We start from the raw sequence: 57,671 nt of genomic DNA on the forward strand, positions 1-57,671 counted from the left end.
ATAAGTACCCCAAATTCCCTTTTAAATACTCTTGAACAATCTTTAATTTAAAACCTTGGCTATATTTCGCCATACAAAAACACCCCAAAAGTTAGATTTATTACTCTAACTTTTGGGGTGCAGCACCGAGCTAAAAATCTTGTTTGGGCTCATCTTATATTTTTGTTAGTATACTTTATCACCGTTAAAAATTGAGTTTTTCACAATTACATAATCTACATTTCGAATAGCATCTAGCTTATTGCCGCCTGCATAGGAAATAGATGATTGAAGGTCTTGTTGCATTTCAATTAACGTATCTTTTAGACTACCTTTATGTTCTACGTACATTTTTTTCCCTTCAACGTTTTTCTTTTCACCTTTTTGGAATTCTGAAGCAGAGCCAAAGTATTCTTTCACTAATTTACCATCAATTTCAATTGTTTCACCTGGGGATTCCTCATGACCTGCAAATAGGGAACCGATCATCACCATTGAAGCACCAAAACGCACTGACTTTGCAATATCGCCATTTGTCCGAATACCACCGTCAGCGATGATTGGTTTTGTCGCTGCTTTTGCACACCAACGTAGTGCTGCTAGTTGCCAACCACCTGTACCGAATCCAGTTTTAATTTTTGTAATACATACTTTACCAGGTCCGATGCCTACTTTCGTAGCATCTGCACCAGCGTTTTCAAGTTCTCTTACAGCTTCAGGAGTACCAACGTTCCCTGCGATGACAAAGCTATTCGGTAAAAACTTTTTAATATGCTGGATCATTCGAATAACAGCATTTGAGTGACCATGTGCAATATCGATTGTTATAAATTCAGGTACTAAACCAGCAGATGCTAGCTCTTCTACAAATGTATATTCTTCTTCTTTTACACCAACACTAATAGAAGCGATTAAACCACGGCTTTGTAAATCTTTAATAAAATCTGTGCGCTTTTCTGGGTTGAAGCGATGCATAATATAAAAGTAACCGTTTTCAGCAAGTTTCACAGCAATATTTTCGTCGATGATTGTTTGCATGTTTGCAGGTACAACAGGAAGCTTAAATGTATGGCCACCAAGCGTGACAGATGTATCACATTGTGAACGGCTCTCTACGATACATTTTGCGGGAATTAGTTGAATATCTTCATAGTCAAATACGTTATCCATTATATACACTCCTAAAATACGAATATTTTTAAAGAATTAATTTAAATTGTTCGTCATTTGGTAATTTACATCATTTCTAAGGAAATGTCAAAGTTTTTAACAAAATAACTTAAAAATCTACTTTAGGTACATGAAAAGAACGGTTTACAGTTTATTAAAAAGGCTTTTTATAATAGCAAAATTGAAGATTTATAATAATCAACTCCATTTTTAGAAAGCAATTTAAATGTATATACGTAGGATTTGGCTTATCATTCATCTTCCATGTACAATAGAATTGTTTCTAAAATGACAAAGGAGTGTTGGAAATGGCAGTAGAGGTGTATTTAGTTTTTAATGGAAATTGTCGAGAAGCTGTATCGTTTTATGAGAAAGTTTTTAATACGGACAAGGCAGAAATTATGACATTCGGTGATTCACCGCAGAATCCAAATTATCAATTGCCAGAGGAAGCTAAGGATCTTGTTATGCATACGCGACTTTCGATTTTGGGTAGCAATGTTATGTTTTCGGATACTTTCCCAGGCTCGCCGTTTACAGTGGGCAACAATGTAACATTAGCGATTGTCTTGGATGATGAAGCTCAGTTACGATCAGCTTATAAGGGGCTTAAAGAGGGTGGCAAGGTCAATATGGAGCTACAAGAAACTTTTTGGAGTAAATGCTACGGCTCATTGACTGATAAGTTTGGCATTGAATGGCAACTTAGTTACGAAGAAAGAAATTAATCATAATATAAAAAGCACGATGTAGCGGGGAAAGACCCTGAACATCGTGCTTTCTTTTGGTTAAGGAAACGATTTTTGCAAAGATAACATAGGAACAATGTTTAATGTTTGCAAGTAGTTATTTAGATTTATATTTATATTTATATTGTGCATTTGTTTTTAGTATTTAAAGCGTTTTACAAAGGTTTGTAATTCATCGGACATATCTAGAAGTGATTTTGCAGCCATAGCCATTTCTTGCATAGAGGACAATGTTTGCTCAGTGGAAGCAGCAACCTCCTCTGAAGCAGCAGCATTAAGTTTAGCATGGTCTGTTAGCTCTACAGCAGTTGCAGTTACTTCTTCGACTACAGCTGACATTTCCTGTGCAGAAGCAGATATGTCCTCCATTTTCGGTGCAATATTACGTAGACTTTCTAGGATGTTCGCGAATTTTTCGCTCGTATCTTGAGAGAGCTGTAAACCGTCCTGAACATCTGTAGAGGCCTTTATCATTGTTTGCACAGATTTCGCAGTATCTTGCTGAATCCCGGTAATCAATGAAGAAATTTGTTCAGCAGATTGATGTGATTGTTCAGCTAATTTTCGTACTTCATCTGCAACTACAGCAAAGCCTTTACCATGTTCACCTGCTCGAGCGGCTTCAATAGCTGCGTTTAGTGCAAGTAAGTTTGTTTGGTCTGAAATAGCACTAATAATCTCTAAAATAGAACCAATTTCTTTTGTTCTATCGTAGAGAGATTTGATCATGTAGTCGGACTGGGTAACAGATTCATTAATAGAAATCATCTGGTTTACGGTACGTTCTACTGATCTACCACCTTCATCTGCCTGTTGAATGGCATGATTAGAAAGATCGGATACTTGCATAGAACTATCTGCTACTTCAACGATTCCTTTTGCGATTTCTTCAATAGAAATAGCATTTTGATCAATACCCGTTGTTTGCTTTTCTGCACTTATAGCCACTTGTTGCATGGCTTGCGTAACTTGTTCTGAAGAAGCAATATTTTGCTCCGCATTTGCCGATAATCCTTGTGCAGAGATTTGTACATGATTGGCGCTTTGATCAACGTTACGAATGAGTTTTTTTAGGCTAACTTTCATCGCAATAAATGCTTGACTAAGCTGTCCAATTTCATCTTTCGAATGGACATCAATGAACTCGGTGAGATCGCCTTCACTAATTTTTAAGGCACTTTCTTTTAGTCGATTAATTGGTTTGACAATGCTTTGGATCATGTAAAGCATAAAAACAACACCAACAATAATTGAAACGACGATGATGATTAAGTTGACATTAAAGGTTGTAGCTGCAGCCTTCGTCGCCTCTGCAGAAAACATTGTTCCAACAACCTTCCAACCGGTTAGCTTATTAGTCATAAATTGTAGCTGACGATCATTTTCAATGATAGTACCGCTCTCTTTCTCATAAATCTTTGCTATATAGGTTTCGGTTGCCTCCATACCACTTTCTTTATCGGGCTGGGCAATATAAATTTTGTTGCTATCTAAAAGAGATGCAAAACCAGTTTCTCCAATGCGTATATCATTCGTGATGTTGCTCAATGTAGAAATATTGAGATCTAACCCGATTACACCTGAACCGTCCTGTAAAGCCTGTGTAATGGTAATAACAATATCACCTGAAGTCTGTGTGACATAGGGCGCAGTGATAGTGATTTGGCCTTTGTTCTCTAATGCTTGCTTATACCAAGGTCTTGTTCGAGGGTCAAAATCACTAGGGTACTCTTGCGCTGGCTCGTCCAATAGTTTTCCATCAGCTGTACCTATATAGATGAGTTCAACCTCTGGATGCATATTGGTATATTCGTGTAATAGCGATTTAAGCTCGGACATCCTATTTTCTTGTAAATAAGATTGATTGAGCTTTTTTGTAAAATATTGAACGTCTTCAACTTTCGGTTCAATGGTGTTTGTAATATTCGTGTTGAGCATGCGAATGCTTTCAGCGGTGCTTGCTTGCTGTTCCTTCAAAATTTGCTTTCCAGCACTATGATAAGAAACGATGCCTACAAGTAATGTTGGAATAATAAGCATAGCCAAAAATGAAAAAATGAGCTTTTTCCTTAAACTTAGAAGTTTCACTTGTTTGTTCCTCACTATTATTATGATGTATTGTTCTATACTTTTCCTTAGAAGGAAATAAATATGACTAACTTATTTTATCAAAAATTAATAGAGTAGATACACATTTTGAGAAAGAGCTACATAAATGACAGAAGTCATCCAAAAAACAAGCGGAAATGGTTTTAAAATGATTATTTTAGAAAGAGTGATTCTAAAAGAATGAACATGAAGTAGTGATAAAAAGAATAAATGATGAAAAAAACTGAATGATTTAGCCTTTTTGTGTGAAGGATAACTAGCAGATTGTTGTATACTAATGCTCAAAGGAGGAGGAATTTATTATGATTCAACAAATCGGACAAGTTATGTTATATGTGAATGATCAAGATGCCGCTGTAAAGTTTTGGACAGAGAAAATTGGATTTATCGTAGTAGCTGAACAGGAAGAGGCGGGGATGCGATGGATTGAAATTGCGCCATCTAAGAAAGCGCAAACGAGCTTCGTTCTTCACAATAAAGAAGCCATTGCAAAAATGCAGCCAGAATTAAATTTAGAGACACCTTCTATTATGTTTTACGCAGAGAATCTAACAGAGCTATATCAGGATTTTCAAACAAAGGGAATAATAGTTGGCGATTTAGTAACGATGCCAATGGGTAGAGTTTTTAATTTTGCTGATCACGAAAATAATTATTTTGCATTAGTTGAAAAATAATACGTAAAGGCTGATTTAAAAAGGCCTTCAAATAATAACGACTTTTGCCTATATAGTAAAAATCCGCATCGCTTTCCGCGGGCAAGGCATGAGCCGCATCGCGCGTTAACGCTCCCTGCTGGGACTCATGCTCTTGCTTTTCCGGCAGGAGTCTACGCGGATTTTACCTTTAAATCAAAAAATAACATAACTAGAAAAACATCAGCATATTGTTTTTACTTTTGGGACAGTCCATTTACGATAAATCCTCCCCATAAATTGCGGCTGTTTGTCGTTCAACGACAAATTGTTGGCCATTCCATTTTAGAACATTTTCAATATAGCCTAAACCGTCGGCGTGGTATCTGCCTGCTATTGCTTGAAATGCTAAAATCTCATATGTCCCGTCACGGTCAAAATCAATTGGGTATAATCCGCTAATTGGATCGACCCATCCTTCAATCGGTTGTTTCAATGTCCCATCCTTATGATAAATTTCAGCTAAATAATCTTGCCCTTTATAGTGCAAATCGAGAATGTATAGTTTTTTTGGATTCATGCTTCTGACAGAGGCTTTATAGTTATTTTCATAGTTTACAGTATACTTTAGCGTATTATTAAAAGCTTCTGTATCAAAAATAGAGCGCACTTTTCCATTTTGCGATGAAAAAATTTCCCCATTGATAATACCTCCACTACCGCCAGTATCAGATACAACTAAAATATCTTCGATATGATTACCCGTAAAATTACCTAGAAAAATAGTTGGATTATAGCCCACATTCTCTTTCAGCATTATTTGTTCAAATTGTCGTGTTGGGCCGTAAAAAATAGCAAGTGTTAAATTTCGCCAAAGTGGACTATCAGGCGATTTAGTGCCCATTAAAAATATTGTTTCAAAAAACCCATCTCCATTTATATCGCCAAATTTTGTTTGAATAATTTGAGGGGACATCTGTGGAATAGAGGTAATACTTGCTGAGGGATTAATATTGGTCATACATACACCTCTTTCTTTAGTTTTAGCATATGTTGTAAATACAGCTTGGTGCATAAAATAGCTAACAAATAATTATTGCGCGGGAAATTGTGTCTGGATTTCGAATTGTAAAAAATCAAGCTTTGCATACTGTTGTCCCGCGGATTCTTTGAAAAGAACGACAGGTCAATTTAAAACCTATAAAACTTACAAAAAAACTTGTAATTAATTATTGACAACTTAACATGTTGAAAGTATTATAATGTCAATGAATCAGAAAATTCAGTACCACACATGATCTCACTATCAAATGTAGTTAGAGGTTTTTTTTACATCATTAATTCTTAGTAAATATATATGTTTTATATATTTTAGGAAGAAGGAGATTTTTTGAAGGATTTATTTATTAAAACAAAGCAACAGCATCATTGGATGGGACAGCTAACATCGATTGCAGAGCAGATTAAAGCTCAGGCTGTAGAGGTCGATGAACAATCTCGTTTTCCTTTTGAAGCACATAAACTGCTTTTGCAAATTGGTTATCCTAAATTGACATTACCGAAAGAATATGGCGGTGAAGGATTATCCGTTTACGATATGGTACTCATTCAAGAAACATTGGCTAGTTATGACGAAAATGCATCACTTTCTTTGGGCTGGACATTAGGTGTTGTTGGTGAAATATATGAAAAGAAATTATGGTCAGATAATTTACTGGAGACGTTCGCGTTGGAAGTAAAAAAAGGTGCCATTGTGAATAGAGCGGTAAGTGAAGCAGCTACTGGCAGTCCAACACGTGGTGGTCGTCCAGGCACAAATGCTGTGGCGACATCAGATGGCTGGCTTTTAAATGGGCGTAAAATATTTACGACGGCATCACCGGTACTTGATTACTTCTTAACCTCTGCTTGGATTGAGGAAAAAGAGCAAATAGGTTTCTTCCTCATTCATAAAGATGTGCAAGGAGTTTCTATTGAAGAAAATTGGGAAATGTCTGCAATGCGTGGCACCAGTAGTCATGATTTAGTGTTAAAGGATGTCATTGTTTCTAAGGATTATTTAGTTGAACTGCCGAATCATCCAAGTGGTGGCAAAATAAACGGCTGGATTTTACACATTCCTGCAACTTACTTAGGCATTGCGCAAGCGGCTAGGGACTATGCTCTGCATTTTGCAAATCATCATCAACCAAATAGTTTAAATGCGCCAATTAGTACTTTACCAAATGTGCAACAACTGTTAGGTGATATAGAGTTGAAACTCCATCAAGCCCGCTTTGTACTGTATGGAGTGGCAGAAGCTTATGATGATGCTGTTAGACGGAATACTTTAACGAATGAAATGGCTGTTGCAAAGCACACGGTAACGAATTTAGCTATAGATATCGTAGATAAGGCGATGCGTGTTGTAGGTGCAAAAAGCTTACAACTTACTAATCCACTACAACGCTATTATCGAAATGTGCGTGCGGGATTACATAATCCACCGATGGATGACATGACAATTATCAAATTAGCAACAGCTGCTATTGAGCAACAGAAATTAAATGAAAATAAATGATCAAACATTGACAATAAGGGGAAATGCATATGTTTAAGCGAAAGAAAAAAGTACTTCAATTTGCAGCTATCTGGTTAGCATCAATTGCTATTTTAGCAGGATGTAATTCAGGAGAAACTTCAAATAAAGACACAGAAGATGGCGATAAAGTTCGTACAGTTAAGGTTGCGTATGATCAAGCATCCAAGCCTATTAGTTATATTGACGATAATGGCAATCCAACTGGCTATGATGTAGAAGTAATGAAACTTGTAGATGAGCTATTACCAGAATACGAGTTTGAATATGTAGGGACAACAAGTGATGATTTACTGATTGGTGTCGAGCAAGGCAAATATCAAGTTGGGGTAAAAAATGCATTCTTTACACAAGAGCGCACAGAAAAGTTTATTTTCCCAAAAGAGTTTTTAGGGTTAAGTAGTGCAGGTTTAGTGTTACGTAAAGAAGATGAAGGCCTAAAAACATTGGCAGACTTTGCAACAAAGGGCTATTCATTAGCACCAATTGCTGCAAACAATGCACAGTATACAATTATTGATGAGTACAATAAAGCAAATCCGAATAATGAAGTGAAATTACAAGCTGGAGATGCGTTCACTGTGGATGTCGTGCAGTGGGTAAATGAAGGCCGTGTTGACGGTGGTGTGATGATTGAAGGTCCGTTCAAACAACAAGTATTAGCAGAAGAGGGCCCCTATTATAATTTAAAAGATGAAGTAGTGTACAACGAATTCGCAGTGATTAAAACATGGCCTTTGTTCAATAAAAAAGAACAAGAATTTGCAGATGCATATGATAAAGCTATAGCACAAGTTAAAGAGCAAAAGAAAACAAGTGACTTAAGCACAAAGTTTTATGGCCGTGATTTATTTGAAGTGTTAGAAAACGTAAATCGATAATGATTTAAAGGCTGTTGAGTCAGTGAACTCAGCAGTCTTTCTTAATAACAGGAGCACTTAGGCAATATTGAATAAACATTTATAAAAGTTGGTGAGGAAATGGATAAATACTTTGATGCTTCGTATATATGGAATGCTATTCCCGTATTATTGCCGTTTTTAAAAGTTACCTTTTTAGTTGCAGGGTCCTCCATAGTACTAGGCACACTGTTCGGCTTGCTATTAGCGGCTGCAAAGTTAAGTTCACTAAAAGTACTACAAAAATCAGCAAATTTCTATACAACTATTATGCGGTGTACGCCATCTATCGTCCTATTATTCCTCGTGTATTATGGCGTACCCGCATTAGCAGAAAACTTCGGCCTAAATCTACATTCGATTGAAACAGCCTTCTTTGTCGTAGTTACTTTCACATTGCAGTTCGCAGCCATCATGTCCGAGGTTATTCGCTCTTCCTATTTGGCGATTAATAAAGGGCAATTTGAGGCTGCTGTCAGTGTAGGATTAACACCATTTCAGGCATATCGTCGTATTATCTTTCCGCAGGCTCTTGTTATCGCATTGCCGAACTTTGGAAATGGCATGATCGCATTGCTACAGGAGGGTGCACTTGCTTACACAATTGGTTTAATTGATATTGTAGGGAAGGCAAATTTAATTATTGCCAGCAATATTAATGCACATGCGCTTGAAATATATATCGCACTTGCAATTGTTTATTGGGTGCTATCTATTATTATTGAAAAATTCTTTGCTATGTTAGAAAAGTTTTTCAGCAAGGGTAAAAAAACATTAGAAACAACGTAAGGAGGCGTAATCATGAATTATCAATTTTTGATAGAAACATTTTTTGTAGCATTATCGGGTGTCCCTATCGCGCTCCTTGTGACGATTGTTGCTTTACTCATTGCTATACCACTAGGATTTTTACTAGCCTTAACACGCATTAATAAAATTCCTATTATCCATCATTTTGCGAAAATTTATGTATCCTTTGTACGAGGTACACCAATCATTATTCAGATTTTCATTATTTACAGCAGCGTTCCATTATTGTTGAAAATTATATTTGAAAAATATAATATCGCCTATGATATCTATAAAATCAACCCTATTTGGTATGCTTTTATCGTCTTTGCTTTTAGTACAACAGCGATCTTAATCGAGGTATTCCGTTCGGCATTGGGTACCATTGAAAAAGGCCAATTAGAGGCAGCACATGCAGTTGGTTTAACAACATTCCAAGCATATCGCCGTATCATTATTCCACAAGCGTTAGTAGTGGCTATGCCGAATATTTGTACTGCAACAGTCAATCTCATAAAAGCAACCTCACTAGGTTATGCAATGTCTTTACCAGAGATTACATTGAAGGCCAAAGTTGCAGCGAATGTTGGCTACAATTACGTAGAAGCATACATTGATATTTTTATAGTGTACCTAATTTTGTGTAGTACAGTTGAATACATTTTTAAACGATATGAAAAACATTTAAGTAAATTTAAAATGGCGAGTGCCTAAGGGGTGAATTCAGCATGTTAGAGATAAAAAATATTCACAAATCATTTGGCGACAATGAAATTTTAAAGGGTGTCGACCTATCAATTGATAAGGGCGATGTGGTTGTTATTCTAGGCCCCAGTGGCTCAGGAAAAACAACTTTGCTTCGTTGCATTAACTTTTTAGAAAAAGCCGACCAAGGGCATGCGACGTTTGGTGATATCGATGTAGATTTTCAAAATGTAAAAAAGAAGGATGTACATGCGATTCGTCAACGTGTAGCTTTTGTATTCCAAAATTATAATCTGTTCACCAATAAAACAGCGTTAGAAAACGTCACTGAAGGGCTTATTATCGGCCGTAAGGTAGCAAAGGCTGAAGCTATTGATATTGGGAAAAAGGCGCTAGATAAAGTGGGACTATCAGAAAAATATAATGCTTACCCGAGTCAGCTATCAGGTGGACAGCAACAACGTGTAGGTATTGCACGTGCCGTTGCATTGAACCCAGATATTATTTTATTTGATGAGCCGACTTCTGCCCTTGATCCTGAGCTAGTAGGAGAAGTGCTAACTGTTATGAAAAACATTGCCACAGAAGGGACGACTATGCTTGTGGTCACGCATGAGATGAGCTTTGCTAAAGATGTGGCAAATCGCGTTATCTTTATGGATGGTGGCGTAGTTGTGGAGGAAGGAAGTCCACATGATATATTTGTCAGTCCAAAAGAGGAGCGTACAAAGAAGTTTTTAAAACGTGTTATTCCAGAGGATTATACATTTTATATTTAAAAAAGGGGGTTTAAAACCCCAGCCAAACTGTAGACAAACTCAAACATTGAGTGTGTTTACAGTTTTTTTCTTTTTAAATTAGAAGTATCTAGGGACCGTTGATGTCCGCTATGGCGGACTTTACGGGCATGGCTTCAGGTTACCTCGTACGGTGCCTTCAACTCATGCTAGACCCGCACGAAGTGTAGCAAAGGAGCGAGCAGATGGACGGTCATCGGAAAGCGAACATTTTTGCTGGACCTCATGTAGTGAATTTTGCTGCCCTAGTAGGAGTTTAATAATTTAATTATACAGAATTATCGAAAAATATTGACATATTAGTTTTGTTTTTTTTATATTTTTACATATAGTATTTCCGTTTATCGGAATATATTTCCGTCATACGGAAAAACGAGGGGTGTATAAAGTTCTCAACAATGAAAGATACTGTTTAGTTGTTAAATAGCAATAGTCAGTTTTTAGGGGTTATGTGAATAGCGAAATTCTACTTGTGAAGAGCATTGAATAAATACTAGATTATTTGAAACAGAGTCACGAGAATACTTTTATTACTACTTGTTAGGGGGAAAGTACATGACAAATCTGCAGAACAATCAAGAAGTAGAAGAGCCAAAAATTAAGGGAATCAATGCATTTGTATTAATGTTTATCATCATTTTGTTAATGACAATATTTACATACATTATTCCAGCTGGTCAGTATGATCGAGTGGAGAGTAATGGACGCATGGTAGTGGACCCAGAATCATTCCACTATATCGATTCAAATCCTGTTGGTTTCCTTGATATGTTTAAAAGTGTTCATTTAGGCATGCTTGAAGGCGCTTCCATTATTCTATTTGTCTTTTTATTTGGTGGAGCACTGGGTGTCATGCAAAAAACAGGAGCGATTGATTCATTTATTAAAGTAATGGCTTCTAAATTTGGGAAACAGGAGTATGTGTTAATTCCTATTCTCATATTAATCTTTGCTAGTTTAGGTACTTTAATTGGTTCAGCCGAGGACACATTGGTGTATATTGCCATCATCATTCCGTTAACGATGGCACTTAGAATGGATGCAATTACCGGTTTTGCAATAGTTATGCTAGGCACATTAGCCACTGGCTTTACATCAGGGATTACAAATCCGTTTAATATCGGGGTCGCTCAAACGATAGCAGAATTACCAATGTATTCAGGCATGTCTTATAGAATTATCGTATTCTTTGTGTTTTATATTCTAACGGTCATATATATATCCAGACACGCTAAAAGAGTAAAAAATGATCCTTCTAAAGGTATATACGGAAAATACAAGCGAGAAGAAATTATTGAAATTGATTTGGATTTTAAAATGAGTGGGCGTCATTTATTAGCGTTTCTTGTCTTATTAGCAAATTTTGTGGCATTAATTGTCGGTGTTATAAAATTCCAGTGGTATATCAGTGAAATTGGTGGGATTTTTCTTTTAAGCAGTATTATTATGTCGGTAATTTGTAAACTTAGCCCGAATAAAATGGCAGAAGGTTTTATTACTGGTGCAAGAGATATGGTAGAGGGTGCTTTAATCATAGGCTTTGCTCAAACAATTTTAGTGATTACTACTACAGGTGGGCTCATTGATACAATCTTGCATTTTGTAGCAAATGCAGTCAGCGTTTTACCGGCTTCAATTAATGCGGTGGGCATGTTTTTATTACAGCTTTGTTTGAATTTCTTAGTGCCATCTGGAAGCGGTCAAGCAGCTTTAACGATGCCAATTATGACACCTTTAGCAGATTTAATTGGTGTGACAAGGCAGACTGCGGTACTGGCTTTCCAATTCGGAGACGGTATTTCAAATATGATTATTCCTACAAGCGGTGTTTTGTTGGCAGGCTTAGCCATAGCGGGTATTCCATTTTCAAAATGGGTTAAATGGGTTTTTCCATACTTCCTTATTCAAACAGGCCTAGCGATTATTTTATTAGTAATTGCACATGTCATGAATTACGGACCATTTTAACTTGATACAGTAGTACAGATAATGTACCCAAGAAGTGATAGGAGGAATTACTGATGAGAGCAATTAATACGTTGGAACAACAGGTGATCGCATGGCGACAACATTTGCATATGCATCCAGAGTTGTCACATCAAGAACATCAAACAGCACAATACATTTATAATCAATTATTAACATTTCCACATTTAGAGGTGAAGCGTTTAACTGAAACGAGTGTCTGTGCATTTTTAAGAGGTACGAAAACGGAGGGGAAAGGTCATACCATTTTATTGCGAGCGGACATCGATGCATTACCGATTGAGGAGGAAACTGAGTTACCCTTTAAATCAAAAAATCAAGGCGTGATGCATGCGTGTGGACATGATGCGCATCCAGCTATGTTACTTGGTGCAGCAAAGGCATTAGCAGAGCGGGGAACAGATTTCACCGGTGAAATACGTTTTGTTTTCCAACATGCTGAGGAGGTAACACCTGGTGGGGCTGCGCAACTTGTTGGTTTAGGTATAGTGGACAATGTAGATTACGCATTTGCACTCCATGTAAGCCCAGATTATGAAGTCGGTCAGTTTGCGATGAAGGATGGAAAGTTTACAGCGGCAGCAGATGATTTTGAGATTAAGATTTTCGGGCGAGGTGGGCATGCCTCGACTCCTGAGGTTGCGATTGATCCGTTATTAATTGGCTCAGAGATTGTCATGGCATTGCAAACAATTGTCTCACGTAAAGTGCCAAGCATCCATGCACCGGTCTTAACAGTAGCAAAATTCCATTGTGGCACGGCTTTAAATATTATTGCTGAAACAGCGGAACTTGGTGGAACAATTCGATCATTAGATGCGAAGGTACGTGTAGATGCTCGCAAACATTTAGAGAAAATTGTTAATGGCATTGCCTCAATGCATGGGGCGACGGCGGACATCAAATGGGAGCTTGGCTGTCCTTCTGTAACAAATGATAAGGAGCTTACGGCGTTATCACGTCGAGTAGCTGGTGACATTGTAGGAGAAGATGGCGTAAGAGAGTTACCTGATCCGATGTTTGGGACAGAAGATTTTGCAGATTTTTCAGAGGCTGTACCTGCATCGATGCAATTCATAGGCGTGCATAATGTAGATTTTGGTGAGGCTTATCCGTTGCATCATCCACGTTTTAAAATTGATGAGGACGCACTTATCTACGGTGTGCGCTATTTTGAAAATATTGCTCGTACATTATGTCCATAAAAAAAGAACTCTCGCGACCATTAGCGAGAGTTTTTTTGTTATAGGATATTATTTTGTATAGTTATCAAAGTAACCTTGAATATAGATCATTGGTGTACCTTTGTCCCCTGAACCAGAAGTTAAGTCAGATAAAGAACCAATAAGGTCTGTTAGTTTACGAGGTGTTGTACCTTGAGCGGCCATTTGACCAGTTAAATCTTCATCTTTGTTTTGGATATACGCAGAGATAGCTGCCTTTAATTCCTCACCGCGAAGATCAGCAAAATCGTTATCTGCTAAGTATTTAAGTTTTACTTCGTTTGGTGTACCGTCTAAGCCCGCTGTGAAGGCAGGAGAGACAACAGGGTCTGCCAGCTCCCAAATCTTCCCTACAGGATCTTTGAATGCACCATCGCCATACACCATTACTTCAACAGTTTTTCCAGTCGCTTCTTTAATTTTTGCTTGGATGCCATCAACGATAGGTTGGCAAGTATGTGGGAATAATTTTACGCTTTCTTCTGTCGCTTTGTTAGAGCCAAGTAAGCCGTATTCCGCATTGAAGCCAGAACCATTGTTTGAAACAGATAAAATATTGTCAAGACTATAAACTTTTTCAGCACCATTTGCCGCTAAAATTCGTTTTGTACGGAAGCGTGTGTGAATATCACAAGCCAATACGCTCTTCGTATAATTTAATATAGTTTTTGGGTTATTCGAAAAGATAACTTCACAAGCAGCGCCTTCAGCTTCAATTAATTCTTTATAGTATTCAATATAATCTACACCAGTAAATGTGTGTTTTTTATAGCCGAAGTGTTCACGAAACTCAGCCTCTGTTAAAGTATCTGTCCAAGGGTTAATGCCTTTTACATCTAGTTCGTCAATATCAACTAGGTGATTACCGACTTCATCAGATGGATAGCTTAACATCAACACTACTTTTTTAACACCTTTTGCGATACCACGTAGACAGTTAGCAAAACGGTTACGGCTAAGAATTGGGAAGATTACACCGACAGTGTCATCACCAAATTTAGCAGCTACGTCCGCTGCGATGTCTTCAATCGATGCATAGTTACCTTGTGCACGAGCTACAACAGATTCTGTTACTGTTACGATATCACGATCTTCAATTGAATAGCCTTCGATTTTTGCTGCATTCAACACAGTATCAACAACGATTTGTTCAATATTGTCACCTTCGTTAATGATTGGACCACGAAGACCTCTTACGACTGTACCAACTACACGTTCCAAAATAATCTCTCCTCTAAATATATAGGTTTATATAAAAATCAACATGATTTTACTATACGCCCGTTTAATGATATAAGTAAAATTAATAGTTCATATAATAGCTATAAGGAGTGCTTATATGATTGGGAAATTAGATTTATACCGTGTTTTTAGTGTTGTCGCTAAAAATAGTAGCTTTTCTAGGGCTGCCAAGGATTTATATATGACACAGCCAGCAGTTAGCCAGGCAATGATGCAGTTAGAGAAAGAGCTTGGCACACGTCTCTTTAATCGCACGCCTAAAGGTGTCACTCTAACTACAGAAGGAAGTCTTCTTTATGAGTATACGAATTCGGCTTTAGGTCTTTTAGTTGCTGGAGAAGAAAAGCTTTTTGAATTTAAAAATTTAACAACAGGGCAACTGAAGATAGGTGTAGGAGATACTATTTCTCGTTTCTTTTTAATGCCCTATCTTGAGGCATTCCACACAATGTATCCAAATATAAAATTGCAAATGTTTAATGGTACGACTTCAGAAATTTGCAATTTTATTAAATCAGGAGAGGCGGATGTAGGGTTTTGTAATTTTCCAGTAGAAGATCCGACATTACAGTTAACCGTCTGCACAGAGGTCCAAGATATTTTCGTGTGTGGGGAGAAGTACAGAACACTTGAGACAAAGAGCTTAAGTTACGAAGATTTATCAAAGTTTCCGCTTATTTTTCTTGAAAAGAAATCGAATTCACGAAAATATGTGGAAAATTATTTGTTTGCTAAAGGGATTCAAATCGCCCCTGAATTTGAACTCGGCTCACATGATCTTGTCCTTGAATTTGCACGCAGTAATTTAGGGATAGCTTGTGTAACGAAAGAATTTTCAAAGGATTACTTACAGAGAGGATTACTTTATGAACTTACATTACTAGAAAGTATTCCGAAGCGTAGTATTGGTATGTGTTATTTGAAAAGTGTGCCATTATCTCGTGCGGCTACAAAATTTGTAGAGATAATTGAAAATAAGGAAGAACGTAAAAGAATCAATCGAAGAACTTAAGAAAAGCCTAGCGACTAGAAATAGCCAGCTAAGCTTTTTTAATGGTCAGCTTTTCTTTGTTATAAATTCAATGAGTGTTTCGACATTCCGATTATTTTTCATGGTAGGTGAGTACAGATAAGAGAAAGTTCGCATAAAATGTTGCCCATCAAATGGCAAGATGGCAATGTCGCCATTTTTAAGTTCACGCTCAATAACACAGCGCGATAGTAAGGATAGACCCAATCCCTGCATAACACTTTCTTTTACGCCTTGATTGCTGCTGATTGTCAGTAAAGAGCGCACTTGGAGGCCATTTGTTCTAAATAGATGGTCTAAATAATTGCGCGTGCCAGAACCCGCCTCACGCGCGACCCAATTTTGCTGCTGTAAATCTGAAACAGTAATGTTAGATTGCTTCATAAGTGTGTGATTTTGTGCACCAACAATAAATAATTCATCTTGCATAAACGGCTCGATGATAAGCTCGTTGTCTAGTGCTTGTCCCTCTATGAGGCCAATATCGACTTGTAATAACTTTGCCAATTGAATGATTTCATTAGTATTGCCAATAATAACTTGTAGTTCAAGTTGGGGGAATTGTTGCTGTAGGCTGGCTAAAATTGGCGGTAGAATATATTCTCCAATGGTGAAACTAGCACCGATTACGAGCGTTCCTTGAATCGCATGGTGAAAGGTTAAAATATCATTCTTTGCTGCTTCTGCAAGTGCCATAATTTGCTTTGCTCGTTTATATAAAATTTCACCAGTAGGTGTTATTTGTACAAACTTTGGTGAACGAATAAATAAAGTCGTTTGAAATTCTTGTTCTAAATTCTTGATGTGTAAACTGACACTTGGCTGAGATATGTGTAGAATTTCTGAGGCTTTCGTAAAATTATTTACTTCCACTAGTGTCATAAATGTTTTTAACGCATCATACTGCATAGTACTTCACCCCTTATAATTAGAAATATTAATGATTGCGATTATATATATGTATTTTACTGATGATTAACTTTTTAATAAAGTAATAATCATAAAGGACGAAAGAAGTGAACAGCATGGACAGACAACAGGGGATTAAGAAGTTTCTAGCACCACCCTTTATTAAAGGCGTATTATTGACTTTCGGTATGGCCTTAATCGCCAAATATATTTCGACCTTTCCTTTCTTTTCTATTTTAGGGCAACTTGTTATTGCGATTATTATAGGTATGGCTTGGAAAGCAACTTTCAATGTAGCAGATTCATGGCAACCAGGCATTGCCTTCTCAAGTAAAAAGTTATTGCGCTTTGGTATTATCTTGCTGGGGATGCGTTTGAATTTAGCTGATATTTATCATGCTGGGGCAAGTGTCTTTGTTATTGCATTTATAGATTTATTGTTTGCATTAATGGTTGTATATGGGTTAACCAAGATATTTCATGTAGAAAAAAAGCTCGGTATTTTAACAGCGTGTGGAACAGCCATTTGTGGTGCTGCAGCAGTTGTTGCCATCGCACCACAAATTAAAGCAAATGAAAAAGAAACGGCGGTAGGTGCTGCGATTGTAGCATTACTTGGAACAGTATTTACACTTGTTTACACCATGCTGTATTCGTTATTTGGATTATCACCGACGCAATATGGTATTTTTGCAGGTGGCACATTGCATGAAATTGCCCATGTCATAGCCGCAGCAGCAGCTGGTGGAAATGAAGCCGTTGATATAGCGGTAATTGTTAAGCTTACTCGTGTAGCATTGCTTGTACCAGTTGCAATAATAATTGGTATTTGGTATCAAAGAAGTGAGAACGGACAAGAGAAAAAGGCTTTTTCCCTGTCCATTATTCCATGGTTTATCCTAGGATTTTTAGCGATGAGTGCCCTTAATTCGCTTGGTATTGTACCACCTGCTATTGCTCAGTCTATCGTGAACTGCGCCTATATTTTAATTGCTATGGCGATGGCTGGTTTGGGCTTGAACGTAGAAATAAAAACATTTAAACAATTAGGTCTTAAAGCCTTTATTGCAGGATTGATAGGTTCGGTTTGTTTATCCGTTCTTGGTTATGTATTGGTTATTTTATTTCAATAAGGGAACAATTTTACATTCCCCAATAAAAAGCCTTGCATATTTAGACAAATATGCAAGGCTTTTTTAGATAGAATCAGAAGATGATTTAACAGGATTCGAATAAGTGATTAGTGTGATGCTTCAATGGAAGATGCAAGCTCAGCAACAACTATTTTACTGCCAATGAGCGGACTATTTTCAGGCTTTGCGCCTTCAGATCCTGGTTCAGGACGATGGTGTGCTGCTGCAAAGGCATCACTATTTCTCCAAGCTTGGAAATGTTCCTTTGTTTCCCAATACATATTGACGCTCATTTCGTCATATGTAGGATCATCTGTCGAAATTAACACCTCTACTTTATGAAAACCTTCGAACTTTTGTAGAGGACCTGGTTTTGTAAAGTTAGGTGCCATTTTCGTTGCAAAGCCGGGTTTTACTTGAATACGATTTGTAACAATAATCATGTTATTACCCCCCTAATCATTTTCTTTAAAGTAGAAAAAATCTACTATTTGAATGAATTATCAGTGATTATCATTCGCAATCAATGATAAGTGGCACAGGAAGTCATTGTCAATAGATAGCCTATAAATTTGAAATATTCTTTATAAGGCGAAAGGGTCAAGCGCTACCCATTATAGTTGATAGTAGTGAAACATTTGACATGCAGAATCTGGATCAAAGCTAATGCTATTGGCAACAAGGACACAAATCAACAAACACAACAATTTCCAGCTAGCAATACACCACCGCTTATAAATGATCAAGACGATCCGAATAGTAATCAAGATAATGTGAATCAACATGATGGCACGCCACAGGATGGTTCTCAACAAAATAGTGGTTTTCCACAAGATGTTATGAATATGGATATGCTCATGGATATGTCATCTAACTTAATGTCTGATAGGGCTATTAACTTTAGCATAAAGGACCCAGTGTTTGGTGTAACGTTGGAGGAACGACCTTTATTAAATGTGCTTCTTTCAAATGACGAATATCGTAAAATCTATGAAAACTATTTAGAACAACTAGCGAAAAACTATTTAACAGAGGAATTTTTCCAGAATATAACGAATGGATTATCCTCCATGCTGACAACGTATGTAGAAGCGGATCCAACTAAATTTTCAACAACCGAACAATTTCTAGAAGGTGTAAAAGGAGAGAATAGCCTACCTGAATTTGCTAAACAACGGTCAGCGTCTATTCTAAAGTAACTCTCGGGTGAATTAGTCATAGAAGCGAACCCAGACAACGAAATGCAGGGGGGAGAACCATTTACGGAGGATTTTGCGTTTAACTTTGATTCTCAATCTCCAGAAGACTTTGATCCATCACAAATGCCCCAAGGACCCCCGCAAATGATCAAGATGGAGACAACATTCAAATGCAAGGGCATGTAGGTGGCAAGATAGGCCCCAACAAAGGTAATGAGCAAATAGTACAACCTTCAGGGATTGATAAGAATACAACCATTACGTCAGGTGTTTTATGTATTGTATTACTTCTAGCACTTACATTTGTTTTCCGCTTCAATCGAAGAGGGATATAAAAAATAAACCATATCTGAAACTTTAGGGTATGGTTTTTAGCGCTTCACATGCTAAAATAAAGCATTCATTTTTCGAGGGAGTCCTACAAAGTTATGAATGATCAACAATTTGATAAATATTTGCATATTAATACGGTAGGCGATCAATATGGTTTTCCAAAACTTGCCCATTACCATCGCTATGAACCTACCCCATATACAGGACTTGACCAACTATTTCAGCAGTATGAGTTACCTAAAAATCCGGTATTTGTCGATATAGGATGTGGAAAAGGGCGTGTCCCAATTTATATAAACGATAAGTTCCATATTCCAACGGTAGGTATCGAGATGGACGCAGGTTTCTATGCAGAGGCGGAGCACAATAAGGAAAGCTACCGCAAAAGAAAGGGTTCACGAGCTTCAATTTCCTTTGTTCATTCAATTGCAGAGGCATACCCTATTAAACCAAAAGACAATGTATTTTTCTTTTTTAACCCGTTTTCCATCAATATTTTTCGGACAGTCATTCACAATATATGGGAATCATATGAGCGGAATAGGCGTGAAGTTCATATTATTTTATATTATCCACCGTATGATTACTTACAATTTTTACATCAGGGTACCTCTTTTGAATTACTCCACGAGGTCCATCTAGAAAATGAAACAAATGTCAATGAACGACTTTGCGTTTTTGCCTTAAAAAAAGCTTAGCATGTGACTACAATCCCATCCCTAAGCTTTTGGAGTGTGTGTTCATAGAGCACAATTTCACTAATTTTTATCCCTCCAGCTACAAGCTTAGCTAGAGGGATTTTTTATATAAGAAGTAAGGGTGTCAATGTATTTAGTATGCGCGAGCAAACCAAACTGTGTGTTTTGCCTCGTTCCCGCAATAAATACAATTCGATTTTTTTATTGGTGGATTAAATGGAATATTTCGCGATGTAAATTTTGTTTCATCTTTTACTTTTTGCTCACAAATATTGCTGCCACACCATCCAGCCAAAATCCACCCAGGAATATTTTTATTGGCTTTGCTCTGTGTAATATGATCTTGTAACTGTTGTAGCGAATCAATTGTTACATGTGAGTTGGCATCTCGAAATTGTCGAGCTTTTTCAAGTAGACGCTTTTGCATTACATTTAATTCTTCCTCAATGACATCCGTGAATCGATCAAGCGCAACTGTTATTTTTTCTTCTTCATCGCGTAGCTTTATTACTACTTGGTTGTTTTGAAAATCACGAGGACCAAATTCTACACGAAGTGATGCCCCTTTTTGTTCCCACTTATTAAACTTGAACCCCGGTGTTAAATCGGAATCATCTAATTTCACACGAATCCCTTTAGCTTTTAATACCTTATATAGGTCATCTAACTTCTCTAGTATCTCAGGATGCTTTTTAAAGGGCCCAACTGGAATTAATACGACTTGGGTTGGTGCAATTTTTGGTGGTAAAACCAATCCTCGCTCATCCCCATGTACCATAATAACAGAACCTATTAAGCGAGTAGATGTGCCCCAAGAAGTAGTGTGAACATAGTCATGTTGGTTGTTTTTATTTAAATATTTTATATTAAATGCCTCTGCAAATTTTGTGCCAAGATAATGAGATGTCCCTGCTTGTACAGCTTTTCCATCTTTCATCATCGCTTCAATTGAAAATGTATCGATTGCGCCTGCAAAACGCTCTGATTCGGTTTTTGTGCCATCAAATACAGGAATTGCTAGCAAATTTTCTACTACTTTCTTATAAATATCTAGCATTTGTAATGTTTCATGCCGTGCTTCTTCTTCATCAGCATGAGCTGTATGGCCTTCTTGCCATAAAAATTCTGAAGTGCGTATAAAAGGTAAGGTTTTCTTTTCCCAGCGAAAAACGTTCGCCCATTGATTCAGTAATAATGGCAAATCGCGATAACTTTTAATCCAATTTGAATACAAATAACCTATCATTGTTTCAGATGTTGGACGCAATGCTAAGCGCTCTTCTAATTGTTCTCCAGCAGCTTCAGTAACCCACGGTAATTCAGGTGAAAAACCTTCTATATGATCCTTTTCTTTTTGAAAAAATGATTCAGGAATTAGCATTGGAAAATACGCATTGCGATGTCCGGTTTCTTTAAAATGATAATCCATTTCGGCTTGAATATGCTCCCATATCTCATAGCCGTCAGGTTTAAATGCTATACATCCTCTCACAGGTGTATAGTCCATTAAATCTGCATTTTGAATTGTTTCAATATACCATTTTGTAAACTCATTTTGCTGAATCGTCATAATTGCTCCTCCTTGCTTACTAATAATGTAAATAAAAAAGCACAAAGCTATCCTTCTAACTAAGGACGTCTTTGTGCTTTAACAAACGTGGTACCACCTATTTTTAGTTTTATAAATGTATAAAACTCTCTAGCGTTTTATAACGGAAACGAACCGGTTATGTTTTCATAACTTCTCCGTGGTACGTTTCAGTAAAGAATAATGGTATAGCTCTCAGCAATTACTATACTCTCTGTAACACTTCTTTTACTTACTTGGTCACATCATTGAAATATATTTTTGATATAGCTTAACAAATGATACAAAATAATACAAGTATTTAGAGCAAGCCCTTATTATTTTCCCGGAAATAAAATACATAAGCCATTTTTAATTATAAATTGACTGTTAATATTTCCTGCACGAGGGGTATTTTAGATTGTTTTTTTAGAGACTTTTATATGTAGATGAATCAATTTTCAAAAAAAGGATGGGTTTTTTATGTCACTAACGATTATTTATACGAAATTTAACAAATTTAAATGATCGTTTTGTATTAACTATCGCTATTAATTAATAGATAATTCTTAAAAAACTAATTATACTGAAAAATCACTCTAGACTAAATTTAAAGAATGTTTTACAATGTAAAAGGCTTAAATGAATAATATTTAGTTTCAAAAATAGATAGTTATAAATAATTATTTTTGCTATTGAGGAAATGCATTTAATTGTTTATAATTATCTGAAATATCTAATATTTGAGAATTTTCAGGGGGAATTAATTATGAAAGAGAACAAAAAGCTTAAAAAGTTCGGTTCACTTCTAGTCGCTTCTTCACTTCTTGCTGGCGTACTTGCTGGTTGCGGTGCAGGCGACGATTCGACAAGTTCAGAAGGCGGATCATCATCAGGTGGTGGGTCATCTGACGGTGATACTATTAAAATAGGTGCTAACTTAGAGCTTTCAGGAAACGTAGCATCATATGGATCTTCAATTGGTGTGGGTGCAGAGCTGGCGGTTAAAGAAATTAATGATGCTGGCGGTATTGATGGTAAGAAAATCGAGCTTATTAAAGTAGATAACAAATCAGAGAACTCCGAGGCAACTGCTGCTGCTATTAAATTAGCAACACAAGATAAAGTAGTAGCAATGCTAGCGCCAGCTACTTCTGGTAACACAGTAGCAACAGTACAAATTGCGAATAACAACAAAATTCCAATCGTTACTGGGTCAGGTACGGCACCAAATATCACAGTGAATGATGATGGTAGTGTCAATGAATATGCATTCCGTACATGCTTCATCGACCCGTTCCAAGGGATCGTAGCAGCAAACTTTGCGGCTGGTGAACTTGATGCGAAAAATGTAGCTATTTTTGCAGATAATGCTTCTGACTATGCAAAAGGTTTAGCAAAGTCATTTAAAGAAACGATTACTAAAAATGGCGGTACCGTTGTTAAAGAGGAAGCTTATGTGGCAAAAGATACAGACTTCCGTACACAATTAACGAATATTAAAGCAGCCAACCCTGACTTCATCTTTATCCCTGGATACTATGAAGAGGTTGGATTGATTGTAAAACAAGCACGTGAAATGGGTATTACAGTACCGCTTATGGGGGCTGATGGTTGGGATTCTCCAACTTTAGTAGAGTTAGCTGGGGCAGATGCGCTTAATAATACGTTTATCACCAACCACTATTCTGCAGAAGATCCTGATCAAAAAATCCAAGATTTTGTAACAGCATTTAAAGCAGCTAACAGTGACAAAGCACCAGATGCATTCAATGCACTTGGCTATGACACTATTTACTATATTGCAGATGCTATCAAGCGCGCAGGTTCTACTGATGGCGAAGCAATTAAAAATCAATTAGCGGAAACAAAAGACCTGTCATTAGTAACAGGTACATTCTCAGTTGACGAAAACCATAACCCAATTAAAACAGCAACAGTTCTTGAATTTAAAGACGGTAAACAAGTGTTCAACTCTAAAGTAAATCCTTAACTTTTGGCAAGGGGGGAGGCGGGCAAACTCGCCTTCCCTTTTTATGCTTCATAGACAACTAGACTGATAAAAAAGCATAGATTCTAGCATAAGGAATCGGAAATAACTGTTTACGAGGGACACGAGTTTTTCTGCATTCACTAAATTATGTAGAAATACGTCCCGTTTTTGCATTCCTCAAAAAATTTAAAAGGAGTGAACGCTCATGGAATGGATACAGCAGCTTGTGAATGGTATTTCACTCGGTAGTATCTACGCGTTAATAGCGTTAGGGTATACGATGGTATACGGTATTATAAAGCTAATTAACTTTGCCCACGGTGATGTTTTTATGATTGGGGCATTTATTGGCTTCTATGCAATTGCTAAATGGGAGCTTGGTTTTTTCCCAGCTTTATTATTGGCAATGGCAATTTGCGCAATCTTTGGTGTGTTAATTGAACGGATTGCATATAAGCGTTTACGAAATGCAACGCGTATTGCTGCATTAATTACAGCGATTGGTGTATCGCTATTAATCGAATATACGACTATTTTCTTTAGAGGTGCGCAACCGGCGGCATATCCTGAAGTATTTAAAAATAGAACATTTGATATCTTTGGGGTTCAAATTAGCAGTACCTCGATTTTAATATTATCTGTCGCTGTCGTACTGATGATTCTTTTACAATTCATCGTACATAAAACAAAAATCGGCAAGGCAATGCGTGCAGTATCACATGATGCAGATGCAGCTCGTCTGATGGGTATCAATGTGGATAATACAATTTCAGCGACATTCGCAATTGGTTCTGCTTTAGCAGGTGCTGCTGGTGTTATCTTCGGCGTGTACTATACAAAAATTGATCCATTAATGGGTGTTATTCCTGGGGTTAAGGCGTTCATCGCTGCGGTTCTTGGTGGTATCGGTATTATTCCAGGAGCAATGGTAGGTGGCATGTTATTAGGTGTCGTGGAATCCATGGTAAGTGCACTTGGTTACTCTCTATGGCGCGATGCAGCGGCATTCGTTATTTTAATTTTAATCTTAATCTTCAGACCATCGGGTATCTTTGGTAAAAACGCCCGCGAGAAAGTGTAGGTGAGCGGTAAATATGAAGAAGTCTAAAGTTTTCTGGGGCTATGCTGTATTAGCGCTAGTCATCTATGCAATTATACAGGTGCTTATTACAACCGGCACTATTGATATTTACTATCAAAACATGTTAATCACAATGTGTATTAACATCATGCTTGCAGTCAGCTTGCACATTGTAATTGGGGTTACTGGTCAATTTTCTATAGGGCATGCAGGTTTCTTAGCGGTGGGTGCGTATATCTCAGCTATTATTACAACAAAGCTCATGCTGCCATTTCCATTAGCTATTTTCTTAGGGGCGCTTGCAGCAGCAGTAGCTGGTTTAATCGTAGGTATTCCAACGCTACGCTTAAAAGGGGACTATTTAGCAATCGCAACGCTCGGCTTCGCGGAAATTATACGTATTGTATTTTTAAATACGGACTATGTTGGTGGCGCAGCGGGTATGCAGGTTAAGTATTTATCGACTTGGACTTATGCGTTCGTAGGTGTTGTGTTAACAATTGTAGTTATCGCAAACTTCACAAATTCACGTCATGGTCGTGCGTGTATCTCAATTCGTGAAGACGAAATTGCTGCAGATGCAATGGGCATTAACACAACATACTATAAAGTTGTGGCGTTTGCGATTGGTTCATTCTTTGCGGGTCTTGCTGGGGCCATTTTCGCACATAATTTCTACATTATTCAACCGACAACTTTCGGTTTCTTAAAATCATTTGATATTTTAATTTACGTAGTACTTGGTGGTTTAGGAAGTCTTTCAGGTTCTGTAATCGCGGCAATATTCTTGACGGTTGTTTCAACATATCTAGCGAATTTCCCCGAAACACGGATGATTATTTACAGTTTGGTACTTATAATCGTAATGCTATATCGTCCAAAGGGGTTAATGGGGACAAAAGAAATTACGGACTTATTCAAGTTTGGTAAAAAAGGAGGTACAAAATAATGACTGGCAACCTTCTTATCAACGTGGAAAATATGGGCATTCAATTTGGTGGTTTAAAGGCAGTACAGGGCGTTAATATGTACCTACATCAAGGTGAATTAGTTGGTCTTATAGGCCCCAATGGTGCTGGTAAAACGACGAGCTTCAATATGCTAACTGGGGTGTATACGCCAACTGAAGGTACGATTACATTTGACGGTAAAAAGATAAACGGTCTTGCACCTTATCAAGTAACACAAAAAGGAATCAGCCGTACGTTTCAAAATATCCGTCTATTTAAAGAACTATCTGTTTTAGATAATGTAAAAGTCGCGAACCATTCACTTGCCAAACACTCCATGTGGGCATCGATTTTTCGTTTGCCAAGTCACTTTAAAGGGGAAGTGGAGATGGAACAGCAATCCTTTGAGTTCTTAAAGATCTTTGGTTTAGACATTTATAAAGATGAGCTTGCGAAAAACTTACCATATGGCATGCAACGTCGACTAGAAATTGCACGTGCATTAGCGGCAAATCCGAAGTTATTATTACTGGATGAGCCAGCGGCAGGGATGAACCCACAAGAAACACACGATTTAATGGAGTTAATTGCATTCATTCGTAAAGAGTTTGGTTTAACCATACTGCTAATCGAACATGATATGAGCTTAGTAATGGGGATTTGCGAACGTATTTACGTACTCGATCACGGTCAATTAATTGCAGATGGGACACCAGAGGAAATTCGCAACAATCCAAAGGTAATTGAAGCTTACCTAGGTGAGGAGGTTATCAGCTAATGCTAAAAGTACAAAATATTGATGTATTCTACGGAAACATCCAAGCATTAAAGGGCCTCTCTTTAGAAGTAAACGAGGGTGAGATTGTAACGTTAATCGGTGCAAACGGTGCTGGTAAAAGTACATTATTAAAAACATTGTCAGGCCTACTAAAACCAAAGGGCGGAATTATCGAATATGAAGGCTTCTCGATTGCGGGGAAGGCTGCACAAACGATTGTAAAATCAGGTATTTCACATGTACCAGAAGGCCGTCGCGTATTCGCCAATATGTCAGTAGAGGAAAATCTAGAGCTTGGCGCATACCTTCGTAATGATAAAGCGGGTATTAAAAAGGATATGAATCATGTATTTGAGCTTTTTCCTCGTCTTGAAGAACGTCGTAAGCAGCAATCAGGTACATTATCCGGTGGCGAGCAACAGATGCTTGCGATGGGCCGAGCTTTAATGGCAAAGCCGAAGTTACTTTTAATGGATGAACCTTCGATGGGTCTGGCGCCATTAATGGTGAAGAACATCTTCAATATTATTGAAAAGGTCAATAAAGAAGGTACAACAGTACTTCTTGTGGAGCAGAATGCAAATATGGCGCTATCAGTAGCGGACCGTGCATATGTACTTGAAACAGGTCGAATTGTTCTATCTGGTACAGCAAAAGAACTACAAGAAAGTGAGCAAGTAAAAGCAGCATATTTGGGTGGTCTGTAATAGAAAAGGAGGTTTCTCGAATTCATTTGAGATACCTCCTTTCGTTTTTTGAAATGGCAACGTGACGGATAGAACGGCGAAAATGATGAATAGAGTAGCTAAAACAACGGATAGCGCTAGCGCCTGACCTAAATTTTTTGGTAAGGTGGGAGAAAGGAGTGAGGTATATGCAGTATTCAGCACAATATTTTATTGATAAATTAAATTTAGCAGAGCATCCAGAGGGAGGTTACTATATTTCTTCATTTAGATCTGCTGAAGAAATGGCTGTAAGGGATGTAAAAAGACCAATTTATACGAGCATTTATTTTTTACTACGTTCACAGGATATATCCCATTTACATCGATTAAAATCAGATGAGCTTTGGTATTACCATGCTGGAAGTCCATTAACTGTCCATATGGTATACCCTGACGGTACATATGAAGCCAAAAAGCTAGGATTAAATATGGAGGCAGGGGAGGTACCACAAGTGGCTGTACCGAAAAACACAATTTTTGGCTCGTCTGTAGAGGATGCTAATACATTTAGTTTAGTAGGTTGTATGGTGGCTCCGGGCTTTGATTTTACAGATTTTGAATTGTTTACACAAGATGAGCTCCTTGCAGATTATCCGCAGCATGAAGCTGTCATTCGCAAAATGGCTTACAAGGCAATTAAATAACAAAAAGCCGACTCGAAGTACTTTGAGTTGGCTTTTTGTTGCGCGTTAAACAAACTTAGCGTGAAAAGAATGTTGAAATTAACTGCTTTTTACTGATTGAACGACCTTATGAATTACCACAAAATTTCTTCTGGGTAGTTTGCATTAATTTGAATCTCGTGTAGTGCTTTTTTGGTCGTTTTCGCAGCTTCCATCAGCTGCGATTTGAGCGCTATATATTCATCGTCTTCAAGCATTAATCGAAGAGCGAAGGCTGCTAAATGAGCCTTGCGTTCCTCGGTATTCAAATCTATGTATTCTAAATTCAGTATGTCTACATATTGTGTAGCGTAACGGAAAGTTAAAGGGCTTTTCGTATGAAGCATTCTTAAAAATACTAAATATTCATCATCCTCAAGCTCCTGCTCTAAGCACTCAGCAACGGTCGCTTGGAATTTACGAATAGTTGCAATATAAATATTCCACTCTGAAGAATCGATTACCTCCTGATGCAAGCGGATAAAATCATTTAAGGCAATGGCTGTAAAAATAAGCTCCGGCCAAAGCACCTCCGTTGCATAATAGACATTTTTATTTGGAAAAATGATTTCATGGTGAGTAAGGACACTTTTCGTAAGTCCATTACTAACAAATTCAAGCTGATGGTCGCCTTGTGCCGCATGGCGAAGATTGTAGCAAATACCAAGGATTCGCTGCCGCGCACCTTGGTAATCGTAATATCTATTTTCATCTCCAGTTACTTTATAAATCGCATTTATGAGTTGATCTAAATCCCAAAAGTCCCCACTAATCCGTGCTCCTGTCAGTTGTTCGGTACTTTGAATGGAAAGCATAGCTCTATCCCCCTTAACTGCTTTATTTCGGTGTGTAATTAAGTAGTTTGAATAGTTCTGTTCGTTCTTTGTCAGTTAAATCACGCCACTGTCCAATCTTTAGATTACCGAGCTTAATATTCATAATACGAATACGTTGTAGCCTTTTGACAGAGTAGCCAAGTGTGGAACACATACGGCGAATTTGGCGATTTAAACCTTGCTCTAAAATAATTTTAAATACTTTATCGGAAATTTTTTCAACATCGCAAGGTAGAGTGGTTGTATCTAAAATATCAACACCTGCCCCCATTTTCGTGATAAATTGCTCTGTAATCGGCTTATCGACTTGAACAATATATTCTTTTTCGTGATGGTTTTCTGCACGTAATATTTTGTTTACAACATCACCATCATTTGTCAGCAATAATAATCCCTCGGATTCTTTATCGAGACGCCCAATATGAAAAATGCGCAAAGGGTGATTAACAAAGTCAACGACATTTCCTTTTATATGTTGCTCAGTTGTACTTGTAATGCCCACTGGTTTGTTTAACACAATATATACCAGTTGTTCTTCTTTCTTTACCTCTTTGCCGTCTACACAAACTAGATCACCTGCTTCGACTTGACTTCCAACTGTTGCAAGCTCCCCGTTAATGGTTACCTTACCTTCCTCTACCCATTTATCAGCACCGCGTCGTGATACAATACCAGTTTCACTCAAATATTTATTAATACGCATACAGTTCTCCTATACATTAATATTACTTTAAGTATACATTATCGTTAGATACACCGTGAATTCTAGATGCTTTTCTAGCAAAAATAATTTCATTGGAAAATATTTTATAAAAAGTTGAAATTATTTTTCTTTTCTGACAGTATATTGTGTAAGAGGGTTTCTATGAAAATATCGTTATTTCGATATAAAATAGCGATTTTTATAGATATTTTCTCATTATTTTGTGTAAAGGGGAGAAGTAAAATGGTTTATGCATTTCCAAACACTGAAGGATCGGTAGTTCAATTCAAGGAAAAATATGATAATTACATTGGTGGAGAATGGACACCCCCGGTGAAAGGCCAATACTTTGATAATGTTACTCCTGTTACTGGACAAGTTTTTACACAAGCAGCGCGTTCAACTGCTGAGGATATTGAACATGCACTTGATGCAGCACATGCGGCAAAAGATGCATGGGGCCAAACATCTGCAACAGAGCGTGCAAACATTTTACTTAAAATAGCGGACCGCATTGAACAAAACTTAGAAAAATTAGCCGTTGCCGAAACATGGGATAACGGAAAAGCGGTACGTGAAACATTGAATGCAGATATCCCTCTAGCAATTGATCATTTCCGTTATTTCGCGGGAGCTTTACGGGCACAAGAAGGCTCGTTAAGTCAAATTGATAATGATACAGTTGCTTATCACTTCCATGAGCCAATTGGGGTAGTCGGTCAAATTATCCCTTGGAACTTCCCGTTACTAATGGCTGTGTGGAAGCTAGCACCAGCACTTGCTGCCGGAAACTGTGTAGTGTTAAAGCCAGCTGAGCAAACACCAGCTTCTATTATGGTATTAGTTGAACTAATTGGTGATTTATTGCCACCAGGTGTACTAAATGTTGTGAATGGTTTTGGTTTAGAAGCAGGGAAACCACTTGCATCCAATCCACGTATTGGCAAAATTGCCTTTACAGGTGAAACAACAACAGGTCGTTTAATTATGCAATATGCTTCACAAAACCTTATTCCCGTTACGTTAGAATTGGGCGGAAAATCACCAAATATTTTCTTCGAAGATATTATGGATGAAGATGATGCCTTTTTAGATAAAGCAGTGGAAGGCTTTGTATTATTTGCTCTTAACCAAGGAGAAGTATGTACATGTCCTTCCCGTGCATTAATTCAAGAATCAATTTACGATAAGTTTATGGAACGTGTACTACACCGAGTAGAGGCCATTAAAGTTGGAAACCCACTGGACCCGAATACGATGATGGGTGCACAGGCTTCAAGTGAGCAAATGGAAAAAATCCTTTCTTATTTAGATATTGGTAAACAGGAGGGCGCTGAGTGTCTGATTGGCGGTGAGAAAAATAAAGTAGGTGAAGGCTTTGAAAATGGCTACTACGTTAAGCCAACTGTCTTCAAAGGACATAACAAAATGCGTATTTTCCAAGAGGAGATCTTTGGGCCAGTTGTTGCAGTAACAACATTTAAAACCAAAGAAGAAGCGTTAGAAATTGCAAACGACACATTATACGGTTTAGGATCTGGTATTTGGACACGTGATATGAATACTGCATATCGTTTCGGTCGAGGTATTCAAGCAGGACGTGTTTGGACAAACTGCTACCATGCCTACCCAGCACATGCTGCATTCGGTGGCTACAAAATGTCAGGTATCGGTCGTGAAACACATAAGATGATGCTATCACATTACCAACAAACGAAAAACTTATTAGTTAGCTACAGCGAAAACAAACTAGGTTTCTTCTAATCAGTAAGGAGGTGCGAAGGCGTGGTTGAACGTGTATTGGCAACAGAAGAAGCGCTAGCACTAATCGAATTATTGACAGAAAAACATGGACCGGTTATGTTTCATCAGTCAGGTGGCTGCTGTGATGGGTCCTCTCCAATGTGTTATCCGGAGGGAGACCTAATACTGGGTGACCAAGATGTATGTCTCGGTGAGATTGGTGGTGTGCCATTTTATATGCATAAGAACCAATATGATTATTGGAAGCACACACAAATTATTTTAGACGTTGTAGACGGTAGAGGTGGTATGTTCTCACTTGAAGGCGTTGAAGGTAAACGGTTTTTAACAAGATCAAGGGCTTTTTCCACAGCAGAGTTAAAAGAATTGGGCTTGATTCAGTAATGTTTCACAAGCGTTTTATTGTACAGGAAGTAGTACGTTAAGGTGTAATAGTCTGAAAATTAAAAAACAGCGAAAAAACCATTGAAGTTTTTCGCTGTTTTTCTATGCTAATTTTTCTGAAAGAGTTTATGTAAATTAATATTATTTTGAGAGTTACGTAATAGTAAAAAAAGCTGTATTCGATCTTGTAAGGTTTCAGTGAATAACGATTTTTTAGTCGTCCGTTCAATCATCATAATCCCCCATTAAATATTGATTTATTTTTATTAAACCATATAAAACCTAGTCACATACATTAATTTAAGTTTACTTTTTATGTTAATTGTTACAAAATGATTGAATCTTTTCGACAAAATATTACGTAAATAGTAAAAAGGAGCGTGTGAAAGATGGATATTGTTATAATTGAAAACCAATTTACACAAACGGTGGAGGACATAGCGAAGGTTGCTGGCTGGTCAGTTGATCGAAAAATCGTATTAGCTATTGCCAGTACATATGTAGCGACAGGCAAAACCTTTGACGCGCTAAAATATAAAGAAGTGTTACAAGAGATAAAGAAGCAAACGTCTTGGATGTCTCCACTAAGAACGACCATAGGGTACAGTATAGCTGCTAACATAATGGAACAGGATGATATCGAGCAAGCGGTAAAAAATATACTTGTAAACGAAAAAATATTAAAAGAAGCAAAATTTAAAAGCGGGAATTTTAATTTTATAGGTGCTCAGTTTCTAACAAAAATCGAAAGTGAGAAAAAAGCCCACGCACAAACAGCACGTGCATTGTATGAAGCGATTCGCAAACATCATCGATTTTTAACCTCTTTTGATGATATTCCCTATGCAGTATTATTAAGTAACCCAACAGATGACGTTGTCCTACGTGCTGAAACAATGAATCGTTATTATAAAGAGTTACGCACGTATTATTTCAATGCAGGCAATGAATTACAATGGCTATCACAGGTACTGACGTTTTTATCTCCACAATATGATAATAACCTTGTGCCAAGTGTTGGTACTATTCGTGACACATTAAAAAAACAAGATGTAAAAGTAAAAACAATGCACTATCCATTATTGGGATTCTTAGCAATTCTTCAAGTGAATAATGCGCAAATACTGCAAATTACGGATTTGTACCATGAATTAAAGGGTATGAAATTATTAAAATGGCATCGTGAATTTGTGCTGTTTATGGCAATACAAATTGCTATTTTTGATATGGCGAAAGTGCAACAATCATTATCAATGTCCATCATGGCATCTATCGAGTTATTAATACAAGCGCAGCAGGCTGCAATGATGGCGGCAGTTACGGCTGCTGCTGTGGCATCAAATTCGGGCTCTTCGTGATAAACTAATGAAGAAAATTATTTTTCGGAGGTGCTTTTGAAGATGAAGGAAACAATGCTTTGGATAAATGGCCAGTGGCAAGACACAAAGGAATCATATGATTTAAAATCACCCTATAGCGGTGAGGTGATTGCAAAGATTGCAAAGGCATCCGTTCAAGATGTTGAACGAGCAATAGAAGGTGCACAGGACGCATTTCTATCGTTCAGGAAAACAACAGCCTATGAACGTGCCGAAATTTTATATAAAGTGGTCGACATTATGCGACATCGTCAAGAAGAATTAGCGGAGATTTTAGCGCAAGAGGCGGGAAAACCTTTATCGGCAAGCTCAGCTGAAATTGACCGTACAATAGCGACATATCAATTCGCCGCTGAGGGAGCAAAGCAAACAATGGGTGAAACTGTGCCTATGGATGCTGCCCCAGGGGCTGGAGACCGCATTGGCTGGACTAAGCGTGAGCCACTTGGTGTGATTTCTGCTATTACACCTTTTAATTTTCCATTTAACTTAGTAGCACATAAATTAGGTCCAGCTTTTGCAGTAGGTAATACAGTGGTGTTAAAGCCCGCAACCCAAACGCCGTTAAGTGCAATCGTGATGGCGGAAATTTTTCAAGAAGCAGGTCTACCAGCGGGTGCACTACAAATTGTTACTGGTAGTGGAGGAGAGTTAAGTGATACCCTCGTGACACATCCGTTTGTTAAGAAGGTGACATTCACTGGAAGTGGCAAGGTTGGACTGAGCATAAAAGAAAAAGTAGGATTGCGCAAAGTAACATTAGAGCTTGGCTCCAATGCTGCAGTTATTGTCGAGCCGTCGACACCAATAGATAAAATTATAAAGCGGTGTGTCAGCGGCGCGTTTAGCTTTGCTGGACAGGTTTGTATTTCATTGCAGCGCATATATGTTCATGCCTCGATTATTGATGAATTTACGACTGCATTTGTAAAAGAAACTGAAAAATTAATCGTAGGTGATCCACTCAATAAAAATACAGATGTCAGTGCCATGATAAATCCTGGTGAGGTACAACGTATTCGAGAGTGGATTGAGGAAGCAAAGGCGCAAGGAGCTATCATAGCCACAGGTGGAACATTCACAGAACGCACATTAACACCAACCGTTATGACGCATGTGACCGCTGATATGAAGATAGTTTGCCAGGAAACATTCGCACCAATCGTCTCAATTGTTTCATATGAAACATTAGACGACGCTATTCGACTAGTGAATGAGTCGGAACTTGGCTTAAATGCAGGAATATATACGAATGTACTGCCTGATGCATTACGTGCAGCGGATGAATTACAAGCAGGAGCTATTATTATTAACGATATTCCAACTTTCAGAGTTGATAATATGCCATATGGTGGCGTGAAAATGAGTGGTTATGGCCGCGAAGGTATTAAATGGGCAATTGAAGAAATGACAGATATGAAGTTTATTGCCATGAAAAAATCATTCTAGTTTGCATCAAATCTTGTTGTACGATACGATGACGGAAGAACATACATGAAGGGAAGTTACTAGAACTATGACAAACAACGCTGTTCCGATGAGCCAATCACGTACGGTTCAAACGCGTCTCGTATTACCGCCTGATACAAATAATCACAATTCCATTTTTGGTGGGAGAGTGTTAGCTTATATTGATGAAATTGCTGCAATTACAGCGATGAAACATGCAAAAGGGCATGTTGTAACAGCCTCTATTGATTCGGTTGATTTTTTATCTTCAGCTCATGTAGGTGATATTTTAGAAATTGAAAGCATTGTTTCTTCTACGGGGCGTTCTTCCATGGAGGTTTATGTGCGGGTGATTTCACGTAATATTGAAACAGGTGAAGAGAAGCTAACGACGGAATCTTTCGTGACAATGGTAGCAGTAGATGAAAAAGGTAAACCCAAGGCTATTCCGGCCATTATTCCAGAAACTGATGCAGAAAAACGTCTGTTTGAAACAGGCCCTGCACGACGGGAACACCGTAAGCAAAAGCGTGCTTTAGCACATTAAAACAAGAGGGAAATTGACACATGGAGGTCAATTTCCCTTTATTTTTGTAGTAGAGCATTTTAGGTTTAGAAGGGATTAGATATTTAATTCATTCACTACATTAATTAATGAGTCAGATGATGAGGAAACAAGTGTGGCACCTTGTGACAGCTCTGTAATTAAGTTTGAAATGGCAGAAATATCACGAGCGGTATTGACATATTGTTGCTGAATACCTGTAACAGCATCTGCAATATCATTAAATGACTTTGATAAACTCGTTTGTGTATCTACACTATGTTGAATCTTTTGGTCGACATTGATAACAGAACTCGCCATTGTTGTAATATTGCTTTCGGTTTCTTTAATAAGATGCGAAACGTTTTGTACGGCATTTTTTGTTTCCTCAGCAAGTTTACGAACTTCCTCTGCTACGACAGCGAAGCCTTTACCATGCTCACCAGCACGAGCAGCCTCAATGGAAGCATTTAATGCTAATAGATTTGTTTGATCTGCAATACCTGTAACAAGCCCTACAATTTCAGAAATCTTTTGTGAAGATGTACGTAATTGGTTCATCGTCACCTCAAGGCTATTTACACTTTGTAAAATGACATGTATTAAATCATTTTGCTCTTGTAGTTGTTGTTGGCCTCGACTAGATTTTTCCTTCGTATCTTCAACAAAGCTCAAACCTTGCTTTGTTGCTACAGCAATATCATCTGTTTGTGCAGAAATAACCATTAAAGAGGCAGCTGTTTCCTCACTAATAGCATTTAACTCTTCTGCTGTACTTTGAATGGTTGTAACAAGTGAATGTTTTGTTGCATCTGCTGCTGTACGAATGCGTTCTTCTTCTTTTTCGTATGCTTCAATAACAAGCTGCTGCTCAAAGTTAATGATTTTACAGAAAGCATTAATAGCGCGTAGCGCATCATGCTTAGATATATCTAATTCATTGGCAAAGTTTGCAAATGTCGAAGTTAATGATTGAAATGAAGCTATATACCATTTAGATTGTAAACCAATCCGCACATGTGTCTCGGCGATTGACTTTCTTTCGTTAATGTAAGAATCATTAATATGACTTTCGAAAATATCACTTAAATGTTTATGTAATGTAACTTTTAAACGGTCAATTTGTGAAGTTTTATGGATAATATCTAATAAATCCTGGCTTAAACTAATAGCTGCATAAAATTGATCGACCATTTTAGGAATTAAGTCCTTAGCTAAAGGCTGAAGTTGCTTAATTATCGCTAAATCTTCAATTGTTAAATCTAATAACTGCAATTGCTTTTGAAGGTTTGGGTGGCTAGCAATATCTAATTGTACATTATGCTTATAATCTTCGGGTGATAATAAAATTGAGTAGCTAGAATTGTTCTTTTTTGTAAACCAACTCATGGTTGTCTGCTCCATTCTTAATAAATCCATAATAAATATTCATTAAAGTGTCTTCGTATTGCTAGGAATGTAAAGTTGCGAAATATCTGGTATTTACTCTATTCTACTATTTTTAGTGGCAAATATGGTTAAAATTTTAGTTTATTTCTATTTTTTTTGCATTAATTTCAAGGGATTGTCGTTTAAAAGTCATGAAATATTTTTTTCTAGAATAAAAAAGCAATTTGAATTCCACAGGACAAACCTGTAAAATACGAACTGTTTAGTTTAATTAATAATTGTACGTGGAAATATCAACATAATTTGCTAAAAGGAGACATTACATGGAGAAGAAGCGTTTTAAGTTTGTCATCCCTGTCATGGTGGTTGTCGCTATCGGTTCAGTTTATATGTTAAACAATTATTATGCCGAAGTACCGGATTTAGATCAACTTTTAATTACGATTGGCGCAACATTAGTTTCTGGTGTGCTTGCATACTTTTTATTTCCACAGCAAGGGGAAAATAAAATCGATGATCGAGGGCCGTATTAATCATAAAGGGCATCTAGGAAGTTTCTAGATGCCTCTTTATTTGGGTTTAAATAGTTTGAACCAACCTTTGTATTTAAAAAACGACAGCATAAAGATTACGATTAATAGCATAATAGCTAGAACGATAAAGTAGCTATATTGACCATGGAGTTCTGGCATAATATCAAAATTCATTCCGTAAACACCTGCAATAAATGTTAACGGTATAAAGATCGTAGACACAATAGTTAATGTCATCATAATGCCATTCATGCGGCTAGAACTCATCGCCATATAGCTATCCCGCATGTCTGCTGTAAGCTCACGATTAGATTCAACCATCTCTGTAAGTTTGACTAAATGGTCGTGAATATCACCGAAATAGGCTCGTTCGGATTTTTTTAATGCGAAGCGGTAAGAACTTAGGATACGATATAAAAGATCCCGCATTGGTAATATGGTTCTTCGTAAATGCAGTAAGTCACTACGAAATTCAAATACTATCTGCATCGCATTTAAACTGTTTTGATATGTCAGTTCATCTTCAAGTGCATTAAGATGATCTTCGATTGTATAGACAAGTGGGAAATAGCTATCGACAATCTTATCAATTGTCTGATAGGTTAGAAATACAGTGCCACGTTCCCAATTCTTTGGTTGATCTTCTAAAAGCTTTTGCACCTTATCTATTTCAGGCGCCTGGTTTTTATGGAAAGTAACGATAAACTTATCAGAGACAAAGATATTTATTTCCTCAGCTATTAGTGTTTCCTCATTAAGTCTATGAATAACGAAAAAATGATAATCATCATAAAAATCGAGCTTTGGCCGTTGTAAACGCATTAAACAATCTTCAATGGCTAGTGGATGAAAATGAAAAAACGTATCGAGTAATAATTCTTCTGCAGTAGTTGGGCAATTAAAATCAACCCAAAACCATTCAAAATTATTATTTTTAATATCTTCAAGCGGAAATCCTTTTAATAATTGCTGATCTTTCGAAATGCCCATTGTGCGAATCACGGCATTCACCTCAATTCTATTTCTTCTATATAAATGGATGTTAAATCCGCTGCTTCAAACATCTGCAAACGGGGCATTTATGGAAATGTGGTTGTATTTATTCAGTCGATTGTAACCAATTAAATTTATTAATTAAAAGTCGCTATCGGTCGCTAGTTCCTACTGATGGGGATTTCGTTAGGTTTTACTCCGCGAATTTTTATCCCCAACTATTAAGGTTTCTCTTTATAGCATACCCAACCAGCAAATAATGTTGTAGCAAAAAATCTGGACGGCTGTGTGAAGCCTGCTTGTTGTAGCAAAGATAAAATTTCCTCTTCCTGCATAAACGACAGAGCGCGAATGGATTGCTCCATATTAGCCACTTCTACGGCTGAAAGTTTTGTGTATTGTAGCCAATAGGCACGCCATAAGTCAAACTGTAACTCGGTTTCAGTTGAGTTAAGCAACCCATATTTAGATACAAGGACAAATGGAGCTCCAGGTTTTAAATGCTTCACAATTTCTTTTAATGTCGCAAGTTTCTCTTCATATGTTTCGATAAAATGAAGAACTAGTATACAACTTGCAGCATCAAACTTTGTTGATGGTAGCGATGTTTCAAGTATAGTACCGTGACAAAAGGAAATATTATTAGGTAATGATTTTAAGCGTTCTTCAGCAATCTGTAGCATTGCTTGTGCAGGATCTATCCCCACAAAGGACCAGCGAGGTCTTTGTTCAGCGAACTGTAAGATTTCATTACCGCTTCCTGAGCCAAGTACTAAAAACGTAGCTTCCTCAGGCAAGTTCGCTCGATAAAAGGTTTGTGTTAAACGTAACATTGCATCATAGCTAGGCAATGTACGTCGAATACCTTTTTCATATTCGTTTGCGAGTGTGTTATTAAATTCCATCGTGTTATCACATGCCTTTCAAAAAAATTTAAAAAAATTTATATGTGTATGAAACTATTTCGGGTATAGGTCCGTAAATAGTAGTACAAATAGCAAAAGACAAATTAAAAAGGAAGGTTGATGATATATATGGAAACAAAATGGTCTAAGGTAATCATACATGCTAGTGCGTTTTTTGCACCATTTTTAGTACCGATTTTATTTTTCTTAATTAGTACTGATGAAGAAGTAAAGGGAATCTCTATTCAGGCATTGCTGTTCCAAATTGTAATGTGGGTATTAATTGCAATTGCCGGTATTTTAAGCTTTGTGTTAATCGGTTTACCGTTCTTACTAATTTTCGGTATTATGACTTTTATCGTCCCAATTATCGGTATTGTGAAGGCTATATCTGACGAGCCTTGGCGTTATCCAATTGTTGGTCGCTGGGTATAATTTTTATAGACGCAAGTATATGCTAGGTGCATATGCTTGCGTTTTTTCTATAGGTGGAAAGGGTAGATATAAACATGAATTCTGTAGCACAACTCCCATCCGTGAAGTGTCGTGCCACGTTTGCTGATGATAAAACGTACTTTAGGGCATAATGACACTTAATCCTTTTCAATGTGCGTATTAATTGCAATTATTTTCAAGCGTTCTGTATAATATACTCAAAGATAGTCAAAGATAGTCAAAGTCAGTGTAGTTAGCGAGGTGTATTCCTAAATGCGTAATATTTCAGACATCATAGAAGGCTACTTAAAGCAAGTACTTGAATTAGGTGGAGAAGGGCATATTGAAATTAAACGGAGTGAAATTGCTGATAAATTTCAATGTGTACCGTCACAAATAAATTATGTAATTAATACAAGATTTACAGCTGAACGTGGTTACCTTGTTGAAAGTAAACGTGGTGGAGGTGGATACATTCGAATTTTACGTGTCCGTGCAAACTCACAAATTGATTTGATTGATGATGTACTCTTGCAAATTGAAAGTGGGGCATCGCAAACAGTAGCAGAAGATTTAGTTTATCGTTTAATTGACGAGCAGGTAATTTCAAAACGAGAAGCGAAATTAATGTTAGCGGCGGTTGATCGCTCAACATTAGATTTACAACTACCTTTACGGGATAACATTCGTGCGAGAATTCTACGTGCGATGTTAACGACCATTAAATACGAAAAGCAAAAGTAAAGAGGTGATGGAAATGATATGCGAACATTGCAAGCAGCGCAATGCGACAGTAACAGTAACACAAGTTCAAAATAGTCAGAAGGTGGAACATCATTATTGTGACGTCTGCGCTTCGCAGTTCCATCCATTTCATGCGGAGTTTAAGCAAGAACCGGTTTCAATTCAACAACTACTTTCCAATTGGTTCGGCTCACCGACATGGCAACAAAAAGTTGGTGAAAAGCAACAAGCACCAACCCAACAACAAACGTGTCCACACTGTGGATTTACGTATAAGCGCTTTTTAAAAGAGGGCAAATTCGGATGCCCAGGCTGTTATGATTCTTTTGCCGAGCATTTGCCAAAGCTCTTTAACCGTATTCAGGCTGGCCCTCAACATATTGGCAAAATGCCAGGCGCTCATAGCAATGTCTATGTTATAAAAAAACAAATAGAAGATATTCGTAAACGGATGAAAGATGCCGTAGACGAAGAACAGTTTGAAGAGGCAGCGAAGCTTCGTGATGAGGCAAAGGAACTTGAGAGTCAGCTACAATTCGAAGGTGGTGATGTGTCGTGATGATTGAGCCTTTTTTAGAGCGGGCTACGCCTGTATGGATGCAAGTAGAAGATGATTATTCTGATATTGTCATTAGTACACGAATACGCCTTGCTCGGAATTTAGATGGATATCGTTTCCCACTAGTTTTCTCAGAAGATGAAGCACTACAAGTGGAGCAAGCAGTGACACACGCCATTCAGGACAGTCCTAAACTCCATGAAAGGTACTCTTATTTTGCCATAAAAGATTTAACACCATTACAACGACAAATTCTAGTTGAAAAACATTTAATTAGTCCACAGTTAGCGAAAAAAGAGCTAGTCGGCTCCATGCTGCTATCTGAGGATGAATCCATTAGCATTATGGTGAATGAAGAAGACCATTTACGCATTCAATGTATGACAGCAAGTTTTCAACTTCAAAAGGCATACGAACAGGCCAATAAAATTGATCGTGCCTTAGAAGGGGTACTCCCCTATGCATTTCGAGATAATTTTGGCTATTTAACAAGTTGCCCAACGAATATTGGAACAGGATTACGGGCTTCTGTCATGATGCATCTCCCAGTCCTAACATTAACTGGTCAGATGAATCAAATAATAAATGCCATGACACGATTAGGAATGACAGTTAGGGGAATATATGGAGAAGGTAGTGAAAACTTAGGGAATGTTTATCAAGTTTCAAATCAGATTACCTTAGGAAAAACAGAAGATGATATTTTAGCAGACATTCAAAGCGTTGCTGAAAAAATTATTCAAAAAGAGCGGCACGCAAGAGGTAAGTTGATGGATAAGGCGGAACTTGCCTTAGAAGATCGCATTTACCGAGCTTTAGGTACGCTGACGCATGCGCGTATTTTAACGAGTGAGGAAGCGGCAACTTGCTTATCCAATGTACGCCTTGGGGTAGATTTACAATTGATTGACGGCATAAAGGCCGCAACGTTAAATGAATGTATAGTCTGTATGCAACCTGGATTTTTACAGCATTATGCAGGTGAAGCACTGCCACCGTCCGAACGTGATCGGGTACGAGCAAAGATGCTTCGTGAGGCATTATTTCAAGAAAATTTGAGTAAACCTACTATAGGGGGAAAAGGAGAGGATTCATATGATGTTTAATCGTTTTACACAACGCGCACAAAAAGTATTACAGCTTGCACAGGAAGAGGCTATTCGTTGGAAACACGAATCAATAGGAACTGAGCATATTCTTTTAGGACTTATTCGTGAAGGCGGGGGTATTGCAGCGAAGGCATTAGAAGCCATTGATATTAGCCCTCAAATGATTGAAGCAGGTATTGAAGAACTGGTTGGTAAAGGTACAGAGGATGTTGGGCCAATCGTGCATTATACACCTCGTGCGAAAAAAGTAATTGAACTATCAGTCGATGAATCACGTAAATTAGGTCATTCGTATATCGGTACCGAGCATTTACTATTAGCGTTAATTCGTGAGGGCGAAGGTGTGGCAGCTCGCGTCTTAAACAATGCGGGTGTCGGTTTAAATAAAGCACGTCAGCAAGTATTATTGTTACTTGGTAACAATGACAATGCACAATCTGGACAGCAAGCAGCACAGGCTGCCAATACACCAACACTAGATAGCCTAGCGCGTGATTTAACACAAATTGCACGTGAAGGCTCATTAGACCCGGTAATTGGTCGTAGTAAAGAAATAACGCGTGTTATCGAAGTATTATCGCGCCGTACAAAAAACAACCCTGTTTTAATTGGTGAACCAGGGGTAGGTAAAACGGCGATTGCAGAAGGTTTAGCACAGCAAATCATTAATAATGAAGTGCCAGAAATCCTTCGTGATAAACGAGTAATGACCCTTGATATGGGGACGGTTGTGGCAGGCACAAAATACCGTGGTGAATTTGAGGACCGTTTGAAAAAAGTAATGGATGAGATTCGCCAAGCAGGTAATGTTATCTTATTCATTGATGAATTGCATACATTAATCGGTGCGGGTGGTGCAGAGGGTGCAATTGACGCATCAAATATTTTAAAACCATCTTTAGCACGCGGTGAGCTACAATGTATCGGCGCAACAACATTAGATGAGTATCGTAAATACATTGAAAAGGATGCCGCTTTAGAGCGCCGCTTCCAGCCAATTCAAGTAGATGAGCCAACGGTTGAAGAAGCTATTCAAATTATCCATGGCTTGCGTGATCGTTATGAGGCGCATCATCGTGTAAAAATCACAGATGAAGCTATTGAGGCAGCAGCGAAAATGGGTGATCGCTATATTTCGGATCGCTTTTTACCAGATAAAGCAATTGATTTAATTGATGAAGCAGGTTCTAAAGTACGCTTACGTTCATTTGCAGTGCCACCGAACTTAAAGGCATTGGAAGATAAGCTTGAAAATGTTCGTTCCGAGAAAAATGCAGCTGTTTCTGGTCAAGAATTTGAAAAAGCAGCTTCTCTAAGAGATACAGAGCAAAAGTTAAAAGATGAAATTGAAACAACCCGCAAAACCTGGAAAGAAGAACAGGGTAAAGCTGAATCTAAGGTAACTGTGGATGATGTTGCAGCGGTTGTATCGATGTGGACGGGAATCCCGGTAGCGAAAATCGCACATGAAGAATCAGCAAAACTTTTACAGCTTGAAGAGGAGTTACACAAACGCGTTGTTGGTCAAGGCGAAGCAGTAGAAGCAATCTCTCGTGCAATTCGTCGTGCAAGAGCAGGCTTAAAAGACCCAAAACGACCAATTGGCTCATTCATTTTCCTTGGTCCTACAGGTGTCGGTAAAACAGAGCTAGCAAGAGCGCTTGCTGAGGTAATGTTCGGCGATGAAGATGCGATGATTCGTGTTGACATGTCTGAGTATATGGAGAAACATTCGACTTCACGTTTAGTCGGCTCACCTCCAGGCTATGTCGGCTTTGACGATGGTGGTCAGCTGACAGAGAAAGTTCGCCGTAAACCATATTCTGTTGTATTACTTGATGAAATAGAAAAAGCACATCCAGATGTCTTTAATATCTTATTACAAGTGCTTGAAGATGGCCGTTTAACAGATTCTAAAGGTCGTGTGGTTGATTTCCGAAATACGGTTGTTATTATGACATCTAACGTTGGTGCGGATGCATTAAAATATCAAAAAAATCTAGGCTTTAGTTTAGGTGGTTCTGAGTCGAAACATAAAGATATGAAGGGCACTATGTTAGAAGAGCTGAAAAAAGCTTTCCGCCCAGAATTCTTAAATCGTATTGACGAAATGATTGTCTTCCACTCATTAGAAAAAGGACACTTAAAAGAAATCGTATCGATGATGTCAAACGCTTTAACAAAACGTCTAAAAGAACAAGACATTTCGCTTGAGTTAACTGATGCAGCGCTTGAGAAAATCGCGGATGAAGGGTATGATCCACAATATGGTGCCCGCCCAATTCGTCGTGCGCTACAAAAACAAGTGGAAGACCGTCTATCGGAAGAGCTTCTTAAAGGCAATGTTGAAAAAGGAAATCAAGTTATTATCGATTATGTGAACGATGAGTTTGTGGTGAAGAAAAAAGAGGGCGTTTCGATTTCTAAATAATGCTTCAACATATAGAAGTATGGAACTTAAGTACCCACTAAATTTTACTGTATGGAAAGGCAGCGAAGCCATAGTGCTAAGCTGTCTTTTTTTATGTAAAATAGAAATAAGAACAAATATTCGAGGTGATAGCAATTATGGCGAAGAAAAAAACAAAATTTGTATGCTCGGGTTGTGGCTATGAATCTGCAAAATGGATGGGAAGATGTCCAGGGTGTGGGGAATGGAACAAGATGGTGGAAGAGGTCGAGGTGGTAGCGAAGGGACCACGTGGAGCATTCCAGCATTCTGCAACAGTTACACAAAAGGCGCTACCAATTATGCAAATAGAGGCAGCAGAAGAGTCTCGCGTAGCAACAGAAATGGGCGAGTTGAATCGTGTTTTGGGTGGTGGTATTGTGCCTGGTTCTCTCGTATTAATCGGTGGAGACCCAGGGATTGGGAAGTCAACATTACTTTTACAGGTGTCAGCATTGTTGTCGAACAAAGGGCATCGAGTGCTTTATATTTCTGGTGAGGAATCGATTCGTCAAACGAAGCTACGTGCTGAGCGTTTAGGCGTGATGTCACAGGAACTTTATATTTATTCGGAAACGAATTTAGAGTTGCTAAACCAAACAATTGACGATGTCCAGCCAAAGTTTGTTATCGTGGATTCTATTCAAACCGTATTCCATCCAGAAGTGACGAGTGCGCCTGGTAGTGTGTCACAGGTACGTGAATGTACAGCGGAGCTGATGCGTATTGCGAAAACAAAAGGGATTGCCATTTTCTTGGTAGGACATGTGACGAAAGAGGGGCAAATTGCCGGTCCACGTATATTAGAGCATATGGTGGATACAGTGCTATATTTTGAGGGAGAACGTCATCATAATCATCGGATTTTACGAAGTCAGAAAAATCGCTTTGGCTCTACAAATGAAATTGCTATTTTCGAAATGCTTCAAGGGGGCTTAAAGGAGGTATTAAATCCATCTGAGCTGTTTTTACAGGAGCGTTCACAAGGTGCAGCAGGTTCAACAATTGTAGCCTCAATGGAAGGAACACGCCCAATTTTAGTAGAGATTCAATCCCTGGTGACACCAACAAGCTTTAATTACCCAAAACGCATGGCAACCGGGGTGGATCAGAATCGCGTGCAATTACTGATGGCTGTACTTGAGAAACGTATGGGGCTCATGCTGCAAGCGCAAGATGCATATATTAAGGTTGCTGGCGGTGTGAAGCTTGATGAACCAGCCATTGACCTTGCAGTGTTAACGAGCATTGTTTCAAGCTTTAAGGATCAGGCAGTCAGAGCTACAGATTGTTTTATTGGGGAAGTGGGATTAACCGGCGAGGTTCGCCGTGTCTCTCGTATCGAGCAACGTGTAATTGAAGCAGCAAAACTTGGTTTTAAACGTGCATTTATCCCTGCCTCTAATATCGGTGGCTGGGATTTCCCACAGGGTATTGAAATTGTTGGTGTTGAGACGATAAAAGATGCATTAAATGCTTCTTTTAGAGAGTTGTAAGAAATCGTGCATGTTGGACATAGCTCTGACATGCACTTTTACTTCATCTTTTATTACAAGTAGAGATAAATGTGCAATAAAAACCGATGAGAATTATCGGAGGACTTTGTATCTTTCATTAGACGAAGAAACTTCGCTGAAAGGGGAGGGGAAATTTAAGGTAATTTCATGGGTTCAAGAAAGATTTTCTAGAGGAAACTATGTATAATCGAATATAAGAATAGGAGGTGACGGCTTGTGAAAAAATTTATTCAAATTGCCTTTTTACTAATCGGAGGAGCTTTAGGCTTTGTTTTCTTACCGCCATTATACGAATTGCTTCATTTATCATCTAATCCTTGGCTTGATAATCCTTACGTATCAGTAGCTTTAGGGGCACTTTTACTGTTTACATTATCGTTTGCATTTTCTGATTATTTTGTAAAGCTGATTACCTGGATGGAAGAGGTGCTGTTTAAAGTACCGGTTGGCGACTTATTATTTGGTACACTTGGGCTGATTATTGGACTTATTGTCGCTTATTTTTTAGGCTTTGCAATTGATAGTATACAGCTACCGGTCATTACAGAAGTTTTACCAATTGTCCTGTCATTTGTCCTTGGATATTTAGGCTTTCGGGTTGGTTTTAAAAAACGTGATGAACTGCTACAGTTGTTTACGTTGCGCGGTCATAATGCCAAGAAAAAAGCAAATGAGGGGGCTGATGTGCCCGAAATTCGAGGTAGCTATAAGCTGTTAGATACAAGTGTTATTATTGACGGGCGTATTGCGGATATTTCTGAAACAGGCTTTATCGAAGGGATTTTAGTGGTACCACAGTTTGTGCTAACGGAGTTACAGCATATAGCAGATTCTTCGGACACTTTAAAACGCACAAGGGGTCGCCGTGGTTTAGATATTTTAAAAAAACTGCAAGATGAACGCATGACGAAAGTTGAGATTACAGAAGAAGATTTTGAAGATGTGCAGGAAGTAGACTTAAAGTTAGTGCGTCTTGCGAAAAAAATGGGGAATGATACACAAATCGTCACAAATGACTTTAACCTTAACAAAGTGTGTGAATTACACCAAGTGAGAGTTTTAAATATAAATGATTTAGCGAATGCGGTGAAGCCTGTTGTTATTCCTGGCGAGGATATGCAAGTAGTTGTTATTAAGGACGGCAAGGAGCATAACCAAGGCGTTGCTTACTTAGATGATGGAACGATGATTGTTGTAGAAGGTGGCCGAAGCTATATAGGACAGGCAATTACAGTAACAGTAACCAGTGTTCTACAAACATCAGCTGGCCGTATGATTTTTGCTAAACCAAAGGATGATTAGGAAGTGGGAAAGTTGCACTATGAAGTAGTATTACCTGCTGCTGGTAGCGGAAAGCGAATGGGTGCAGGACAAAATAAGTTATTTTTAACGCTCTTAGAGAAACCTATTTTAATACACACGCTTGAAGTATTTGAACAAGACGAACAGTGCACAGGCATTTGGCTTGCAGTGAAGCCAGAAGAACGTGTAATCATTCAAGAAATGCTGGCGATATATGGAATCACTAAGGTTAAAGGTTTACCTAATGGTGGGGCAGAGCGTCAACACTCGGTTCATTCCTGTATGAAGGAAATGGAGCAAGTGGATATAGTCCTTGTCCATGATGCGGCACGACCTTTTATTACCCATAATATTATTGCAAATCTTGTACGGAGTGCCCATGATTTTGGAGCTGCCATTGCGGGGGTGCGTGCAAAGGATACTATGAAAAAAGTACGTGAGGGAATCATTGAGGAGACGGTTGACCGTGAAAGTCTCTGGATGATTCAAACACCCCAAGCCTTCCAATTTGATTTAATCGTGCAGGCAGAGGATATCGCTGAAAAAATCGGCTTCCTTGGTACGGATGAAGCGATGTTAGTTGAACGTCTCGGCCACGCAGTGCATATCGTCGAAAGTAGCTATGAAAACGTGAAGATGACGACGAAGGAAGATTTAGTATTTGGCGAGGCCATTTTACGTAGACGTGCATTAGAAACGAAATAAAGAATAAACTATGAAATCTCGTCTGGCTCTTGAGCTGATGGGGTTTTTTAGCATAAAAATGACATAAATTGAGGTCTGTTCTATAAATTCCTAATGCTATAGGCTGATAACAAAATTTCCTAGGAAATATGTTAAAATATGAAGGTATGGTCATTCAGATAAAATATAAAAATGGAAGTAGGTGAGTGCTGCTACAAGCTCTTTGTTGTAGTTTGTAGTAGCGAAAATTGTATGTTTCGAATAGGACAAGGATTTGATGTACATGCATTTGAAGAAGGGCGCCCTTTAATTATTGGTGGTATAACTATTCCACATGAAAAGGGATTAGTTGGTCATTCAGATGCAGACGTATTATTACACACGGTAACAGATGCAGCACTGGGGGCAATTGGTGAGGGAGACATTGGTCGTCATTTCCCAGATACTGATCCAGCATTTAAGGATGCGGACTCAGCAAAGTTGCTAGCGTATATTTGGAAAATGGTTGAGGATAGAGGCTATGTGTTAGGGAATGTAGACTGCACAATTATGGCACAGCGTCCGAAAATGGCACCATATATAGGACAAATGCAAAATCGTATTGCTGAATTACTTCATGCACAACCGTCGCAGGTGAATGTTAAGGCAACTACGACTGAACGATTAGGCTTTACTGGTCGTGAAGAAGGTATCGCCTCTATGGCAACTATTTTATTAATTAAAAAATAAATTGAAGGCGTGTGCTTTATTCCTAGACACGCGCTACTTTTATTTCCTATTCTACAGTGGTAAAATGAACAAAGTTAACAAGGTCGGAATTTTTTCAGACGAACATTTAGGAGGCTTTTAATTATGACGAAAGAAGTTCGCGTTCGTTATGCACCATCACCAACAGGTTTCTTACATATTGGTGGGGCGCGTACAGCGTTATTCAACTATTTATATGCAAGACATCACAACGGTAAGTTTATCGTACGTATTGAGGATACGGATATCGAGCGTAATGTAGAAGGCGGGGAAGCATCTCAGCTAGACAACTTAAAGTGGTTAGGCATTGAATATGATGAATCTATAGACATTGGTGGTCCCTATGCACCTTATCGTCAAATGGAGCGTCTAGATACTTATAAAAAACATGCAGAAAAGCTATTAGATAAGGGTGCAGCTTATAAATGTTTCTGTTCATCAGAAAAACTAGAAGCATCTCGAGAAGAACAAAAAGCGCGTGGCGTTGCGGCTCCGACTTATGATGGAACTTGCCGTCATTTATCGGCTGAAGAAGTAGCGGCAAAAGAAGCGGCTGGTGAACAATACACAATTCGCATGCGTGTTCCTGAAAACGTAACATATGAATTTGAAGATTTAGTACGTGGACAAGTCACATTCGAATCAAAAGATATCGGCGACTGGGTAATCGTAAAAGCAAATGGAATTCCAACATATAATTATGCAGTAGTATTAGATGATCACTTTATGGAAATTTCACATGTTTTCCGTGGTGAAGAGCATTTATCAAACACACCAAAGCAAATGATGATTTTCGATGCATTCGGCTGGGAATATCCGCGCTTCGGTCATATGACATTAATCATTAACGAAAATCGAAAAAAATTATCAAAACGTGATGAATCAATTATTCAATTCGTGACGCAATATAAAGATCTTGGCTACCTACCAGAAGCTATGTTTAACTTCTTTGCATTATTAGGCTGGTCTCCAGAAGGGGAAGAAGAAATCTTCTCGAAAGAACAATTTATCGAAATGTTTGATGAAAAGCGTTTGTCAAAATCGCCATCTATGTTCGATAAGCAAAAGCTTACTTGGATGAATAATCAGTACATCAAAAAATTATCATTAGAAGAAGTGGTAGCATTATCTTTACCACACTTACAAAAAGCAGGTTTATTACCAGAAGAATTAACAACAGAAGAGCGTGCTTGGGCAACGGATTTAATTGCACTTTACCATGAACAAATGAGCTTTGGTGCTGAAATTGTGGAACTATCTAGCCTATTCTTCAATGAACATATTGAATATGATGGAGAAGCGAATGAAGTCTTAGCTGGTGAGCAAGTTCCACAAGTAATGGCAGCATTCAAAGTCCAACTTGAAGGCTTAGAAGAGTTTTCACCAGAAACGGTCAAAGCTGCTATTAAAGCTGTGCAAAAAGAAACAGGCCATAAAGGCAAAAATTTATTCATGCCAATCCGTGTTGTCACTACAGGGGAAACACATGGTCCTGAATTACCAAATGCTATTTGCCTGATTGGTAAAGAAAAAACAATTGCTCGCGTAGATAAATACGCGCAGAAATAGAATTTTATTGACAATTTGCTTCTTCGATGTAAAATGGATTTAACTTTTAAAAAAACAGAATTTGCATGGACTAAGTTTAATATAATATTTTAAAGTGTTGATAAGGAGAAGTACGTAGCGCATGCTCTAAAGAGAGGACCATCACCGGCTGAAAGTGGTCTGAGCCAAGGCAAAACCGAAATGCACCTTTGAGCATAGGGCTGAACATTAAGTAGGCTTTATCGGTTCGTTCCCGTTAAAGAACGTCCAGAGTGGAGGGCATTTGCCTTCAATCAGAGTGGAACCGCGCAAATTTAGCGTCTCTGTCATTCCTTACAAGGAATGATGGGGACGTTTTTTCGTTATTCGGTAGCTGGGGAAATAGCGACTGAAAAGGGACCCTCAAACTTTATAGTTGCTTCCTTCGGCAAGTTATCTGTAGGAGAGGGCGGCTGGAGTAATTCCAAAGGGCGCAATGGAGAGCAATATTATTTGCTGGAGAAGCTAGACAGATCAAAATTGAAAAGGGGGAGTTTTTTATGTTTAAAAGAATGAAGGAAGATGTAGAAACGATTTTTGAGAATGATCCAGCGGCGCGCAGTGTGCTGGAAGTTGTATTAACATATTCAGGTTTACATGCTACATGGGCGCATCGTATTGCACACTGGTTCTTTAAAAAGCGCTTTTATTTTATAGCACGTTCGATTTCACAAATAAGCCGCTTCTTTACGGGAATTGAAATTCATCCCGGTGCCAAAATTGGTCGTCGCTTCTTTATAGACCATGGTATGGGGGTTGTGATAGGTGAAACTTGTGAGATTGGTGATAATGTTACACTTTATCAAGGAGTCACACTAGGTGGTACAGGGAAGGAAAAAGGGAAACGTCATCCGACATTACAGGATAATGTGCTAGTGGCAACAGGTGCAAAGGTATTAGGTTCGATTACAATTGGTGAGAATAGTAAAATTGGTGCAGGATCAGTTGTCTTAAAAGAAGTACCGCCAAATGCTACGGTTGTCGGTATCCCTGGTAAAATTGTGATAAAAGATGGCGTTCGTTTAGAGAAAAAACTAGACCATCAAAATATTCCTGACCCTGTAGAGGAACGTTGTCAAGGTTTCGAGAAGCAAATAGCAGCTTTGCAAGAAGAAATCGGACACTTACAAAAGGAGAGAGAAATACAATGAGTATCCAAATTTTCAACTCATTAAAAAGACAAAAAGAAACTTTCGTACCGTTAGAAGAAGGTAAAGTTAAAATGTATGTTTGCGGTCCGACTGTTTATAACTATATTCATATTGGTAATTCCCGTCCGGTCATTGTTTATGATACTGTACGTCGATATTTTCAATACAAAGGTTATGAAGTGAAATTTGTGTCAAATTTCACAGATGTGGATGACAAAATTATTAAAGCTGCCAACGAACTTGGTGAGGAAGTACATGAACTAACAGAACGTTTTATTGCAGCATATTTTGAAGATGTTACAGCATTAGGCTGCAAAAAAGCAGATGTACATCCTCGTGTAACAGAACATATGGATGACATTATTGATTTCATTAAAGTTTTAATCGATAAGGGCTATGCTTATGAGTCAACGGGAGATGTTTATTATCGTACACGTAAATTTGACGGTTACGGTAAGTTATCACATCAATCAGTGGATGATTTAAAGATTGGCGCTCGCATTGAAGCAGGTGAGAAGAAAGATGACGCGTTAGACTTTGCACTATGGAAGGCTGCTAAGCCAGATGAAATTTACTGGGAAAGCCCTTGGGGCAAAGGGCGTCCAGGTTGGCATATAGAGTGCTCGGTGATGGCACGTGAGCATCTAGGTGATACAATTGATATTCATGCAGGTGGTCAAGATTTAACATTCCCACACCATGAAAATGAAATTGCCCAATCAGAAGCACATAATGACAAAACGTTTGCGCGATACTGGATGCATAATGGGTATATTAATATTGATAATGAAAAAATGTCAAAATCTCTTGGCAATTTTGTACTTGTAAACGATATTCGTAAACAGATTGATCCGCAAGTGTTACGTTTCTTTATGCTATCTGTACACTACCGCCATCCTATTAACTTTGCGAAGGATTTAGTTGATGCAGCGGCTACTGGTCTAGAGCGTATACGTACAGCTTACAACAATGTGAAACACCGCTTAACGGCAACTGCTAGTCTTGGTGATAACTCAGTGGAATGGCTAGAAAAAATAGCTGCGCAAAAAGTTCAATTTGAAGAGGCAATGGATGATGATTTTAATACAGCCAATGCGATTTCAGTTTTATTTGAACTAGCACGTATCGCTAATATCTACTTGAATGAAACGAATACTGATGAGAAAGTATTGATAAGTTTTATGGAAACTTTTGAGGGCATAGGTGACGTCTTAGGTATTGAATTTGCAGTAGAATCTGAACTATTAGACGAAGAAATTGAAGCACTTTTACAAGAGCGCGTAGAAGCACGTAAAAACCGAGATTTTGCTCGTTCAGATGAAATCCGTGACCATTTGCAAGCGCAAGGTATCATCTTAGAAGATACTCGCCAAGGAACTAGATGGAAACGAGGGTAAGGACTTGGATAAACTCCGAAATGAAGATGTGAAACAATTGAATGCATTAGCCCTAGCGTATATGGGTGATGCAGTTTTAGAACAGAAAATTCGTGAGCATTTGTTGCGTGCTGGACGTGTAAAACCAAATACGCTTCACAAAGAGGCGACGCACTATGTATCAGCGAAGGCACAGTCTAGTATTGTGCATCGTATGATAGACGAAAACTTTTTATCAGAGCAGGAATTAGCTGTGTTCCGTCGAGGGCGCAATGCTAAATCCGGCTCTGTGCCAAAGAATACGGATGTACAAACATACCGTAATAGCTCAGGCTTTGAGGCCGTGCTCGGTAGTCTATATTTATTAAATGAATTAGAACGCGTTTATGAAATCATTGCATACGCTATTCAAATAATCGAGGAATCAAAAGGAGTGTCAAAATAATGGCAGAACAAAATGGTGAAATTATTGCCGGTAAAAACCCAGTGTTAGAAGCACTTCGTTCAGGCCGCGATATGAATAAGGTATGGATTGCAGAAGGTGTTAAAAAATCAGGAGTAGGCGAACTACTTGATTTAGCACGTGAACGTGGAATCATTGTTCAATTTGTACCGAAAAAAAAGGTAGATCAATTAACAGATGCAAATCACCAAGGAATTGTTGCTTCTGTTGCGGCATATAGTTATGCTGAACTAGACGACTTATTTTTAGCAGCAGAAAAAAAACAAGAAGATCCATTTTTCTTAATCTTAGATGAGTTAGAAGATCCGCATAATTTAGGTTCTATTATGCGAACTGCAGATGCAATTGGTGTACACGGTATCATTATTCCGAAGCGTCGCTCAGTTAGTTTGACTGCTGTCGTAGCCAAAGCTTCAACGGGTGCTATTGAACACGTACCTGTTGTGCGAGTTAGCAACCTAGCACAAACAGTGGATGAGTTAAAAGATCGAGGCGTATGGATTGCAGGGACAGACGCAAAGGGCTCTGTAGATTATCGTAAAATGGATGCGACATTACCTCTTGCTATCATTATTGGTAGTGAAGGGAAAGGAATGGGTCGCCTGTTAAAAGAAAAATGTGACTTTTTATATCATTTGCCAATGATAGGGCATGTCACATCATTAAATGCTTCTGTAGCTGCTGCGCTTTTAATGTACGAAGTGTATCGTAAACGTCAAGAAGCGAATGACTAACGATGAAAAACATTTTGCTTGTCGACGGTTATAATATGATTGGAGCCTGGAAAGAGCTACGTCCTTTACGTGATACAAATTTTGAGGATGCACGCAAGCGCTTGATTGAACTCATGGCTGAATATAAAGCAGCTATGGGATGGCGAGTAATTATCGTGTTTGACGCGCATCTTGTGCCAGGTGTGGAACAATCGTATTTAGAGAACGATGTCGAAATCATTTATACTCGAAAAAATGAAACAGCAGATGAGCGCATTGAAAAGATGACACAGGAATTAAAAGCAAGACATGTACAGATTCACGTAGCAACCTCCGATATGACAGAGCAAAATGTGATTTTTGGTAACGGTGCTCTTCGTAAATCGGCGAGGGAGCTTGAGATTGATATGGGGATTATTCAACATAAAATTTCTCATGATGTAAAACACAAACAAGATAGCAAGCCGCCTTCTCGTATAGAATTAAAGCCAGATGTTGCATTGGCCTTCGAAAAATGGCGTCGCGGTTTAAAATGATTGATTGACGTGTATTTTCCAATTCCGTTATACTGTTCCTAATTATCTGTTGTAGCTGAGGTGATACCATGTTTAAAAATAGTATTGTACAAGTGACACAAGATTTTGAACGATTCAATGACGAAGAACTTATTGAAATGGTGCATCAAGGTAATACAGATGCGTTGGATTTTTTGATTACGAAGTACCGTTTGTTAGTAAGGGCAAAGGCGAGATCTTATTTTTTGATTGGTGCGGATAAGGAAGATATTGTACAAGAAGGCATGATAGGCTTATATAAAGCAATCCGTGATTTTAAAGGGGATAAACTTGCTTCTTTTCGCGCTTTTGCAGAATTGTGTATTACAAGACAGATTATTACGGCGATTAAAACGGCCACAAGACAAAAGCACATTCCGCTCAATTCCTATGTATCTTTGGACAAGCCGATTTTTGATGAAGAATCGGACCGTACCCTGATGGATGTGTTAACAGGTGCTATTATGGATGATCCAGAAGAGTTAATGATTCATAGAGAAGAGTTTGGTTATTTGGAAGAAAAGATGAGTGAGATCTTAAGTGAGTTGGAGCTACAAGTGTTAGCTCTATACTTAGACGGACAATCCTACCATGAAATTTCTGCAAAATTGAATCGCCATGTGAAGTCCATAGACAATGCACTGCAACGAGTAAAGCGAAAATTAGAGCGACATTTAGTTCTTGAGGAAATGTTATAGAGGGTGCGCACCCTTGTTGACATTGACAAATATAGGTGTTAGTCTTTAAAAGACAAAGTGCCGAAAAGGTGATTAAATGGCAAAGAAAGTCGTGCTAAATTGTGATAAATGCGGCTCGAGAAATTACACACTTCCTGCGAAGGAAGGTTCAACTGTACGTCTCGAATTAAAGAAATTTTGCTCGCATTGCAATGAACATACAGTGCATAAACAAACGCTATAAATGATTTATAAATAGACAGATACGATTGATTCGGAGGTTAGGCTAGAATGGGCAAGATTAAAGGATTTTTCAGCGACGTAATGTCGGAAATGCGAAAAACAAGCTGGCCAAAAAGTAAAGAACTGACGAAATATACAGTAGTCGTAATTTCGACTGTAGTAATTATGGCTTTATTTTTTGTGTTAGTAGACTTAGGCATTTCATCATTATTCCGCTGGTACTTAGAGTTATAATTTAGTAAAGAGCATGTTAATACTTTTGAAAATAGCCCGTCCATTACAATAACGGGTTTTTTCGTTTGTTTTATGAAGTGAACAGCAGTAAAATGTTCTCATTATGATAAGTGTGCTACCGGGCAAGAAATGGGGTAGCGTTAGATGACTACGCTAATAGTGTATCTATCATCGAGCTTTCGCTTGCTATTAGCGAAAGCTATATTTTTCTAATGAGGGCATTGTGAAAAGAGTAATAATGCAATTAGCATAAACGATCATTTTCACTTTTATTTGTAAGGGAGGGACGGACGAGTAGTCCTAGTAGTTATGGAGAAAAATTGGTATGTTGTTCATACGTATTCAGGGTATGAGAACCGTGTAAAAGCAAACCTAGAGAAACGTGTTGAAACGATGGGAATGCAAGATAAAATCTTCCGTGTAATCGTTCCTGAACACGAAGAAACAGAAATGAAGGATGGCAAAAAGCGTACAATGATGCGCAAGGTTTTCCCAGGTTACGTCCTAGTAGAATTAATTATGACAGATGATTCTTGGTACGTTGTGCGTAATACGCCAGGCGTAACAGGCTTTATTGGTTCATCAGGTGGCGGTGCAAAACCAACACCTTTATTACCTGAGGAAGCGGATCGACTACTAGAACAAATGGGTATGACTGATAAAGTAGTAGAAGTGGATATTTCTATAGGTGAATCCGTTGAAGTATTAGAAGGACCTTTTGCGCATTTCCAAGGACGTGTTGAAGAAATCGACACAGAAAAAGGAAAAGTAAAAGTAACGGTTGATATGTTTGGCCGCGAAACAATAATGGAACTAGATTTTGAGCAAATTCAAAAATTATAACTACTAAGAAGTTAGTAATGGAAATACTGAAGCTGTGGCGTATGTCGCAGATTTTGTTAATTACTACTTGCTTAAAAAAATTAAAAGTGGTATTATTTCATAGGTCAGACTGTCATACTTTGGTTTGACGTCTGCAATGATAATTTTAATGTTATCGGCAATTAGCTGACAGACAGATATTGAGTGGGAGGGGCAACCCAATTACCACATCACGGACTTAAGGAGGTGTGTCTCGTGGCTAAAAAAGTTATTAAAGTTGTTAAACTTCAAATCCCTGCTGGTAAAGCAAACCCAGCTCCGCCGGTTGGTCCTGCATTAGGTCAAGCGGGTGTGAACATCATGGGATTCTGTAAAGAATTCAATGCGCGTACTGCCGATCAAGCTGGTCTTATTATTCCAGTAGAAATTTCAGTATTCGAAGACCGTTCATTTACTTTCATTACAAAAACTCCACCTGCAGCAGTTTTACTTAAAGTAGCAGCTGGTATCCAATCTGGATCAGGTGAACCAAACCGTAAAAAAGTAGCGACGGTTAAACGTGATAAAGTTCGCGAAATCGCTGAAACTAAAATGCCAGACCTTAACGCTGCTTCAGTAGAAGCTGCAATGTTAATGGTTGAAGGTACTGCACGAAGCATGGGTATTGTTATCGAAGACTAATCCCAGTTACTTGATGATGTATTTGTTTTTGGAAGGTTGCGGAGTTTCTTTGTGAACGCGCAACCTTTATTCGTGGGAGGTAAAATCCGCTATAACCACAATCAAGGAGGAATTATATAATGGCTAAAAAAGGTAAAAAACTGCAAGATGCAGCAAAATTAATCGACCGTAACGCAGTATACGGCGCACAAGAAGCAATTGAACTTGCTCAAAAAACTAGCACAGTAAACTTCGACGCTACTGTAGAAGTTGCTTTCCGTTTAGGAATCGATACTCGTAAAAATGACCAACAAATCCGTGGTGCAGTAGTGCTTCCAAACGGTACTGGTAAAACTCAACGTGTATTAGTATTTGCTAAAGGTGAAAAACTTAAAGAAGCAGAAGCAGCTGGTGCTGACTATGTAGGCGATGCAGAGTACATCCAAAAAATCCAACAAGGTTGGTTTGACTTCGATGTAATCGTAGCAACTCCTGACATGATGGGTGAAGTTGGTAAACTTGGCCGTGTATTAGGACCTAAAGGCTTAATGCCAAACCCTAAAACTGGTACAGTTACTTTCGATGTAACGAAAGCTATTGCTGAGATCAAAGCTGGTAAAGTTGAATACCGTGCTGACAAAGCGGGTATCATCCACGCACCAATCGGGAAAGCTTCTTTCTCTACAGAAAAACTTGTAGAAAACTTCTTAACTGTATTTGACGTTGTTCAAAAAGCGAAACCTGCTGCAGCTAAAGGTACTTACATGAAATCTGTAAATGTTACAACTACAATGGGTCCAGCTGTTAAAATCGACGCTGCTAGCGTAGTAGTAAAATAATATCT

General features: G+C 38.2%; 59 protein-coding genes and 2 other annotated features. Of the genes, 47 read left to right on the plus strand and 12 right to left on the minus strand.

The genetic code is table 11. The annotated features are described in order from the left end of the window. Positions 1-165 precede the first annotated feature (165 nt). Complete coding sequence (guaC, locus tag C9J35_RS14060) at positions 166-1,149, minus strand: GMP reductase (protein WP_107925024.1); 984 nt, start codon at positions 1,147-1,149, stop codon at positions 166-168. A 308-nt stretch (positions 1,150-1,457) separates the two neighbouring features. On the opposite strand from guaC, the gene C9J35_RS14065 reads away from it, so the two are divergent. Next, positions 1,458-1,877 (plus strand): VOC family protein, encoded by a 420-nt coding sequence (locus C9J35_RS14065; RefSeq protein ID WP_054767882.1) that lies wholly within the window; start codon positions 1,458-1,460, stop codon positions 1,875-1,877. 159 nt (positions 1,878-2,036) lie between these two features. On the opposite strand, the gene C9J35_RS14070 is transcribed toward C9J35_RS14065, so the two are convergent. After that, complete coding sequence (locus C9J35_RS14070; RefSeq protein ID WP_107925025.1) at positions 2,037-3,986, minus strand: methyl-accepting chemotaxis protein; 1,950 nt, start codon at positions 3,984-3,986, stop codon at positions 2,037-2,039. A gap of 323 nt (positions 3,987-4,309) precedes the next feature. Between C9J35_RS14070 and C9J35_RS14075 the strand changes: the two genes are divergently transcribed. Then, positions 4,310-4,684 (plus strand): VOC family protein, encoded by a 375-nt coding sequence (locus C9J35_RS14075; RefSeq protein ID WP_054767883.1) that lies wholly within the window; start codon positions 4,310-4,312, stop codon positions 4,682-4,684. A gap of 235 nt (positions 4,685-4,919) precedes the next feature. Here the strand turns inward: C9J35_RS14075 and C9J35_RS14080 are convergent, their stop codons facing one another. Continuing rightward, entirely contained in the window at positions 4,920-5,663 is a 744-nt protein-coding gene (locus C9J35_RS14080; RefSeq protein ID WP_107925027.1) for a YybI family spore inner coat protein, read from the minus strand. A gap of 369 nt (positions 5,664-6,032) precedes the next feature. On the opposite strand from C9J35_RS14080, the gene C9J35_RS14085 reads away from it, so the two are divergent. From C9J35_RS14085 to C9J35_RS14115, 7 genes are all read left to right on the plus strand, one after another. Continuing rightward, complete coding sequence (locus C9J35_RS14085) at positions 6,033-7,202, plus strand: acyl-CoA dehydrogenase family protein (protein WP_107925029.1); 1,170 nt, start codon at positions 6,033-6,035, stop codon at positions 7,200-7,202. A gap of 29 nt (positions 7,203-7,231) precedes the next feature. After that, positions 7,232-8,101, plus strand: coding sequence for a transporter substrate-binding domain-containing protein (locus C9J35_RS14090; RefSeq protein WP_107925030.1), 870 nt, complete (start codon positions 7,232-7,234; stop codon positions 8,099-8,101). A gap of 99 nt (positions 8,102-8,200) precedes the next feature. Then, complete coding sequence (locus C9J35_RS14095; RefSeq protein ID WP_107925031.1) at positions 8,201-8,908, plus strand: amino acid ABC transporter permease; 708 nt, start codon at positions 8,201-8,203, stop codon at positions 8,906-8,908. Between the two features lie 12 nt (positions 8,909-8,920). Continuing rightward, positions 8,921-9,622, plus strand: coding sequence for an amino acid ABC transporter permease (locus tag C9J35_RS14100; protein WP_054767884.1), 702 nt, complete (start codon positions 8,921-8,923; stop codon positions 9,620-9,622). Positions 9,623-9,636: 14 nt separating this feature from the next. Further along, positions 9,637-10,392 carry an amino acid ABC transporter ATP-binding protein gene (locus tag C9J35_RS14105; protein WP_107925033.1) on the plus strand — a complete coding sequence of 252 codons (756 nt, stop codon included), beginning with the start codon at positions 9,637-9,639 and terminating at the stop codon, positions 10,390-10,392. A 573-nt stretch (positions 10,393-10,965) separates the two neighbouring features. After that, positions 10,966-12,378, plus strand: coding sequence for a YfcC family protein (locus tag C9J35_RS14110; RefSeq protein WP_107925035.1), 1,413 nt, complete (start codon positions 10,966-10,968; stop codon positions 12,376-12,378). A gap of 53 nt (positions 12,379-12,431) precedes the next feature. Then, positions 12,432-13,601, plus strand: coding sequence for a M20 metallopeptidase family protein (locus C9J35_RS14115; protein WP_235616320.1), 1,170 nt, complete (start codon positions 12,432-12,434; stop codon positions 13,599-13,601). Between the two features lie 48 nt (positions 13,602-13,649). Here the strand turns inward: C9J35_RS14115 and C9J35_RS14120 are convergent, their stop codons facing one another. Continuing rightward, entirely contained in the window at positions 13,650-14,840 is a 1,191-nt protein-coding gene (locus C9J35_RS14120; RefSeq protein WP_107925038.1) for a coenzyme F420-0:L-glutamate ligase, read from the minus strand. 118 nt (positions 14,841-14,958) lie between these two features. Between C9J35_RS14120 and C9J35_RS14125 the strand changes: the two genes are divergently transcribed. After that, positions 14,959-15,873: a LysR family transcriptional regulator gene (locus tag C9J35_RS14125; protein WP_107925039.1), complete on the plus strand. Its 915-nt coding sequence runs from the start codon at positions 14,959-14,961 to the stop codon at positions 15,871-15,873. A 45-nt stretch (positions 15,874-15,918) separates the two neighbouring features. Here C9J35_RS14125 and C9J35_RS14130 read toward each other — a convergent pair whose 3' ends face one another. Beyond that, positions 15,919-16,800, minus strand: coding sequence for a LysR family transcriptional regulator (locus C9J35_RS14130; RefSeq protein WP_054767885.1), 882 nt, complete (start codon positions 16,798-16,800; stop codon positions 15,919-15,921). A 116-nt stretch (positions 16,801-16,916) separates the two neighbouring features. Here C9J35_RS14130 and C9J35_RS14135 point away from each other — a divergent pair, with 116 nt between their 5' ends. Further along, positions 16,917-17,933, plus strand: a complete 1,017-nt coding sequence (locus tag C9J35_RS14135) for a YeiH family protein (RefSeq protein ID WP_107925040.1) — start codon at positions 16,917-16,919, stop codon at positions 17,931-17,933. Positions 17,934-18,040: 107 nt separating this feature from the next. Here C9J35_RS14135 and C9J35_RS14140 read toward each other — a convergent pair whose 3' ends face one another. Continuing rightward, on the minus strand, positions 18,041-18,376 hold the full coding sequence (locus C9J35_RS14140) for a heme oxygenase (RefSeq protein ID WP_054767886.1): 336 nt from the start codon (positions 18,374-18,376) through the stop codon (positions 18,041-18,043). A gap of 195 nt (positions 18,377-18,571) precedes the next feature. Between C9J35_RS14140 and C9J35_RS14145 the strand changes: the two genes are divergently transcribed. From C9J35_RS14145 to C9J35_RS14150, 3 genes are all read left to right on the plus strand, one after another. Further along, complete coding sequence (locus C9J35_RS14145; protein ID WP_107925042.1) at positions 18,572-19,132, plus strand: CotH kinase family protein; 561 nt, start codon at positions 18,572-18,574, stop codon at positions 19,130-19,132. A gap of 170 nt (positions 19,133-19,302) precedes the next feature. Next, entirely contained in the window at positions 19,303-19,467 is a 165-nt protein-coding gene (locus C9J35_RS23640) for a hypothetical protein (protein WP_167395973.1), read from the plus strand. 93 nt (positions 19,468-19,560) lie between these two features. Continuing rightward, positions 19,561-20,163, plus strand: coding sequence for a class I SAM-dependent methyltransferase (locus C9J35_RS14150; protein ID WP_107925043.1), 603 nt, complete (start codon positions 19,561-19,563; stop codon positions 20,161-20,163). A gap of 133 nt (positions 20,164-20,296) precedes the next feature. On the opposite strand, the gene proS is transcribed toward C9J35_RS14150, so the two are convergent. Beyond that, positions 20,297-21,733: a proline--tRNA ligase gene (gene proS / locus C9J35_RS14155; protein ID WP_107925045.1), complete on the minus strand. Its 1,437-nt coding sequence runs from the start codon at positions 21,731-21,733 to the stop codon at positions 20,297-20,299. Between the two features lie 58 nt (positions 21,734-21,791). Then, positions 21,792-22,009 (minus strand) — a binding site (T-box leader). Between the two features lie 490 nt (positions 22,010-22,499). Between proS and C9J35_RS14160 the strand changes: the two genes are divergently transcribed. The 6 genes from C9J35_RS14160 to C9J35_RS14185 all read left to right on the plus strand — a co-directional run bounded on the left by C9J35_RS14160 (position 22,500) and on the right by C9J35_RS14185 (position 27,904). Beyond that, on the plus strand, positions 22,500-23,723 hold the full coding sequence (locus C9J35_RS14160; protein ID WP_107925046.1) for an ABC transporter substrate-binding protein: 1,224 nt from the start codon (positions 22,500-22,502) through the stop codon (positions 23,721-23,723). A 205-nt stretch (positions 23,724-23,928) separates the two neighbouring features. Further along, positions 23,929-24,804: a branched-chain amino acid ABC transporter permease gene (locus C9J35_RS14165; RefSeq protein WP_054767888.1), complete on the plus strand. Its 876-nt coding sequence runs from the start codon at positions 23,929-23,931 to the stop codon at positions 24,802-24,804. Positions 24,805-24,817: 13 nt separating this feature from the next. Then, positions 24,818-25,753, plus strand: a complete 936-nt coding sequence (locus tag C9J35_RS14170) for a branched-chain amino acid ABC transporter permease (protein WP_054767889.1) — start codon at positions 24,818-24,820, stop codon at positions 25,751-25,753. Beyond that, positions 25,753-26,532 (plus strand): ABC transporter ATP-binding protein, encoded by a 780-nt coding sequence (locus C9J35_RS14175; RefSeq protein ID WP_107925048.1) that lies wholly within the window; start codon positions 25,753-25,755, stop codon positions 26,530-26,532. Before C9J35_RS14170 ends, C9J35_RS14175 begins: the two co-directional genes overlap by 1 nt. Then, positions 26,532-27,239, plus strand: a complete 708-nt coding sequence (locus C9J35_RS14180) for an ABC transporter ATP-binding protein (RefSeq protein ID WP_107925050.1) — start codon at positions 26,532-26,534, stop codon at positions 27,237-27,239. Before C9J35_RS14175 ends, C9J35_RS14180 begins: the two co-directional genes overlap by 1 nt. A gap of 167 nt (positions 27,240-27,406) precedes the next feature. Further along, entirely contained in the window at positions 27,407-27,904 is a 498-nt protein-coding gene (locus tag C9J35_RS14185; protein WP_107925051.1) for a cupin domain-containing protein, read from the plus strand. A 113-nt stretch (positions 27,905-28,017) separates the two neighbouring features. On the opposite strand, the gene C9J35_RS14190 is transcribed toward C9J35_RS14185, so the two are convergent. Continuing rightward, positions 28,018-28,737 (minus strand): DUF6904 family protein, encoded by a 720-nt coding sequence (locus C9J35_RS14190; protein ID WP_107925053.1) that lies wholly within the window; start codon positions 28,735-28,737, stop codon positions 28,018-28,020. A 22-nt stretch (positions 28,738-28,759) separates the two neighbouring features. After that, a complete protein-coding gene (gene rluF / locus C9J35_RS14195) occupies positions 28,760-29,461 on the minus strand; it encodes a 23S rRNA pseudouridine(2604) synthase RluF (RefSeq protein ID WP_107925054.1) in 702 nt (233 codons plus the stop codon). 243 nt (positions 29,462-29,704) lie between these two features. Here rluF and adh point away from each other — a divergent pair, with 243 nt between their 5' ends. The 5 genes from adh to C9J35_RS14220 all read left to right on the plus strand — a co-directional run bounded on the left by adh (position 29,705) and on the right by C9J35_RS14220 (position 34,984). Then, the gene (adh, locus tag C9J35_RS14200) at positions 29,705-31,225 is read left to right on the plus strand and encodes an aldehyde dehydrogenase (protein ID WP_107925055.1); all 1,521 of its coding nucleotides are present in this window, start codon (positions 29,705-29,707) and stop codon (positions 31,223-31,225) included. 21 nt (positions 31,226-31,246) lie between these two features. Next, positions 31,247-31,609 (plus strand): DUF779 domain-containing protein, encoded by a 363-nt coding sequence (locus C9J35_RS14205; protein ID WP_054767890.1) that lies wholly within the window; start codon positions 31,247-31,249, stop codon positions 31,607-31,609. A 389-nt stretch (positions 31,610-31,998) separates the two neighbouring features. Then, on the plus strand, positions 31,999-32,967 hold the full coding sequence (locus tag C9J35_RS14210) for a DUF4003 family protein (protein ID WP_107925056.1): 969 nt from the start codon (positions 31,999-32,001) through the stop codon (positions 32,965-32,967). Positions 32,968-33,009: 42 nt separating this feature from the next. Further along, complete coding sequence (locus C9J35_RS14215; RefSeq protein WP_107925057.1) at positions 33,010-34,437, plus strand: aldehyde dehydrogenase family protein; 1,428 nt, start codon at positions 33,010-33,012, stop codon at positions 34,435-34,437. A gap of 67 nt (positions 34,438-34,504) precedes the next feature. After that, complete coding sequence (locus C9J35_RS14220; protein ID WP_107925058.1) at positions 34,505-34,984, plus strand: acyl-CoA thioesterase; 480 nt, start codon at positions 34,505-34,507, stop codon at positions 34,982-34,984. Between the two features lie 75 nt (positions 34,985-35,059). Here the strand turns inward: C9J35_RS14220 and C9J35_RS14225 are convergent, their stop codons facing one another. Beyond that, the gene (locus tag C9J35_RS14225) at positions 35,060-36,370 is read right to left on the minus strand and encodes a globin-coupled sensor protein (RefSeq protein ID WP_107925059.1); all 1,311 of its coding nucleotides are present in this window, start codon (positions 36,368-36,370) and stop codon (positions 35,060-35,062) included. Positions 36,371-36,693: 323 nt separating this feature from the next. Here C9J35_RS14225 and C9J35_RS14230 point away from each other — a divergent pair, with 323 nt between their 5' ends. Beyond that, complete coding sequence (locus C9J35_RS14230; protein ID WP_054767892.1) at positions 36,694-36,903, plus strand: hypothetical protein; 210 nt, start codon at positions 36,694-36,696, stop codon at positions 36,901-36,903. A 36-nt stretch (positions 36,904-36,939) separates the two neighbouring features. On the opposite strand, the gene corA is transcribed toward C9J35_RS14230, so the two are convergent. Both corA and C9J35_RS14240 read right to left on the minus strand, forming a co-directional pair. Then, complete coding sequence (gene corA / locus C9J35_RS14235; protein ID WP_107925060.1) at positions 36,940-37,905, minus strand: magnesium/cobalt transporter CorA; 966 nt, start codon at positions 37,903-37,905, stop codon at positions 36,940-36,942. A 212-nt stretch (positions 37,906-38,117) separates the two neighbouring features. Then, positions 38,118-38,801 carry a class I SAM-dependent methyltransferase gene (locus C9J35_RS14240; RefSeq protein WP_107925061.1) on the minus strand — a complete coding sequence of 228 codons (684 nt, stop codon included), beginning with the start codon at positions 38,799-38,801 and terminating at the stop codon, positions 38,118-38,120. Positions 38,802-38,930: 129 nt separating this feature from the next. On the opposite strand from C9J35_RS14240, the gene C9J35_RS14245 reads away from it, so the two are divergent. The 21 genes from C9J35_RS14245 (at position 38,931) to rplA (ending at position 57,666) form a co-directional block, all read left to right on the plus strand. After that, positions 38,931-39,236: a DUF4870 domain-containing protein gene (locus tag C9J35_RS14245; RefSeq protein ID WP_107925062.1), complete on the plus strand. Its 306-nt coding sequence runs from the start codon at positions 38,931-38,933 to the stop codon at positions 39,234-39,236. A gap of 273 nt (positions 39,237-39,509) precedes the next feature. Next, positions 39,510-39,980 (plus strand): CtsR family transcriptional regulator, encoded by a 471-nt coding sequence (locus C9J35_RS14250; protein WP_054767893.1) that lies wholly within the window; start codon positions 39,510-39,512, stop codon positions 39,978-39,980. 13 nt (positions 39,981-39,993) lie between these two features. Beyond that, positions 39,994-40,539 carry a UvrB/UvrC motif-containing protein gene (locus C9J35_RS14255; RefSeq protein WP_107925063.1) on the plus strand — a complete coding sequence of 182 codons (546 nt, stop codon included), beginning with the start codon at positions 39,994-39,996 and terminating at the stop codon, positions 40,537-40,539. Beyond that, a complete protein-coding gene (gene mcsB / locus C9J35_RS14260) occupies positions 40,536-41,645 on the plus strand; it encodes a protein-arginine kinase McsB (RefSeq protein WP_107925064.1) in 1,110 nt (369 codons plus the stop codon). Before C9J35_RS14255 ends, mcsB begins: the two co-directional genes overlap by 4 nt. Beyond that, on the plus strand, positions 41,635-44,079 hold the full coding sequence (locus C9J35_RS14265; protein ID WP_107925065.1) for an ATP-dependent Clp protease ATP-binding subunit: 2,445 nt from the start codon (positions 41,635-41,637) through the stop codon (positions 44,077-44,079). The genes mcsB and C9J35_RS14265 overlap by 11 nt, the downstream gene beginning before the upstream one ends. A gap of 137 nt (positions 44,080-44,216) precedes the next feature. Next, positions 44,217-45,593: a DNA repair protein RadA gene (gene radA / locus C9J35_RS14270; protein WP_107925066.1), complete on the plus strand. Its 1,377-nt coding sequence runs from the start codon at positions 44,217-44,219 to the stop codon at positions 45,591-45,593. 237 nt (positions 45,594-45,830) lie between these two features. Next, positions 45,831-46,916 (plus strand): PIN/TRAM domain-containing protein, encoded by a 1,086-nt coding sequence (locus tag C9J35_RS14275; protein WP_107925067.1) that lies wholly within the window; start codon positions 45,831-45,833, stop codon positions 46,914-46,916. 12 nt (positions 46,917-46,928) lie between these two features. Further along, a complete protein-coding gene (ispD, locus tag C9J35_RS14280; RefSeq protein ID WP_107925068.1) occupies positions 46,929-47,621 on the plus strand; it encodes a 2-C-methyl-D-erythritol 4-phosphate cytidylyltransferase in 693 nt (230 codons plus the stop codon). Between the two features lie 231 nt (positions 47,622-47,852). After that, positions 47,853-48,329 carry a 2-C-methyl-D-erythritol 2,4-cyclodiphosphate synthase gene (gene ispF / locus C9J35_RS14285; RefSeq protein ID WP_107925069.1) on the plus strand — a complete coding sequence of 159 codons (477 nt, stop codon included), beginning with the start codon at positions 47,853-47,855 and terminating at the stop codon, positions 48,327-48,329. A gap of 123 nt (positions 48,330-48,452) precedes the next feature. Then, complete coding sequence (gene gltX / locus C9J35_RS14290; RefSeq protein ID WP_107925070.1) at positions 48,453-49,916, plus strand: glutamate--tRNA ligase; 1,464 nt, start codon at positions 48,453-48,455, stop codon at positions 49,914-49,916. An 88-nt stretch (positions 49,917-50,004) separates the two neighbouring features. Continuing rightward, positions 50,005-50,223, plus strand: a binding site (T-box leader). A gap of 211 nt (positions 50,224-50,434) precedes the next feature. Next, a complete protein-coding gene (epsC, locus tag C9J35_RS14300; protein WP_107925072.1) occupies positions 50,435-51,085 on the plus strand; it encodes a serine O-acetyltransferase in 651 nt (216 codons plus the stop codon). Then, the gene (gene cysS / locus C9J35_RS14305; RefSeq protein WP_107925073.1) at positions 51,082-52,482 is read left to right on the plus strand and encodes a cysteine--tRNA ligase; all 1,401 of its coding nucleotides are present in this window, start codon (positions 51,082-51,084) and stop codon (positions 52,480-52,482) included. Before epsC ends, cysS begins: the two co-directional genes overlap by 4 nt. Positions 52,483-52,486: 4 nt before the next feature. Further along, positions 52,487-52,906, plus strand: a complete 420-nt coding sequence (locus C9J35_RS14310) for a Mini-ribonuclease 3 (protein ID WP_107925074.1) — start codon at positions 52,487-52,489, stop codon at positions 52,904-52,906. Continuing rightward, positions 52,906-53,658, plus strand: coding sequence for a 23S rRNA (guanosine(2251)-2'-O)-methyltransferase RlmB (rlmB, locus tag C9J35_RS14315; RefSeq protein ID WP_107925075.1), 753 nt, complete (start codon positions 52,906-52,908; stop codon positions 53,656-53,658). The genes C9J35_RS14310 and rlmB overlap by 1 nt, the downstream gene beginning before the upstream one ends. A 2-nt stretch (positions 53,659-53,660) precedes the next feature. Next, positions 53,661-54,173, plus strand: a complete 513-nt coding sequence (locus tag C9J35_RS14320) for an NYN domain-containing protein (RefSeq protein WP_107925076.1) — start codon at positions 53,661-53,663, stop codon at positions 54,171-54,173. 68 nt (positions 54,174-54,241) lie between these two features. Next, positions 54,242-54,889 carry an RNA polymerase sporulation sigma factor SigH gene (sigH, locus tag C9J35_RS14325; RefSeq protein ID WP_107925077.1) on the plus strand — a complete coding sequence of 216 codons (648 nt, stop codon included), beginning with the start codon at positions 54,242-54,244 and terminating at the stop codon, positions 54,887-54,889. Between the two features lie 76 nt (positions 54,890-54,965). Further along, complete coding sequence (gene rpmG / locus C9J35_RS14330; RefSeq protein WP_010860623.1) at positions 54,966-55,112, plus strand: 50S ribosomal protein L33; 147 nt, start codon at positions 54,966-54,968, stop codon at positions 55,110-55,112. 47 nt (positions 55,113-55,159) lie between these two features. Further along, a complete protein-coding gene (secE, locus tag C9J35_RS14335) occupies positions 55,160-55,345 on the plus strand; it encodes a preprotein translocase subunit SecE (RefSeq protein ID WP_010860622.1) in 186 nt (61 codons plus the stop codon). Between the two features lie 309 nt (positions 55,346-55,654). Next, positions 55,655-56,188: a transcription termination/antitermination protein NusG gene (gene nusG / locus C9J35_RS14340; RefSeq protein WP_054767894.1), complete on the plus strand. Its 534-nt coding sequence runs from the start codon at positions 55,655-55,657 to the stop codon at positions 56,186-56,188. A gap of 234 nt (positions 56,189-56,422) precedes the next feature. Next, positions 56,423-56,848 (plus strand): 50S ribosomal protein L11, encoded by a 426-nt coding sequence (gene rplK / locus C9J35_RS14345; RefSeq protein ID WP_004233593.1) that lies wholly within the window; start codon positions 56,423-56,425, stop codon positions 56,846-56,848. A gap of 119 nt (positions 56,849-56,967) precedes the next feature. Continuing rightward, complete coding sequence (gene rplA / locus C9J35_RS14350) at positions 56,968-57,666, plus strand: 50S ribosomal protein L1 (protein ID WP_107925078.1); 699 nt, start codon at positions 56,968-56,970, stop codon at positions 57,664-57,666. Positions 57,667-57,671 lie beyond the last annotated feature (5 nt).

This window comes from Lysinibacillus parviboronicapiens (genome assembly GCF_003049575.1).
Taxonomy (GTDB): Bacteria; Bacillota; Bacilli; order Bacillales_A; family Planococcaceae; genus Lysinibacillus; species Lysinibacillus parviboronicapiens.

Coding starts and splice junctions, on each gene's coding strand:
- guaC (WP_107925024.1), bottom strand. CDS start 1,149: ATGGATAACGTATTTGACTATGAAGATATTCAACTAATTCCCGCAAAA.
- C9J35_RS14065 (WP_054767882.1), top strand. CDS start 1,458: ATGGCAGTAGAGGTGTATTTAGTTTTTAATGGAAATTGTCGAGAAGCT.
- C9J35_RS14075 (WP_054767883.1), top strand. CDS start 4,310: ATGATTCAACAAATCGGACAAGTTATGTTATATGTGAATGATCAAGAT.
- C9J35_RS14080 (WP_107925027.1), bottom strand. CDS start 5,663: ATGACCAATATTAATCCCTCAGCAAGTATTACCTCTATTCCACAGATG.
- C9J35_RS14090 (WP_107925030.1), top strand. CDS start 7,232: ATGTTTAAGCGAAAGAAAAAAGTACTTCAATTTGCAGCTATCTGGTTA.
- C9J35_RS14095 (WP_107925031.1), top strand. CDS start 8,201: ATGGATAAATACTTTGATGCTTCGTATATATGGAATGCTATTCCCGTA.
- C9J35_RS14100 (WP_054767884.1), top strand. CDS start 8,921: ATGAATTATCAATTTTTGATAGAAACATTTTTTGTAGCATTATCGGGT.
- C9J35_RS14105 (WP_107925033.1), top strand. CDS start 9,637: ATGTTAGAGATAAAAAATATTCACAAATCATTTGGCGACAATGAAATT.
- C9J35_RS14110 (WP_107925035.1), top strand. CDS start 10,966: ATGACAAATCTGCAGAACAATCAAGAAGTAGAAGAGCCAAAAATTAAG.
- C9J35_RS14115 (WP_235616320.1), top strand. CDS start 12,432: ATGAGAGCAATTAATACGTTGGAACAACAGGTGATCGCATGGCGACAA.
- C9J35_RS14125 (WP_107925039.1), top strand. CDS start 14,959: ATGATTGGGAAATTAGATTTATACCGTGTTTTTAGTGTTGTCGCTAAA.
- C9J35_RS14130 (WP_054767885.1), bottom strand. CDS start 16,800: ATGCAGTATGATGCGTTAAAAACATTTATGACACTAGTGGAAGTAAAT.
- C9J35_RS14135 (WP_107925040.1), top strand. CDS start 16,917: ATGGACAGACAACAGGGGATTAAGAAGTTTCTAGCACCACCCTTTATT.
- C9J35_RS14140 (WP_054767886.1), bottom strand. CDS start 18,376: ATGATTATTGTTACAAATCGTATTCAAGTAAAACCCGGCTTTGCAACG.
- C9J35_RS23640 (WP_167395973.1), top strand. CDS start 19,303: ATGCAAGGGCATGTAGGTGGCAAGATAGGCCCCAACAAAGGTAATGAG.
- C9J35_RS14150 (WP_107925043.1), top strand. CDS start 19,561: ATGAATGATCAACAATTTGATAAATATTTGCATATTAATACGGTAGGC.
- proS (WP_107925045.1), bottom strand. CDS start 21,733: ATGACGATTCAGCAAAATGAGTTTACAAAATGGTATATTGAAACAATT.
- C9J35_RS14160 (WP_107925046.1), top strand. CDS start 22,500: ATGAAAGAGAACAAAAAGCTTAAAAAGTTCGGTTCACTTCTAGTCGCT.
- C9J35_RS14165 (WP_054767888.1), top strand. CDS start 23,929: ATGGAATGGATACAGCAGCTTGTGAATGGTATTTCACTCGGTAGTATC.
- C9J35_RS14170 (WP_054767889.1), top strand. CDS start 24,818: ATGAAGAAGTCTAAAGTTTTCTGGGGCTATGCTGTATTAGCGCTAGTC.
- C9J35_RS14175 (WP_107925048.1), top strand. CDS start 25,753: ATGACTGGCAACCTTCTTATCAACGTGGAAAATATGGGCATTCAATTT.
- C9J35_RS14180 (WP_107925050.1), top strand. CDS start 26,532: ATGCTAAAAGTACAAAATATTGATGTATTCTACGGAAACATCCAAGCA.
- C9J35_RS14185 (WP_107925051.1), top strand. CDS start 27,407: ATGCAGTATTCAGCACAATATTTTATTGATAAATTAAATTTAGCAGAG.
- C9J35_RS14190 (WP_107925053.1), bottom strand. CDS start 28,737: ATGCTTTCCATTCAAAGTACCGAACAACTGACAGGAGCACGGATTAGT.
- rluF (WP_107925054.1), bottom strand. CDS start 29,461: ATGCGTATTAATAAATATTTGAGTGAAACTGGTATTGTATCACGACGC.
- adh (WP_107925055.1), top strand. CDS start 29,705: ATGGTTTATGCATTTCCAAACACTGAAGGATCGGTAGTTCAATTCAAG.
- C9J35_RS14210 (WP_107925056.1), top strand. CDS start 31,999: ATGGATATTGTTATAATTGAAAACCAATTTACACAAACGGTGGAGGAC.
- C9J35_RS14215 (WP_107925057.1), top strand. CDS start 33,010: ATGAAGGAAACAATGCTTTGGATAAATGGCCAGTGGCAAGACACAAAG.
- C9J35_RS14220 (WP_107925058.1), top strand. CDS start 34,505: ATGACAAACAACGCTGTTCCGATGAGCCAATCACGTACGGTTCAAACG.
- C9J35_RS14225 (WP_107925059.1), bottom strand. CDS start 36,370: ATGAGTTGGTTTACAAAAAAGAACAATTCTAGCTACTCAATTTTATTA.
- C9J35_RS14230 (WP_054767892.1), top strand. CDS start 36,694: ATGGAGAAGAAGCGTTTTAAGTTTGTCATCCCTGTCATGGTGGTTGTC.
- C9J35_RS14240 (WP_107925061.1), bottom strand. CDS start 38,801: ATGGAATTTAATAACACACTCGCAAACGAATATGAAAAAGGTATTCGA.
- C9J35_RS14245 (WP_107925062.1), top strand. CDS start 38,931: ATGGAAACAAAATGGTCTAAGGTAATCATACATGCTAGTGCGTTTTTT.
- C9J35_RS14250 (WP_054767893.1), top strand. CDS start 39,510: ATGCGTAATATTTCAGACATCATAGAAGGCTACTTAAAGCAAGTACTT.
- C9J35_RS14255 (WP_107925063.1), top strand. CDS start 39,994: ATGATATGCGAACATTGCAAGCAGCGCAATGCGACAGTAACAGTAACA.
- C9J35_RS14265 (WP_107925065.1), top strand. CDS start 41,635: ATGATGTTTAATCGTTTTACACAACGCGCACAAAAAGTATTACAGCTT.
- radA (WP_107925066.1), top strand. CDS start 44,217: ATGGCGAAGAAAAAAACAAAATTTGTATGCTCGGGTTGTGGCTATGAA.
- ispF (WP_107925069.1), top strand. CDS start 47,853: ATGTTTCGAATAGGACAAGGATTTGATGTACATGCATTTGAAGAAGGG.
- gltX (WP_107925070.1), top strand. CDS start 48,453: ATGACGAAAGAAGTTCGCGTTCGTTATGCACCATCACCAACAGGTTTC.
- epsC (WP_107925072.1), top strand. CDS start 50,435: ATGTTTAAAAGAATGAAGGAAGATGTAGAAACGATTTTTGAGAATGAT.
- cysS (WP_107925073.1), top strand. CDS start 51,082: ATGAGTATCCAAATTTTCAACTCATTAAAAAGACAAAAAGAAACTTTC.
- rlmB (WP_107925075.1), top strand. CDS start 52,906: ATGGCAGAACAAAATGGTGAAATTATTGCCGGTAAAAACCCAGTGTTA.
- C9J35_RS14320 (WP_107925076.1), top strand. CDS start 53,661: ATGAAAAACATTTTGCTTGTCGACGGTTATAATATGATTGGAGCCTGG.
- sigH (WP_107925077.1), top strand. CDS start 54,242: ATGTTTAAAAATAGTATTGTACAAGTGACACAAGATTTTGAACGATTC.
- rpmG (WP_010860623.1), top strand. CDS start 54,966: ATGGCAAAGAAAGTCGTGCTAAATTGTGATAAATGCGGCTCGAGAAAT.
- secE (WP_010860622.1), top strand. CDS start 55,160: ATGGGCAAGATTAAAGGATTTTTCAGCGACGTAATGTCGGAAATGCGA.
- nusG (WP_054767894.1), top strand. CDS start 55,655: ATGGAGAAAAATTGGTATGTTGTTCATACGTATTCAGGGTATGAGAAC.
- rplA (WP_107925078.1), top strand. CDS start 56,968: ATGGCTAAAAAAGGTAAAAAACTGCAAGATGCAGCAAAATTAATCGAC.